This window comes from Thermomonas sp. LB-4 (genome assembly GCF_036409385.1).
Lineage (GTDB): Bacteria > Pseudomonadota > Gammaproteobacteria > Xanthomonadales > Xanthomonadaceae > Thermomonas.
In genome coordinates this window covers 1-55,226 of the sequence record NZ_JAXOFT010000004.1, presented here as the reverse complement: position 1 = coordinate 55,226, position 55,226 = coordinate 1, and the positions used below count along the sequence as shown (strand labels likewise).

At 68.6% G+C, this 55,226-nt stretch carries 53 protein-coding genes and 1 riboswitch (1 of these 54 running past the window's edge); of the genes, 25 read left to right on the top strand and 28 right to left on the bottom strand.

Annotated elements, in window-relative coordinates:
* Positions 1-345 carry the 3' portion of an NUDIX hydrolase gene (locus tag SPK54_RS04920; RefSeq protein WP_330946819.1) on the top strand. The gene continues 195 nt to the left of window position 1, outside the view, so the window shows 345 of its 540 coding nt (coding positions 196-540); its start codon lies beyond the left edge, outside the window; the stop codon is at positions 343-345.
* 85 nt (positions 346-430) lie between these two features.
* On the opposite strand, the gene serA is transcribed toward SPK54_RS04920, so the two are convergent.
* Positions 431-1,672: a phosphoglycerate dehydrogenase gene (gene serA, locus SPK54_RS04915; protein ID WP_330946818.1), complete on the bottom strand. Its 1,242-nt coding sequence runs from the start codon at positions 1,670-1,672 to the stop codon at positions 431-433.
* A gap of 170 nt (positions 1,673-1,842) precedes the next feature.
* Here serA and SPK54_RS04910 point away from each other — a divergent pair, with 170 nt between their 5' ends.
* The 5 genes from SPK54_RS04910 to SPK54_RS04890 all read left to right on the top strand — a co-directional run bounded on the left by SPK54_RS04910 (position 1,843) and on the right by SPK54_RS04890 (position 6,028).
* Complete coding sequence (locus SPK54_RS04910) at positions 1,843-3,228, top strand: FAD-binding oxidoreductase (protein WP_330946817.1); 1,386 nt, start codon at positions 1,843-1,845, stop codon at positions 3,226-3,228.
* Between the two features lie 119 nt (positions 3,229-3,347).
* Positions 3,348-3,635, top strand: coding sequence for a DUF2388 domain-containing protein (locus SPK54_RS04905; protein WP_330946816.1), 288 nt, complete (start codon positions 3,348-3,350; stop codon positions 3,633-3,635).
* A complete protein-coding gene (locus SPK54_RS04900) occupies positions 3,632-5,455 on the top strand; it encodes a DUF4105 domain-containing protein (protein ID WP_330946815.1) in 1,824 nt (607 codons plus the stop codon). Before SPK54_RS04905 ends, SPK54_RS04900 begins: the two co-directional genes overlap by 4 nt.
* 22 nt (positions 5,456-5,477) lie before the next feature.
* Positions 5,478-5,699, top strand: a complete 222-nt coding sequence (locus tag SPK54_RS04895) for a hypothetical protein (protein WP_330946814.1) — start codon at positions 5,478-5,480, stop codon at positions 5,697-5,699.
* The gene (locus SPK54_RS04890; protein ID WP_330946813.1) at positions 5,696-6,028 is read left to right on the top strand and encodes a high-potential iron-sulfur protein; all 333 of its coding nucleotides are present in this window, start codon (positions 5,696-5,698) and stop codon (positions 6,026-6,028) included. The genes SPK54_RS04895 and SPK54_RS04890 overlap by 4 nt, the downstream gene beginning before the upstream one ends.
* Positions 6,029-6,185: 157 nt before the next feature.
* On the opposite strand, the gene SPK54_RS04885 is transcribed toward SPK54_RS04890, so the two are convergent.
* Positions 6,186-8,309 carry a cytochrome D1 domain-containing protein gene (locus SPK54_RS04885; RefSeq protein ID WP_330946812.1) on the bottom strand — a complete coding sequence of 708 codons (2,124 nt, stop codon included), beginning with the start codon at positions 8,307-8,309 and terminating at the stop codon, positions 6,186-6,188.
* A gap of 155 nt (positions 8,310-8,464) precedes the next feature.
* On the opposite strand from SPK54_RS04885, the gene SPK54_RS04880 reads away from it, so the two are divergent.
* Positions 8,465-10,684, top strand: a complete 2,220-nt coding sequence (locus SPK54_RS04880) for a TonB-dependent hemoglobin/transferrin/lactoferrin family receptor (protein WP_330946811.1) — start codon at positions 8,465-8,467, stop codon at positions 10,682-10,684.
* A gap of 72 nt (positions 10,685-10,756) precedes the next feature.
* Here the strand turns inward: SPK54_RS04880 and SPK54_RS04875 are convergent, their stop codons facing one another.
* From SPK54_RS04875 to SPK54_RS04815, 13 genes are all read right to left on the bottom strand, one after another.
* A complete protein-coding gene (locus tag SPK54_RS04875) occupies positions 10,757-11,338 on the bottom strand; it encodes a GNAT family protein (RefSeq protein ID WP_330946810.1) in 582 nt (193 codons plus the stop codon).
* Positions 11,339-11,370: 32 nt separating this feature from the next.
* Positions 11,371-13,992, bottom strand: a complete 2,622-nt coding sequence (locus SPK54_RS04870; RefSeq protein WP_330946809.1) for a DEAD/DEAH box helicase family protein — start codon at positions 13,990-13,992, stop codon at positions 11,371-11,373.
* Positions 13,989-15,047, bottom strand: coding sequence for a virulence RhuM family protein (locus SPK54_RS04865; RefSeq protein ID WP_028838215.1), 1,059 nt, complete (start codon positions 15,045-15,047; stop codon positions 13,989-13,991). The genes SPK54_RS04870 and SPK54_RS04865 overlap by 4 nt, the downstream gene beginning before the upstream one ends.
* Positions 15,044-16,822 (bottom strand): site-specific DNA-methyltransferase, encoded by a 1,779-nt coding sequence (locus SPK54_RS04860; RefSeq protein ID WP_330946808.1) that lies wholly within the window; start codon positions 16,820-16,822, stop codon positions 15,044-15,046. Before SPK54_RS04860 ends, SPK54_RS04865 begins: the two co-directional genes overlap by 4 nt.
* Before the next feature lie 73 nt (positions 16,823-16,895).
* Positions 16,896-17,210, bottom strand: coding sequence for a type II toxin-antitoxin system RelE/ParE family toxin (locus tag SPK54_RS04855; RefSeq protein ID WP_330946807.1), 315 nt, complete (start codon positions 17,208-17,210; stop codon positions 16,896-16,898).
* On the bottom strand, positions 17,207-17,449 hold the full coding sequence (locus SPK54_RS04850; RefSeq protein WP_330946806.1) for a type II toxin-antitoxin system ParD family antitoxin: 243 nt from the start codon (positions 17,447-17,449) through the stop codon (positions 17,207-17,209). The genes SPK54_RS04855 and SPK54_RS04850 overlap by 4 nt, the downstream gene beginning before the upstream one ends.
* 179 nt (positions 17,450-17,628) lie before the next feature.
* Positions 17,629-18,195, bottom strand: a complete 567-nt coding sequence (yeiP, locus tag SPK54_RS04845; RefSeq protein WP_330946805.1) for an elongation factor P-like protein YeiP — start codon at positions 18,193-18,195, stop codon at positions 17,629-17,631.
* Positions 18,192-18,494: a hypothetical protein gene (locus SPK54_RS04840; protein ID WP_190280756.1), complete on the bottom strand. Its 303-nt coding sequence runs from the start codon at positions 18,492-18,494 to the stop codon at positions 18,192-18,194. The genes yeiP and SPK54_RS04840 overlap by 4 nt, the downstream gene beginning before the upstream one ends.
* Positions 18,491-19,261, bottom strand: coding sequence for an SDR family NAD(P)-dependent oxidoreductase (locus tag SPK54_RS04835; RefSeq protein WP_330946804.1), 771 nt, complete (start codon positions 19,259-19,261; stop codon positions 18,491-18,493). Before SPK54_RS04835 ends, SPK54_RS04840 begins: the two co-directional genes overlap by 4 nt.
* Positions 19,262-19,520: 259 nt before the next feature.
* Entirely contained in the window at positions 19,521-20,006 is a 486-nt protein-coding gene (locus SPK54_RS04830) for a GNAT family N-acetyltransferase (protein ID WP_330946803.1), read from the bottom strand.
* A gap of 30 nt (positions 20,007-20,036) precedes the next feature.
* Positions 20,037-20,930, bottom strand: a complete 894-nt coding sequence (locus tag SPK54_RS04825; RefSeq protein WP_330946916.1) for a hydroxymethylglutaryl-CoA lyase — start codon at positions 20,928-20,930, stop codon at positions 20,037-20,039.
* Between the two features lie 7 nt (positions 20,931-20,937).
* Positions 20,938-22,929 carry an acetyl-CoA carboxylase biotin carboxylase subunit gene (locus SPK54_RS04820; RefSeq protein WP_330946802.1) on the bottom strand — a complete coding sequence of 664 codons (1,992 nt, stop codon included), beginning with the start codon at positions 22,927-22,929 and terminating at the stop codon, positions 20,938-20,940.
* The gene (locus SPK54_RS04815; RefSeq protein WP_330946801.1) at positions 22,929-23,729 is read right to left on the bottom strand and encodes an enoyl-CoA hydratase-related protein; all 801 of its coding nucleotides are present in this window, start codon (positions 23,727-23,729) and stop codon (positions 22,929-22,931) included. Before SPK54_RS04815 ends, SPK54_RS04820 begins: the two co-directional genes overlap by 1 nt.
* A gap of 103 nt (positions 23,730-23,832) precedes the next feature.
* On the opposite strand from SPK54_RS04815, the gene SPK54_RS04810 reads away from it, so the two are divergent.
* From SPK54_RS04810 to SPK54_RS04800, 3 genes are read left to right on the top strand one after another with little or no spacing between them, the layout of a single operon-like run.
* Positions 23,833-24,081 carry a FeoA domain-containing protein gene (locus tag SPK54_RS04810; protein WP_330946800.1) on the top strand — a complete coding sequence of 83 codons (249 nt, stop codon included), beginning with the start codon at positions 23,833-23,835 and terminating at the stop codon, positions 24,079-24,081.
* Positions 24,078-25,934 carry a ferrous iron transporter B gene (locus tag SPK54_RS04805; protein ID WP_330946799.1) on the top strand — a complete coding sequence of 619 codons (1,857 nt, stop codon included), beginning with the start codon at positions 24,078-24,080 and terminating at the stop codon, positions 25,932-25,934. The genes SPK54_RS04810 and SPK54_RS04805 overlap by 4 nt, the downstream gene beginning before the upstream one ends.
* Positions 25,931-26,164 (top strand): DUF6587 family protein, encoded by a 234-nt coding sequence (locus SPK54_RS04800; protein ID WP_330946798.1) that lies wholly within the window; start codon positions 25,931-25,933, stop codon positions 26,162-26,164. Before SPK54_RS04805 ends, SPK54_RS04800 begins: the two co-directional genes overlap by 4 nt.
* A 92-nt stretch (positions 26,165-26,256) precedes the next feature.
* Here the strand turns inward: SPK54_RS04800 and SPK54_RS04795 are convergent, their stop codons facing one another.
* The 4 genes from SPK54_RS04795 to SPK54_RS04780 all read right to left on the bottom strand — a co-directional run bounded on the left by SPK54_RS04795 (position 26,257) and on the right by SPK54_RS04780 (position 29,378).
* A complete protein-coding gene (locus tag SPK54_RS04795) occupies positions 26,257-26,664 on the bottom strand; it encodes a hypothetical protein (RefSeq protein WP_330946797.1) in 408 nt (135 codons plus the stop codon).
* Between the two features lie 117 nt (positions 26,665-26,781).
* On the bottom strand, positions 26,782-27,138 hold the full coding sequence (locus SPK54_RS04790) for a hypothetical protein (RefSeq protein WP_330946796.1): 357 nt from the start codon (positions 27,136-27,138) through the stop codon (positions 26,782-26,784).
* Positions 27,135-27,650: a polymer-forming cytoskeletal protein gene (locus SPK54_RS04785; RefSeq protein WP_330946795.1), complete on the bottom strand. Its 516-nt coding sequence runs from the start codon at positions 27,648-27,650 to the stop codon at positions 27,135-27,137. The genes SPK54_RS04790 and SPK54_RS04785 overlap by 4 nt, the downstream gene beginning before the upstream one ends.
* A 117-nt stretch (positions 27,651-27,767) precedes the next feature.
* Complete coding sequence (locus SPK54_RS04780) at positions 27,768-29,378, bottom strand: carboxyl transferase domain-containing protein (RefSeq protein WP_330946794.1); 1,611 nt, start codon at positions 29,376-29,378, stop codon at positions 27,768-27,770.
* 85 nt (positions 29,379-29,463) lie between these two features.
* Here SPK54_RS04780 and rlmD point away from each other — a divergent pair, with 85 nt between their 5' ends.
* The 6 genes from rlmD to SPK54_RS04750 all read left to right on the top strand — a co-directional run bounded on the left by rlmD (position 29,464) and on the right by SPK54_RS04750 (position 34,312).
* Positions 29,464-30,840, top strand: coding sequence for a 23S rRNA (uracil(1939)-C(5))-methyltransferase RlmD (gene rlmD, locus SPK54_RS04775; RefSeq protein ID WP_330946793.1), 1,377 nt, complete (start codon positions 29,464-29,466; stop codon positions 30,838-30,840).
* Between the two features lie 66 nt (positions 30,841-30,906).
* Positions 30,907-31,434, top strand: a complete 528-nt coding sequence (locus tag SPK54_RS04770) for a CYTH domain-containing protein (protein ID WP_330946792.1) — start codon at positions 30,907-30,909, stop codon at positions 31,432-31,434.
* Positions 31,435-32,502, top strand: coding sequence for a beta-N-acetylhexosaminidase (gene nagZ, locus SPK54_RS04765; protein WP_330946791.1), 1,068 nt, complete (start codon positions 31,435-31,437; stop codon positions 32,500-32,502).
* Positions 32,499-33,056, top strand: a complete 558-nt coding sequence (locus SPK54_RS04760; RefSeq protein ID WP_330946790.1) for a hypoxanthine-guanine phosphoribosyltransferase — start codon at positions 32,499-32,501, stop codon at positions 33,054-33,056. Before nagZ ends, SPK54_RS04760 begins: the two co-directional genes overlap by 4 nt.
* A 168-nt stretch (positions 33,057-33,224) precedes the next feature.
* Positions 33,225-33,974, top strand: coding sequence for an S-methyl-5'-thioinosine phosphorylase (locus SPK54_RS04755; protein WP_330946789.1), 750 nt, complete (start codon positions 33,225-33,227; stop codon positions 33,972-33,974).
* Between the two features lie 134 nt (positions 33,975-34,108).
* Positions 34,109-34,312, top strand: a complete 204-nt coding sequence (locus tag SPK54_RS04750; protein ID WP_330946788.1) for a cold-shock protein — start codon at positions 34,109-34,111, stop codon at positions 34,310-34,312.
* A 120-nt stretch (positions 34,313-34,432) separates the two neighbouring features.
* Here the strand turns inward: SPK54_RS04750 and SPK54_RS04745 are convergent, their stop codons facing one another.
* The 3 genes from SPK54_RS04745 to SPK54_RS04735 all read right to left on the bottom strand — a co-directional run bounded on the left by SPK54_RS04745 (position 34,433) and on the right by SPK54_RS04735 (position 36,683).
* Positions 34,433-34,795, bottom strand: coding sequence for a hypothetical protein (locus SPK54_RS04745; RefSeq protein ID WP_330946787.1), 363 nt, complete (start codon positions 34,793-34,795; stop codon positions 34,433-34,435).
* 203 nt (positions 34,796-34,998) lie between these two features.
* Positions 34,999-35,361, bottom strand: coding sequence for a hypothetical protein (locus SPK54_RS04740; RefSeq protein ID WP_330946786.1), 363 nt, complete (start codon positions 35,359-35,361; stop codon positions 34,999-35,001).
* A gap of 146 nt (positions 35,362-35,507) precedes the next feature.
* Complete coding sequence (locus SPK54_RS04735; RefSeq protein ID WP_330946785.1) at positions 35,508-36,683, bottom strand: acetyl-CoA C-acyltransferase; 1,176 nt, start codon at positions 36,681-36,683, stop codon at positions 35,508-35,510.
* A gap of 195 nt (positions 36,684-36,878) precedes the next feature.
* On the opposite strand from SPK54_RS04735, the gene SPK54_RS04730 reads away from it, so the two are divergent.
* Complete coding sequence (locus tag SPK54_RS04730; protein ID WP_330946784.1) at positions 36,879-39,845, top strand: S8 family serine peptidase; 2,967 nt, start codon at positions 36,879-36,881, stop codon at positions 39,843-39,845.
* A 144-nt stretch (positions 39,846-39,989) separates the two neighbouring features.
* Here the strand turns inward: SPK54_RS04730 and hflD are convergent, their stop codons facing one another.
* From hflD to SPK54_RS04710, 4 genes are read right to left on the bottom strand one after another with little or no spacing between them, the layout of a single operon-like run.
* On the bottom strand, positions 39,990-40,601 hold the full coding sequence (gene hflD / locus SPK54_RS04725; RefSeq protein ID WP_330946783.1) for a high frequency lysogenization protein HflD: 612 nt from the start codon (positions 40,599-40,601) through the stop codon (positions 39,990-39,992).
* On the bottom strand, positions 40,598-41,728 hold the full coding sequence (mnmA, locus tag SPK54_RS04720; protein WP_330946782.1) for a tRNA 2-thiouridine(34) synthase MnmA: 1,131 nt from the start codon (positions 41,726-41,728) through the stop codon (positions 40,598-40,600). The genes hflD and mnmA overlap by 4 nt, the downstream gene beginning before the upstream one ends.
* Complete coding sequence (locus SPK54_RS04715; RefSeq protein ID WP_330946781.1) at positions 41,725-42,204, bottom strand: NUDIX hydrolase; 480 nt, start codon at positions 42,202-42,204, stop codon at positions 41,725-41,727. The genes mnmA and SPK54_RS04715 overlap by 4 nt, the downstream gene beginning before the upstream one ends.
* Before the next feature lies 1 nt (position 42,205).
* Positions 42,206-42,670, bottom strand: a complete 465-nt coding sequence (locus SPK54_RS04710) for a YbjN domain-containing protein (RefSeq protein WP_330946780.1) — start codon at positions 42,668-42,670, stop codon at positions 42,206-42,208.
* Positions 42,671-42,720: 50 nt separating this feature from the next.
* Between SPK54_RS04710 and clpS the strand changes: the two genes are divergently transcribed.
* The 6 genes from clpS (at position 42,721) to SPK54_RS04680 (ending at position 50,595) form a co-directional block, all read left to right on the top strand.
* A complete protein-coding gene (gene clpS / locus SPK54_RS04705) occupies positions 42,721-43,050 on the top strand; it encodes an ATP-dependent Clp protease adapter ClpS (protein ID WP_330946779.1) in 330 nt (109 codons plus the stop codon).
* Positions 43,051-43,122: 72 nt separating this feature from the next.
* A complete protein-coding gene (clpA, locus tag SPK54_RS04700; protein ID WP_330946778.1) occupies positions 43,123-45,402 on the top strand; it encodes an ATP-dependent Clp protease ATP-binding subunit ClpA in 2,280 nt (759 codons plus the stop codon).
* A 29-nt stretch (positions 45,403-45,431) separates the two neighbouring features.
* Positions 45,432-46,139, top strand: a complete 708-nt coding sequence (locus tag SPK54_RS04695; protein ID WP_330946777.1) for a 4'-phosphopantetheinyl transferase superfamily protein — start codon at positions 45,432-45,434, stop codon at positions 46,137-46,139.
* A gap of 16 nt (positions 46,140-46,155) precedes the next feature.
* A riboswitch (cobalamin riboswitch) is annotated at positions 46,156-46,395 on the top strand.
* A 270-nt stretch (positions 46,396-46,665) separates the two neighbouring features.
* On the top strand, positions 46,666-48,975 hold the full coding sequence (locus tag SPK54_RS04690; protein WP_330946915.1) for a ribonucleoside-diphosphate reductase subunit alpha: 2,310 nt from the start codon (positions 46,666-46,668) through the stop codon (positions 48,973-48,975).
* Positions 48,976-49,184: 209 nt separating this feature from the next.
* Positions 49,185-50,204: a ribonucleotide-diphosphate reductase subunit beta gene (locus tag SPK54_RS04685; RefSeq protein ID WP_330946776.1), complete on the top strand. Its 1,020-nt coding sequence runs from the start codon at positions 49,185-49,187 to the stop codon at positions 50,202-50,204.
* The gene (locus SPK54_RS04680; RefSeq protein ID WP_330946775.1) at positions 50,194-50,595 is read left to right on the top strand and encodes an acyl-CoA thioesterase; all 402 of its coding nucleotides are present in this window, start codon (positions 50,194-50,196) and stop codon (positions 50,593-50,595) included. Before SPK54_RS04685 ends, SPK54_RS04680 begins: the two co-directional genes overlap by 11 nt.
* A gap of 21 nt (positions 50,596-50,616) precedes the next feature.
* Here the strand turns inward: SPK54_RS04680 and SPK54_RS04675 are convergent, their stop codons facing one another.
* Positions 50,617-50,802: an oxidoreductase-like domain-containing protein gene (locus SPK54_RS04675; protein ID WP_330946774.1), complete on the bottom strand. Its 186-nt coding sequence runs from the start codon at positions 50,800-50,802 to the stop codon at positions 50,617-50,619.
* 68 nt (positions 50,803-50,870) lie between these two features.
* Between SPK54_RS04675 and SPK54_RS04670 the strand changes: the two genes are divergently transcribed.
* Together SPK54_RS04670 and SPK54_RS04665 are read left to right on the top strand one after the other, a co-directional pair.
* Positions 50,871-51,473 (top strand): mechanosensitive ion channel family protein, encoded by a 603-nt coding sequence (locus SPK54_RS04670; protein WP_330946773.1) that lies wholly within the window; start codon positions 50,871-50,873, stop codon positions 51,471-51,473.
* Between the two features lie 10 nt (positions 51,474-51,483).
* The gene (locus SPK54_RS04665) at positions 51,484-52,725 is read left to right on the top strand and encodes a serine hydrolase domain-containing protein (protein WP_330946772.1); all 1,242 of its coding nucleotides are present in this window, start codon (positions 51,484-51,486) and stop codon (positions 52,723-52,725) included.
* 13 nt (positions 52,726-52,738) lie between these two features.
* On the opposite strand, the gene SPK54_RS04660 is transcribed toward SPK54_RS04665, so the two are convergent.
* A complete protein-coding gene (locus SPK54_RS04660) occupies positions 52,739-55,084 on the bottom strand; it encodes a Tex family protein (RefSeq protein WP_330946771.1) in 2,346 nt (781 codons plus the stop codon).
* Positions 55,085-55,226: the final 142 nt, after the last annotated feature.

Below are 55,226 nucleotides of genomic sequence, written 5' to 3'. Positions count from 1 at the left end.
CGCAAGCTGGGCCTGTGGCTGCAGCTGGGCGGGCACGCCGATGGCGAGCGCGAACTGCCGCAGGCGGCGCTGCGCGAGGCGGAGGAAGAATCAGGACTGGCGGGCCTGCGCGTGGGCGATGCGATCTTCGACCTCGACCGCCACTGGATTCCCGAACACGAGTCGGTGCCGGCGCACTGGCATTACGACGTGCGCTACGTGGTGCATGCCGGCGACGACGAGGCCTACACCATCAGCGAGGAGTCGCTGGACCTGGCCTGGCGGCGGATCGATGAGTTGGCCGCCGATCCCGCCACCGATCCCTCGGTGCGGCGGATGGCGCAGAAATGGTTGGCAGCTGCGTAGGGGAGCCGCGGGGGCGCGATGGGTTGTACCGGATCCTGCAAGGAGCGTCGCGCCCCTGTGGTGCGCTCCTGCGGAAGAAATCGTCTCAATAGAGCACGCGCGTCCGCAGCGTGCCCGGGATCGCCGCCAGCTCGTCCTTCAAGGCATTGGCCTGTGCTTCGTCGGCACTGACGTCGATCACCACGTAGCCCACCGAAGGGTCGGTGCGCAGGAACTGGCCGTCGATGTTGACCGCGTGGCGGCCGAAGATCTCGTTGACCTGCGACAGCACGCCCGGCACGTTGCGATGGATGTGCAGCAGGCGCAGGCTGCCCTCGTGCTCGGGCAGGGTGACCTCGGGGAAGTTGACCGCCGACAGGGTGCTGCCGTTGTCGCTGTAGCGCACCAGCTTGGCCGCTACCTCCACGCCGATGTTGTCCTGCGCTTCCAGCGTGCTGCCGCCGATGTGCGGCGTCAGGATGACATTGTCCAGGCCGCGCAGCGGCGATTCGAAGACATCGCCGTTGGCCTTGGGCTCGACCGGGAACACGTCCACCGCCGCGCCGCCGAGGTGGCCGGAAGCCAGCGCATCGGCCAGCGCCTCGATGACCACCACGCTGCCACGCGCGGCGTTGATGAGGTGTGCGCCGGGCTTCATCCTCGCCAGCTGCGGCGCGCCGATCATCCACTGCGTGGACGGGGTTTCCGGCACGTGCAGAGTGACCACGTCGGCGCGCGCCAGCAGGTCGTCCAGGCCGGCGGCGGCGCGGGCGTTGCCCAGCGACAGCTTGGTTTCGATGTCGTGGAAGATCACCTGCATGCCCAGGGCTTCGGCCAGCACGCCGACCTGCGTGCCGATATGGCCGTAGCCGACGATGCCCAGCGTCTTGCCGCGCACCTCGTGGCTGCCGGTGGCGGCCTTCGACCAGCCGCCGCGGTGGCATTCCGCGCTCTTTTGCGGGATGCCGCGCATCAGCATCACCGTCTGCGCCAGCACCAGCTCGGCCACGCTGCGGGTATTGGAGTAGGGCGCGTTGAACACCGGGATGCCGGCCAGTTCGGCGGCGTCCAGGTCCACCTGGTTGGTGCCGATGCAGAAGCAGCCGATCGCGATCAGGCGCTTGGCCTCGGCCAGCACCTCCGCGGTCAGCTGGGTGCGCGAACGGATGCCGACGATATGCGCTTCGGCGATCCGCGCCTTCAGCTCGTCCTCGGGCAGCGCCTTGGCGTGGTATTCGATCTGGCTGTAGCCGGCGGCGCGCAGCGCGTCCACCGCGGTCTGGCTGACGCCTTCGAGCAGCAGCACGCGGATGTCCTGTTTCGGGAAGGAGGTCTTCTTCGGGGACATGCGGACGACATCCGGCGGGGTACGGATGCCGAATATAGCCATAAATCCGACGCTTTTGTTGCGCTGCGTCATGCTATTTTCCGGGCGCAACATGCCCCAGTGGATGTTGCAGATGAAACCGTGCCGGCGCTGCCGTCGCGGCCCTGTTTTTCTTCCGGATCACCGCCGCCATGTCCGACCCCCGCCTCGAATCCCTGCGTGTCCTGCTGCCCGAGCTGCGGCTGCTGGTCGAACCCGCCGATCTGGAACACTACGGCCGCGACTGGACCCGGCGCTGGACGCCGGCGCCGCTGGCGGTGGCGCTGCCGGCCAGCGTTGGGGAAGTCCAGGCCATCGTGCGCTGGGCCAACGCGCAGGGCGTGGGGATCGTGCCCTCGGGCGGCCGCACCGGACTGTCCGGCGGCGCGGTGGCCGCCAATGGCGAGCTGGTGCTCAGCCTCGAGCGCATGCACAAGGTGCTGGCGTTCGATGCGGTGGACCGCACGTTGACCGTGCAGGCCGGCATCCCGCTGCAGAAGGTGCAGGAGACGGCGCGCGAACACGGCCTGCAGTACCCCGTGGATTTCGCTTCGCGCGGTTCCTGCAGCATCGGCGGCAATATCGCCACCAATGCCGGCGGCATCCGGGTGGTGCGCTACGGCAATACCCGCGAATGGGTGGCCGGGGTCAGGCTGGTGACCGGCAGCGGCGAGCTGATGGAACTGGGGCGCGGCCTGGTCAAGGATTCCAGCGGCTACGACCTGCGCCACCTGGCGATCGCCTCGGAAGGCACGCTGGGCATCATCGTCGAGGCCACCCTCAAGCTCACCGACCCGCCGCCGCCCGGCAACGTGATGCTGCTGGCGCTGCCGTCGTTCGAGGCGCTGATGCAGGTATTCGCAGCCTTCCGTGCGCGGCTGCAGCTGCAGGCCTTCGAGTTCCTGACCGATGTCGCGTTGAGGCACGTGCTGGCCCACGGCGAGCCGCCGCCGTTCGAGCAGGCCCACCCGTACTACGTGGTCACGGAATTCGCCAGCGACGAAGCCAGCGAAGCCGAAGCGCTGGCCGCATTCGAGCAATGCCTGGAGCAGGGCCTGGTCAGCGACGGGGTGATTTCCGCCAGCGACGCGCAGGCCGCGCAGCTGTGGCGGCTGCGCGAGGCGATCACCGAAAGCCTGGCGCGCTACCTGCCGTACAAGAACGACGTGTCGGTGCGGATCTCGGCGATGCCCGCCTTCCTTGCCGAGACCCAGGCATTGCTGGGGCGCGAATATCCGCAGTTCGAGGTGGTGTGGTTCGGCCACATCGGCGACGGCAACCTGCACATCAACATCCTCAAGCCGGACGCCATGGCGCAGGATGCGTTCGTGGCCGATTGCGAGCGCGTGACCAAGCTGCTGGCGCAGTCGCTGCAGGCGCACGGCGGCAGCATTTCCGCCGAACACGGCATCGGGCTGGTGAAGAAGCCCTACCTGGCCTGCACCCGCAGCGCGGCCGAAATCGCGGCCATGCGCGGCATCAAGGCGGTGCTGGATCCGAACGGCATCATGAATCCCGGCAAGCTGTTCGACCGCTGACGCGTCCGCGCGCCAACATGAACCGAGGCGGGCCGGCGGCCGCGGCGCGAGGCTGGATTCTCCGCGGGTTTGGATTAGTCTGCCGGCACGCCAGCACGGGCGCGCCAGTCGAGAACGCCATGTCGAAATCCTTCCTGCCCATCGTCCTGCTGCTCGCGGCCGCCCCGGTCTGTGCCGGCAGTTTTGCTTCCAGCGCTTCTTCCGCTGGCTCGGCGACCTCCGGCAGCACCTCCGGCGACGACAAGGTGGTGCTGCAGGCACGTGCGGATGCTGCAGCCTTCGTCGCCAGTGACGGCGGCATCCGCGGTGCGCGCCTGGAGGCGGCCCTGCGGCTGCTGCGTGAGCGCCGTGCCGATGCGCGCGCTGCCAGCGACATGCAGCTGGCGCAGGCCATCCTGGCCCGGTGAGCCCGCGCCGCCTCTGGTGGCGGCTGCTGTCGGCGGCAGCGCTGGCCAGCATCACGCTGCCGGCTGCCGCCTCCCGCTTGCAGGTGGAGCCGCGCGGGCTGGATGCGGCGCAGCTGCAGGCAAGCCACGAGTTAGTGGAGGAGGTCGAAGCGCGCCTGCCGCCAGCCTGGCGCGCCGCTATACCCGCCGACCTGCAACTGCGCTGGCGCGATGACCTGCCGGCGCAGGTGCATGGCCGCAGCGTGGGCCTGCAGGTCAGCCTGCGTCGCGAACTGCTCGATGGTTGGATGGCGCGTTCGCCACGGGAGGGCGCCGCAGGTGCGGCCACGCGTGCGGCGCAGGCCGCGCTGATCCACGAGCTGGCGCATGTGTTGGACCGCGGGCCGTCCGGCGGGTTGTCGCGCGATCCGCGCCTGCTCGACCTTGCCGGCTGGCAGCTGCGCCCGCTGCGCTTCGGACTGCGCGGCCATCGCAACCCGTTCACCGACCGCAGCCCGGATCGCTACGAACTGCACGACCCCGGCGAGTTCGTTGCGGTCAACCTGGAATGGTTCCTGCTGGACCCCGAATACGCGTGTCGCCGTCCGGCATTGGCCCGTTATTTCGCCGCCCGCTTCGATTGGCAGCCGCCGTCCGCGGCGTGCGCGCCCGGGCTGGTGTTCCTGCAGGTGGGGCAGGACACCGCCACGACCGGCTTCGAACGCCTAGACCCGGCGCGCGTCCATGCGGTGGATTACCTGCTCGCCGAGGGCAACGCAGCGCCGATGAGCCGCTGGGGCCACGCCATGCTGCGGCTGGTGATCTGCGCGCCCGGCCGCGCGCCGGGGCCGGATTGCAGGCTGGACCTGCAGTACCACCGCGTGCTCAGCTTCCGCGCCTTCGTCGACGATGTGCAGATTTCCAGCTGGCGCGGGCTGACCGGGCGCTATCCGTCGCGGCTGTTCCTGCTGCCGCTGGACCAGGTGATCGACGAGTACACCCAGGTCGAACTGCGCGGCCTGCGTTCGATTCCGCTGACGCTGCAGCCGAGCGAGATCGCCGCCCTGCTGGAACGCGCCGCGCGGCTGCACTGGAGCTACGACGGCCGCTATTACTTCATCGACAACAATTGCGCGGTGGAAACTTGGCGGCTGCTGCGCGATGGCGTGCCGCGGCTGGCTGCACTGCCGCTGCGCAGCATCACCCCAACCGGCCTGCTGCGGCGCCTTGAGCGCGTCGGTGTGGCCGATGCCTCGGTGCTGGATGACCGTGACGCGGCGCTGCGCAACGGCTATTACTTCGAATCGGCGCAGGCGCGTTACCGGCAGATGTTCGCGCTGGCGCGGCAGCGGCTGGCGCTGCCGCAGACACGGCTGGAAGACTGGTTGACGCTGCCGGCGCCGCGGCGCAGGCCGTGGCTGGAACAAGGCGACCTGGCGACGACCGCCGCGCTGCTGCTGCTGGAGGAGGCGGCACAGCGGCGTGCCGAACTGCGCGCGCGCGATGCGGCCAAGCGCCGCTTGCTGGCGCCAGGCGAAGGCCGCGCCGCGCACGAGCAGGTGCAGCTGCTGCTGGCCCGCGCCGGCCTGTTGGTGCGCCCCGGCGCGCTGGAAGGCGGGGGCTACGGCTTGCCGCAGGATGAACGCGGGGCGCTGGAGGCGCAGGCGATGCGGCTGTCGGTCCAGGTCGGCGACGGATGGGTGCGGCTGCGCCAGCTGGCGCAGGCCGCGCTGCCGGCAGGGCAGCAACATGAACTTCGCGCGATCGATGACAACCTGGCCGCGCTGGGCGAGCGACTGCGCCGGCTCAACCGCGAACAGGGCGGGTTGGATCTGCACTGACGCCGTCCCGCAGCACGCATCGGTGTCCCGCATCGCAACTGCAATCCCGCGATTCAAATCCGCGATGGCATCGGGAATGTCGCCGATATCGGGAACGATTCTCTTTCGCGAATATGCCGGTTGGAAACTGCCGCCGATTGTCGGAAACTCCGCATCGAATTACCGGTGTTTGATGCCGGTCAATATCTCCGGCCAGAGTGCGGCCGAATATTCGTACATTCCCCAAGGAGGCTTTCCACCATGAACCCACATGATTCCGGCCGCCGTCGTTTCATCGGCTATGCGGCGCTGCTGGCGTTGGCACCGCTGGCCGCCAAGGATGTCCTGGCCCAGGCGAAGGCGCCGGCGGGCGGACTTCCCAAACTGCCGCTGGACAATGCCCAGGCCAAGGCGCTGAACTATGTGGAAAGCACCAAGGGTCTTGCCCACAAGGCCTTCAAGCCGGCCAGCGACTGCAGCAACTGCATGTTCTACAAGGGCGCGGCCGGCCAGGCTTACGGCCCGTGCACGCTGTTCCCGCAGCACAGCGTGGCGGCCAAGGGCTGGTGCAGCGCCTGGGCCAAGAAGGTCTGATCGCGCCGGCGTTTCGCGCCAGCGACGGCCGCCAGCGACGGCGCCTCCAACGGGGCGCCGTTTTTTTCGTTCCCGGACTGGTGCCGGTTGCCGGCCATGAAAAACCCCGCCGGTGGCTGCCGGCGGGGCGGGGTGGCGCGGGAAGACGCGGTTTGCCTCAGTAGACGTCGCGCACCGTGTTGTGGACGTTGAACTTGCCGGTGGGCGTGACCAGGCGTTTGTCGTCCAGCACCGCCTTCAGCTTGCGCGTCCTGTCGTCTACCACCACGATCGCGGAACGCTGGTTCTTGCCGTTCCATACCGAGAACCAGACCTCGTCGCCCTTGGCGTTGTACTCCGGCTGCACCACGCGCTTCGGGCCTTCGCCCAGATTTGCCCATTCTGCGATCGGCAGCACCTGGTAGCCCTTGGTCAGGTCGGTGGTGTCGAATACCGCGATCGACTGGCTGATCTTCGGATCGGGGTTGAGGGTGGTGTCGACCCACAGGTTCTTCGACTTCGGGTGGGTCTTCACGAACAGCGAGCCGCCGCCCTGGCCCATCAGGACTTCGCAGACTTTCCAGGCGTAGTCCTTGTGGTTCACCGGGTCGGTGGCGATGAGGGTGATCTTCTCGTTGCCCAGCGCGGACGTCGCCCACACCGGCCCGCACTTGGGATGCATGAAGTTGGCGCCGCGGCCCGGGTGCGGGATCTTGTCGACGTCGATCAACGCGGCCAGCTTCTGGTCGCGCGAGTCCACCACCGCGATCTTGTCGCTCTGGTTGGCTGCGGTCAGGAAGTAGCGCTTGGTCGAATCCCAGCCGCCGTCGTGCAGGAAGCGCGCGGCGTTGATCGTGGTGGTCTTGAGGTTCTCGATGTCCTCGTAGTTGACCAGCATGATCTTGCCGGTTTCCTTGACGTTGACGATGAACTCCGGGTGTTCGTGCGATGCCACGATGGCGGCCACGCGCGGTTCCGGGTGGTACTCCTGGGTATCGACCGTCATGCCGCGGGTGGAAACGATCTTCAGCGGCTTGAGCGTCTCGCCCTCCATGATCACGAACTGCGGCGGCCAGTAGGTGCCGGCGATCGCGTACTTGTCTTCGAAGCCCTTGAACTTGGAGGTCTCGACCGAGCGCGCTTCCAGGCCGACCTTGATCTCGGCCACCTTGTCGGGCTTGGGCAGCCACAGGTCGATCAGGTCGAGGCGGGCGTCGCGGCCGATCGTGTAGAGGTAGCGGCCGGAGTGCGAAGTGCGCGAGATGTGCACCGCGTAGCCGGTCTTGACGACGTTGATGATCTTCTTGGTGTCGCCATCGATGAGAGCCACCTCGCCAGAATCGCGCAGGGTTACCGCGAAGATGTTTTCGATGTTGTAGTTGTTCATCTTCTTCGTCGGCCGCTTGTCGGCGGGGACGAATTCCACGTAGCTGTCGCGCATTTCCTTCATGCCCCATTCCGGCGGCGCCGGCGGTTCATGCTGGAGGAAGCGCGCCATCGCATCGATTTCCTTCGGGCTGAGGTCGCCCGACGTGCCCCAGTTGGGCATGCCGGCCGGTGAGCCGAAATTGATCAGCGCCTTGAGGTATTCGGTGCCCTTGGCGCGCGTGATGTCCGGGGTCAGCGGCTTGCCGGTAGCGCCCTTGCGCAGCACGCCGTGGCAGCCGGCGCAGCGTTCGAAGAAGATCTGGGTAGAGTGCTTGCGCTCGTCGTCGGTCAGCGGTGGGCCGCCCTTGGGATCGTTGGCGATCGCGAGCTCGGCCGGCACCGCCAGCGGCGCGCCCTCGTATTTGGTCTCCGCCGCGGTGGAGCTCGCATGCGACTGCGCGGTCTGTTGCGCCTGCGCGGGCGCGGCGGCTGCCGCGCCACCGGTCGCCTGGCGATGCGCCTTGACGTGGTCGTCGTCGATCTCGAACGCGGCGGTATTGCCCCAGCTGCCGGCGACATATGTCAGTGCGTTGGCGATGTCCTCGTCGGACAGGTGGGCCATCGGCGGCATGACATTGTCGTAGTCCACGCCGTTGACGGTGATCTTGCCGCTGATGCCCTGCAGCACGGAATCGATCAGCTGGTCGCGGGTCAGCGCCTTGAGGTAGTCCGAGCCGGCCAGCGGCGGGAATGCACCGGCCAGGCCCTTGCCGTTGGGCTGGTGGCAGGCCGCGCAGTTGGCGAGGTAGGCGGCCTCGCCGGCCTCCATTTTCGTCTTGGGCGGGCGCTCGTTGGCGATCTGGGCGATGGCATAGGCGGACATGCCGCCGAACATCGCCAGCCCCAATGCGGTCATTGCGACTTTCTTGTTCATAGGACTCCCCAGTAACGGTTGAAGACGCGATGAAGAGAAACTGCTTTCAACGCACGGTGATTCTCAGCCGGTTGCAGCCGGGCCGATCTGATTCAAATCAAATTAAATCCGTTCTCCCGGCCTAGAATCCCGGGGTCCAATTGCAGCTCATTCTCATGCGCGATTCCACAAGAAAAGTCCTCTGCGGGGCAATCGCGGTCGCGCTGTCGCCGCTGGCGCATGCGCAGTCCGCCGCGGTAATCCCCGCCGAGGACGGGATCCGCTGGCTGGGCCGGGTGGTGGTGGTGGCCAGCAAGGCAGCGGAACCCGCGGCGCAGGTGGTCGGCACGGTCAGCAGCTTGGACCGCGAAACCATCGAGCGCCGCCAGGTGCAGACCATCGCCGATCTGGTCCGTTACGAGCCTGGCGTGGACGCATTGGGTGATGTTTCCCGGTTCGGCTGGCAGGGATTCTCCGTGCGTGGACTGGACGGCAACCGGGTAGGCATGGAAATCGACGGGGTGCCGCTGGCCGAGGGCTTCAGCGTGGGCCAGTTTGCCGCCGCCGGGCGCGACCTGGTGGATATCGCCGCGGTGCAGCGGGTGGAAATCCTGCGCGGCCCGGCGTCCACGCTGTACGGCAGCGATGCGCTGGCGGGGGTGGTGGCCTGGCGCACGCTGGATCCGCAGGACCTGCTGGATCGCGTGGAGGGCCAGGCTTACCTCGGGGGGAGGCTGGGCTGGACCGGGCGCGATCGCGGCCGCCAGCTGTCGGTGTCGATGGCCGGCGGCAGCGGTGCACTGCAGGGCATGCTGCTGCTGTCCCATCGCGAGGGCCATGAGGTGGAAAACGCCTCCACCCGGATGCCTGCCAATCCCGTCGACCAGTGGCGCCGCAGCACGCTGGCCAAGCTGGCATGGGATGGCGGCGTGCTGGGACGCTGGACCTTCGCGCTGGACGCCGCCCGCGGCCGCAGCAAAGTCGATATGCGCTCGTCACGGTTCGGCCCGGGGCGCCTGGCGACCACCACCGAACTGCTGGGTGACGACCGTTTCGAGCGCGATCGCGCCAGCCTCAAGGGCGAGTGGACGCCTGATGCGGCCTGGCTGGACGCGTCGGAGCTGCTGGTTTACGGGCAGCGCAACCGCAGCCTGCAGGACACCGCCCAGACCCGCCTGGCCGACCGCGCCACGCCGTTCCCGTCGCTGCGCGAGCGCCGCTTCGACCTGCGGCAGCGCAACACCGGGCTGAAGTGGCTGGGCCAGGCGCGTTCCGAGGCTGGCGCCTGGTCGCACTGGCATGTGTTCGGGCTGGAGTACGCGCGCACCCGCTACAGCGGTTACCGCGACGGCCGCGAGATCAATCTGGCCACCGGCGCCAGCAGCAACGTGGTGCTGGGCGAGCGGTTCCCGGTGCGCGATTTCCCCGAAAGCCGCAGCACCGAGCTGGGTGCGTTCTGGCAGGACGAGATCGGCATCGGCGAGACCTTCGCGGTGATCCCGGGACTGCGCTGGGAGCGCTACCGGCTGGACGCCGAGGCCGATGCGATGTTCCGCGAGGACTACCCGGACGTGGCCGTGGCCGATATCGCCCGCAGCGCGTGGACGCCGAAGCTGGGCCTGCGCTGGCGCAGCAGCGGACATTCGACCTGGTTCGCCCAGTACGCGCGCGGTTTCCGCGCGCCGCCGTTCGGCGACGTCAACATCGGCCTGTCGCTGACGCTGCTGAACTATGAAGTCCGCCCGAATCCGCAGCTACGGCCGGAGCGCAGCCAAGGCCTGGAACTGGGCTGGCGCTGGGAAGGGCCGCGGCTGCAGGCGCAGCTGTCGGCCTATCGAAACCGCTACCGCGATCTCATCGAATCGCGAGCCAACCTGGGCATCGATCCGGTGACGCGGGCGCTGGTGTTCCAGTCGGTCAACCGCACGCGCGCATCCATCCACGGCGTCGAGGCCAGCCTGTCCTACAGCCCGGGCGCGACCAGCGACTGGGCGCTGCGCGCCGCTGCGGCCTGGGCGCACGGGCGCGACCAGGAACGCAACCGGCCGCTCAACAGCGTGGCGCCCGCAAGGCTCGTTCTTGGAGCGAGTTGGGAACCGCTGGAAGGCCGCTGGGGCGCGGAATTCGTGGCCACCGGCGTGGCCCGGCAGGGGCGCCTGGATACCAGCGCCGGCCCGCTGTTCCGCACGCCCGGCCACGCCCTGCTGGATGCCTACGCGTGGTGGCGCTTCCGTCCCGGCATGCGTTTGGGTCTGGGGCTGCAGAACATTGCCGACCGCAGGTACTGGGACTGGACTTCGGTCCGCGGCATCGATCCGTTCGCCACCACGCCGCCGCTCGACTTCCACACGCGCCCGGGCCGCAACGTCAGCGTGACCCTCGGCATCGACTGGTAAGCGGACCTTCCGCGTAGCGGAGAGAAAGAGCGGGCGCACCCGGCCGTACGCGCCAGTGACGACGCGCGGCGCTCAGCCGACGGCGAGGCGCGCGTCCAGCCGCGCACGGATCGCCGGCCATTCCGGTGCGGTGATCGAATACACGTGGGTGTCGCGCAGGCTGCCGTCCTTGTGGCGGCGGTGCGCGCGCAGGATGCCGTCGCGCTGCGCGCCCAGCCGTTCGATCGCCGCCTGCGAGCGCAGGTTCTGGTGGCTGGTGTGGAAATACACCGACTGCGCGCCGAGCGTATCGAAAGCGTGGCCCAGCATCAGCCGCTTGCCGGCGGTGTTCACGTGGGTGCGCCAGACCGAGCCGGCGTGGAAGGTGTAGCCGATCGCCAGCGTGGGCACCGACAGGTCGATGTCGTAGAAGCGGGTGCTGCCTACCGCGCGGCCGCCGGCGACGATCGCGAACGGCAGCTGCCGGCCGGCGTCGCGCATCGCCAGCGCCTCTTCCACCCAGCCCGGGATGCCGTCGCGGGCGGGCACGTTGACGTAGTTGATCGCGCCGATGTCGCCATCGTCCACCGCGTCCTGCAGCGCCGCGATATGGTCGCGCGTCAGTGGTTCCAGGCGCACGCCGTGGGTGGAAAGGGAGAAGGGCGGAAGGCTCATGCCATTGGTTTCCGGGCTTGCCAGCTCACGCCTTATGCCCCCAGCGCCGCGCGGATCATGCCCCAGTCCTTGCGCTTGGGCATGACGAAGCGGAAGCGTTCGCCCGCGCGGCGTGCCCACAGCTGGCCGATGCGGCGCTTTTCAACCTGCTCCGGGTTGTCGTACAGGTGTGCACCCTTGTATTCAACGACCAGCATGCGGCCATCGGTCATCCGTACCAGGAAGTCCGGGTAGAACCGCTGGTGGGACGTCGGCAGCGAGAACGCACCGGGTTTGCGCTCGATGTTGCGTACCCAGTCGCGCACGCCGTCCAGCCGGTTGGCGATGAAGTCGGCGCATTCGAATTCTTCGCCCTGCGATCGCAGGTTGCCGATTTGCGGGAAGAAGTGTTTGGGCAGGGTGACGAAGCCGTTGTATTGCCAGTCCCAGGCGTAGCGGCCGGATTTGAACACGCACTGCAGGCGGACATCGGCGCTCATCCGGCCCTCATCGCCCAGCAGGTCGAGGAAGCGCTGGTGCTGGCCGTGGCGTCGGGCGTGGGCGATGCGTTGGGCCAGAACGTCGCTCAGCTCCACCCGCTGATACACCAGTTCGCTGCAGCTGAAGCCACGCACTTCCAGCAGGTGTCGCAGCACGCCGGACAGCCAGGCGGCCAGGTCTTCCGGGTCCAGATCCGGCGCGGCCAGGCGCTGTTCCAGTGTCCACTGCAGGTCTTCAAGGCTGGCGGTATCGCGCACGCCGAACAAGCCCAGCTGCACGTCGAGTTGTTCCAGCGGGTCCAGCTTGAGTTTTTCCGCATCGCCCAGCCGCAGACGTGCGCGCTGCAGGGTTTCCAGCTCGCGCGGGAACGCTGCGTTGTCCAGCGCAAAATCGACGTCGGCCAGCGTCAGCGTGCCTTCCAGCGCGGGGGCATTGCCAAGATCGCAGAGCAAGTCGCCTTGCGACCACGCCAGCAGCGGCAACTCGAACGTCTGGCCCAGTTCGGAAGGTGTCTTCGGTGGCGCAGCAACAGGGGATTGCAGGTGGGTGAAGGCCTGCTCCAGCGCGGCAACGGCGGCGGGTTCACGGAATGCCTCCTTCAGCGCCTTTTGTTCCTTGGCACTCCATTCGCCGCGCAGCGTGAGGCTGCCGGTTTCCGGGGACAGCTCCAGCTTGGTTTCGATGCGTTTGCGGGTGGCTTCGGGCAGCTGCGAGAAATCCGGCAGCACCAGACAGCCGTCCTGCGCCGGCAGCGGCACACTGACGCTGGCCTGCGCGCGCAGCAGATCGTCGTTGCCGTTGCTCAACGCCGTGCCGCGCACCAGATCCTTGGCGTCCTGGCGTTCGAAGCCCGCCTGCACCAGCCCGTCGCGCAGGGTGGCGGCCACCTCGGCAAGGTTGTTCGACACCGCGAACGCATACGCGCAATTCAGAGCCTCCTGCTGCTTGCGCGTGACCTGCGGCATCCGCAGCACGCGGCCCAGGATCTGCTCCAGCGCCATCTGCGTGCTGCTGCCGCGGAAACTCATCAGCACATAGGCCGCCGGCCAATCCCAGCCTTCGCGCAGCTTGTCGGCGGTGATGACGAAGCGCAGCGTGGCCGGGTCGGCGTCGCTGAGTTCATCGATCCCGGTGGCGGAACGCGCGATCTGCGCGGCGGGCACGTCGAACTGTTCGATCAATGCCGCGCGCACGCGGTCGATGGTCATCGCGTCCGGGTTGTCCTTCTGCTGGCGCTCGGCCTGCAGCAGCATGATCGGGCGCAGCGTCTCGCCGGTGGCGCTGCGCTCGGCATCGGCGGCGGACTGCAGCGCATCGAGTTTGGCGATGGCCTCGCGCAGCGCGATCCGCCAGTCCGGGTGCACCGCCATGTCCACCGGCAGCTTGATCATGTCCTCGCTTTGCAGGGTGGACGCGGAAATCGACACCAGCACGTTGGACGGCTGGTGCATGCGGTCGGGGGTGGCGGTCAGTTCCAGCACCGCGCAAGGGGCCAGCCGGGTCAGGGTGTCGAATGCCAGTGCGCTGCCCTGGTTGTGCGCCTCGTCCACCACGATGAACGGCCGGCGCAGCGCCAGCGCCTCGGCCAGTGACCAGCCGCTGCCGTCAATGCCGCGGAAATGTTCCATCAGCGCCCCATTGGCGCGATACACCGCCAGACGGTCGGTTTCGGCCTGCTTGAAGGCCTGCATGGTGGTGACGATGATGGTGTCGTGGCTGTCCAGCACCGCCGGCGACACCGACAGCGCCTCGTCGATGTCCAGCACCGCCACGTCGCCGAACAGCGTGCGCAGCTCGTCGTGCAGCAGCGCGCCCGGCGTGCGCAAGGCCCGCAGGGTCTGGCTGCGGATGGCGTCGGTGGGCACCAGCCACAGGGTCAGGCTGTGTTCCACGGGCGCAAGGCTGCGCTTGACCCGGGCGATGGCATGGCCGCCGATCAGGGTCTTGCCGCCGCCGGTGGGCACCCGCAGGCAGACCACCGGGGTGTCGCTGGCCTCAAAGGCCGGCGGCGCGTGATAGGGGATGCGGAAGCCGAAGTTTTCCAGCGTGCATTCCTCGAACGCCAGCCGGCTGGCCACGCGCTCGCCCGGATGCGCCTGCGCCTGCGCGCGCCAGGCGCGCAGGAAGGTTTCGTAGCGGTCCAGCACGTCGGACTGGTAGACCTTCAGGCTCATGCGTCGTTGTCCTTGGGGGTGCGGTTCTTGCCGCGCTTTCGGGCCACGGGTTGCAAAGCCTGGGTCGCGTTGTCGAAATCGCGATCCACCGCCTGCGGCAGGGCCGATTGCTGCTTGCGCCAGGCATCGTATTGCTGCTGCGCATGGCGCAGGGCATCGTCGTGGCGCACGCGTCCGGCATGCGTCAACAGGTCGCGCCCGCTCAGGCGCAGGAAATCGTCGAGCTTGGCGATCCAGTCCGCCATCGTCATCGGCTGGCGGTTCAGGGCCTGCAATTCCGCGAATTCCAGATAGGCGGTGACGATGCGGTTCAGCGCATCGAGTTCGGCTTCGTGCAGGTAATTCTTGGCGATTGGCGCATCCTGCCGGCGCGGTTGGCCGGCACTGGTGCTGGTCATGCCCATGTTGGGCTGGCGCGCATCGGCACGCGCCAGCACCACTTCGGCGGCGGTGTGGCCATGCGCGGCCCAGTGCATCTTGTTCTGCACGGTCTGGAAGAAGCGCTGGCTGGCGTCCGCCGATGCGTCGTAGTCAATACTGGTGGCGTAGATGTCCAGCACCTTGCGCCAGAACATCCGCTCCGAGCTGCGGATGTCGCGGATGCGCGCCAGCAGTTCTTCGAAGTAGCCATCGTCCGGGCCGCGCTTGAGGCGTTCGTCATCCATGGCGAAGCCCTTGACCAGATATTCGGACAGCCGTTGGCTGGCCCACTGGCGGAACTGGGTGCCGCGCGCGGAGCGCACCCGGTAGCCCACGGCCAGGATGGCGGCCAGGTTGTAGTGGTCCACCAGCCGGCGCACCTCGCGCGGGCCTTCGGCTTGAACCATCCGGAATTTCCGGATAGTTCGTTCAGGTTCAAGCTCGCCCTCGTCAAAAATGTTCTGCAGATGCTCGCTGATTGTCTTGACCGACACCTGATACAGCTCGGCGATCTGCCGCTGCGGCAGCCACACGTTGTCGCCTTCCAGCCGCACCTCGATCCGGGTGTGCGCGTTGGCGTCGCGGTACAGCAGCAGTTCCGACTGCGGAGCGGGGCTGTCATCCTGCGGGTTCACGGCGCCACCCGCAGGTGATAGGGCAGTTGCTTGAAGGTGATGGCCAGCGCGCGCAGGCGGTCGGCGCCGATGGCGCACCGGGCGCCATAGACCACGCGTGGGCCGTCGTGGGCAGGCAGCAGGTCCAGCAGCGGGGTGGTGAGGACGTTGCCGCCGTCGATGCTGCGATCTTTCAGGATGCCGTTGTAGAGCAGGTAAACGGCGCGGCGGTCGTGCACGCCCAGCAGCGGGCTGGCGGTGTCGGCGGCCTTGTGGCTGGCGCGGCTGGCCGGCAGGCCCATGCCGGTTTCGATGAACCAGACGAAGCGCGCCAGTTCGGCGAAACGCACTTCATTGCTGATATGGCCGCGCGCGTCGAAGAGGGGTTTGCCCAGTTTGCAGAACTGGAAGCCGCCGCCCAGGCCGGGCACGGCGTCGCCCTTGGCGTTGGTGTAGCCGCGGGCCACGCGCTTGACGCGTTCGGCGGTGACGTTGCGGGCGATGCCGTCGTCCATTTCGACGAGGATGAAGCGGCGGTTGCCGCCGTCTTCGGCGTTCTGTTTCAGCACGGCGTGGGCGGTGGTGCCGGAGCCGGCGAAGCTGTCGAGGATGATGTCCCCGCTGTCCGCGCCTATAGCGATCAAGTAAGCGATGAGCTCTTTGGGCTTTGGATATTTGAAGCTAATACCCATGCCCTCAAGCTCACTACGCATTTTCTCGGTCGTGCTGAAATTTCGGAGCACCGAAACGATGCTTCGAGGGCCTTCCTCATGCTCACGTCGGTAATAGATCACTCCCGAAGATGAAAGGTAGAAGGACAGTAGGCCGTCATCGCTAAGTGGAGTGCACCCGCCATCGACAAACTGCTGTAGCTTCTTCCTGTTTGCCCAACCGGAAAAAACACGACAAGGCTTGGTCAACTTTCCTCCCGAGGCTTCCATGGGATCAAGTCGAAGTGGGAATTGGATGTTGCCGAAACGTCGCTTCAGTGGGTTGCTCGAAAGCCTTTCCTCAATCATTGCTTCGATGAGTCCATGAGGAATCTCGCTCGCGCCTATGCTCAGGCTCTCTGAATCCACTGGGAATCCCGCCGGGAGAAGAATTTCACTCGGTGGATTTCCAGGCCCATTTTTCGTGATGGAATTCTCTGCAAACCCAGCCCATAGATTGCTCTCTTGGCGGGTGTTGGGGTCAATCACATTGCCTACTTCTACGGTACGAATGTCCCGGGCGTAAGCGACCACATACTCGTGATTAACTTTGACCAAAAACTGATTGTCCGTGTGTCCTTCGGTATTCCAAACGAACTGAGCTAGCAAGTTCTTTCGGCCAAATATCTCATCTAGCAACGAACGAAGGTGATGCTGTTCGTTGTCATCAATCGAAACGAAGATGACGCCGTCTTCCCGCAAAAACTGCTTCAACAGCATCAACCGCGGATACATCATGCACAGCCAGCGATCGTGCCGGTCCAGCGTCTCGCCTTCCTTGCCCACCACCTCGCCCAGCCAGCGGCGGATCTCCGGCGAGTTGACGTTGTCGTTGTAAACCCAGCCCTCGTTGCCGGTGTTATAGGGCGGGTCGATGTAGATGCATTTCACCTGTCCGGCGTAGCGCGGCAGCAGCGCCTTCAGCGCCAGCAGGTTGTCGCCCTGCACGATCAGGTTGCCGCTGTCGGCGGCGTTGTCGGCATCCCCCGCGCACGACAGCGACTGCACCGGCTCCAGCAGGCGGAACGGCACGTCCTTGTGGTGTTTGACGACGGCGTCTTTGCCGATCCAGTTCAGGCTGGGCATTGCGGGGCGGTCCTTGCGGCGCGGTGAAGTGGGGCAGTTTGCGGGCGGGCCGTCGCAGCGGCTGCGATGCGGCTCATGCGTCCCCCATCCATGCCGGAATATCGCGCTGGGCGTGCAGCACGCGCCAGATGTCAACGTGCGTGTCGCGTTCGAGGTAGAAGATCAGGTACGGGAAATCCTTGAGCGACCAGAAGCGCAGGTCGCGCAGTTTCAGCACCTCGGAATAGCGTGATGCGCCGATGCCGGGCTGGTCGGCGATCTGTGCAATGGCAGTGTCCAGGGACTGAATGAATCGAAGTTCCAATGCCAAGCCGCCTTGTTCGGCGTACCAGTTCGCAGCTTCGTCGGCATCAAGTCTTGCGAGCGGATGCCATTGCAGCGGCTTCACTTGCCGGCGGCCCTTGCACGGGCGCGTTCGCGCATCTTGTCGAAGAAATCCGGTTCCATGGGCGTGGCCGGCCCGGAATTGGCGCCGTCCAGCAGCATTTGGCGCAGCTTTTCCACGTCGCGCTGCTTGCGGATCAGTTCACGCAAGTATTCGCTGGCCGAGCCGTAGGCGTGTTCGGCCACTTGCGCATCGACGAACTGCTTGAGTTCGTCGGGCAGGGAGATGTTCATGGTGGCCACGGCGCGCTCCTATGGCAAGGCTTGCCATGGCAGTGTGGCGCAGCGGGCGATGTTGGGCAAGCGCCGTGGCGGTGGCATTGCTGATGGCAGTGTCGCGGGGGTAACAAGAACGTCCTGCGCAGCACAGCTTTGCCCGTCATCCCCACCCAAGCGGGGAAGACGGGCAATTGCGCCGGGGCTTACTCCGCCCGGCCGCCGAATTCGCCGGTGGTGGTGTTCACCCACACCTTCTCGCCGTTGCCGATGTACTCCGGCACCATGATCTCGATGCCGGTGGACAGCTTGGCCGGCTTCGGGCGCTTGGTGGCGGTGCCGCCCTTGAGTTCCGGCGGGGTTTCGACGACTTCGATCGCCACCGACTGCGGCAGCTGGATCGCCACCGGCAGGTCGTCGATGATCTGGATGTAGCAGCCGGTGAGGTCGTCGACGATGTAGCCGGCGGCATCGCCGACCACGTCGGCGTCCAGCGTGTACGGGGTGTAGTCCTCGTCGTCCAGGAACACGAACGCATCGCCGTCACGGTACGAATAGGTCACCTGCCGGCGCGACAGCTCGACTTCCTTCAGCTCGTCGTCGCCGCCCACCGTGATGTCGAGCTTGCTGCCGCCGGGCACGCTGTACATGGTGAAGCGGAACTTGACGTTGCCGCCGCGGCCCTGCGGGCTGCTGCGCTCGATGTCGCGGATCTGGTAGACGGTGCCGTTGTGTTCAACGACGTTGCCCTTCTTGATGTCGTAAGCCTTCATGGGAGGTTCTTCTTCTGTTGTTGGAGCGCGTGGAAGATGCGTTCGTTGAAGGTCCAGGTGAGCAGACCCCAGATCAGGCCGCCGATGGCGCACAGCGGCACCGCGATGGCCAGCACCAGTGGGAGGCGAGGGTGCGACGGGCCAAGTTGCAGGGTCATGGCGATGGCCATGAATGCCAGCATCAGCCCGCCCCAGAAACCGACACCCTTGAGCAGCACGAAATGCCACATGCCGCGCGCGCGGATCGCGGGCCACTTGACCGCCGTCCAGCGTGCGGCGCGCGAACCGAAGTCGTTCACTTCGGCGCCAGCCGGGTGGCACCGTCGAGGCGGATGGTTTCGCCGTTGAGATAGCTGTTGGTGAGGATGTAGGCCACCAGGTCGGCGTACTCCTGCGGCTGGCCCAGGCGCGACGGGAACGGGATGGTGGCGGCCAGCGACTTCTGCACGTCCTCCGGCATGCCGTCGACCATCGGCGTCCAGAACACGCCCGGCGCCACGGTCATCACGCGGATGCCGAAGCGGGCCAGTTCGCGCGCCATCGGCAGGGTCATGCCGACCACGCCGCCCTTCGAGGCGGAGTAGGCGGCCTGGCCGATCTGGCCCTCATAGGCGGCCACCGAGGCGGTGTTGACGATCACGCCGCGCTCGCCGTCGGCGTTCGCTTCGTTGTGCTGCATCAGGTCGGCGCAGGCCTTGGCGACGTTGAAGCTGCCGACCAGGTTCACCATCACCGTGGTGGAGAAATGCGACAGCGTCATCGGCCCGGTCTTGCCCAGCACGCGGCCGGCGCCAAGGATGCCGGCGCAGTTGATCGCCGCGTTCAGGCCGCCGAGGAATTCCTTCGCGGCCGCCACGTTGGCGGCCACCTGTTCCTCGTTGCTGACGTCGGTCCGGAAGAAGCGGGCGTTGGCTTCGCCCAGCTCGGCCACGGCGGCCGCGCCCTTGTCTTCGTTGACGTCGAACAGGGCGACCTTGCCGCCGTGGCTGACCAGATGCTTCGCGACGGCGAAGCCGAGGCCGGAAACGCCGCCGGTGATGACGGCGCGGGCGGATGCGAGCTGCATGGGAATTCCTGCGGGCGGGGAAACGGCGATTTTAGCGGATGCCAGTGGCCGCCCGGGTGTGTCGTCGCCGGGGCGGCGCGGCCGGTGGCGCAAATGCCCGCCGTTGTTCGACGCGGACCTGCGCCCGCATTGCCGGGCGTAGCGCGCGTTCCCGCGTGCGCGGCACAGGCCCGCTGCCGCGTGGCCGCCGGGCGACTGCAAGTCGCTGGCACCCTCCACCGGCGATGTTCCGGGCGATCGGAGGGGATGCGGGGAGCCGTCAGAGATCCAGCAGGTAGAACCTGTTGCAGCCGCCGTGCCCGGTGGCGCCCAGCGGTGCGTCGATGCGGCGGAAGCCGCTGCGCTCGTACAGCCGCATCGCCGCGTCCATGCCGGTGAGGGTTTCCAGGTAGCACTGGCGGAAACCGAAGCCGCGTGCGGCGTCCAGGCAGCGTGCCATCATCGCCGTGCCGGCGCCGCTGCCGCGGGCTTCCGGCAGGAAGTACATCTTGCGCAGTTCGCAGACGCCGGCATCGCCCCCGACCAGCGGGGCCACGCCGGCGCCGCCGAGCACGCGGCCGTCGCGCTCCACCACGAAATAGGCGTGGCGCGGCGCGGCGTAGGCGCGGCTCATCCAGTCCACTTCCGGGTCGCTGATGGCGAAGCCGCTGCCGGTGGCGCCGAACTCGGGCATCACCGTGCGGATGACGTCTGCCATCGCGGCATCGTCGCCGGCGCGGATGGGGCGGATTTCGAACGTGCTCATGCGCAGGGGCCCAGGTTCAGTGGGTGATGTTCAGGCCGCGCCCAGCGCGCGCCCGACCTTGCTGCCGGTCTCGCGGCCCAGCAGGCCGGCCAGCCAGCGCCCGGTTTCCGCCAGCAGCGGCAGGTCGATGCCGGTGCGGATGCCGAGGCCGTGCAGCATGTAGACCACGTCCTCGCTGGCGACGTTGCCGCTGGCGCCCTTGGCGTAGGGGCAGCCGCCGGCGCCGGACACCGCGCTATCCACCACCGCCACGCCTTCCTCCAGGCAGGCCAGCACGTTGGCCAGCGCCTGCCCGTAGGTGTCGTGGAAATGGATGGCCAGCGCATCCATTGGCACTTCGGTGGCGACAGCCTTCAGCATCGCCCGTGCCCTGGCCGGCGTGCCGACGCCGATGGTGTCGCCCAGCGACACCTCGTAGCAGCCCATGTCGTGCAGCGCCCGCGCCACGCGCACCACCTCGGCCAGCGGCACTTCGCCCTGGTAGGGGCAGCCGAGCACGGTGGAGACGTAGCCGCGCACCTTCACGCCATCGGCGCGCGCGCGTTCCAGCACCGGCGCGAAGCGCTGCAGCGATGCGTCGATGCCGGCATTGGTGTTCTTCAGGTTGAACGCCTCGGAGGCGGCGGTGAACACCGCGACCTCCTGCGCCCCGGCGGCGCGGGCGCGTTCGTAGCCCTGTTCGTTGGGCACCAGCACCGGATAGCTGACGCCGGGCGCGCGCGCGATGCCGGCCAGCACCTCGGCGGCGTCGGCCATCTGCGGCACCCATTTCGGGCTGACGAAGGCGGTGGCCTCGATGCTGGCCAGGCCGGTCCTGGACAGCCGGTCGATCAGTTCGATCTTGGCCGCAGTGCCGATGTCGGTCTTCTCGTTCTGCAGGCCGTCGCGCGGCCCGACCTCGACGATGCGGACGTGGGTGGGCAGGCTCATCTCACGGCTCCAGCGTGGCCAGCACCGCGTCGGCCTCGACGAACTCGCCGGCCTGCGCGCGGATTTCCGCCAGCACGCCGGCGCGCGGGGCCTTCAGCGCCAGCTCCATCTTCATCGCCTCCAGCACCAGGACCACGTCGCCCGCCTGCACGGCATCGCCGGCGGCGGCCTGCACCACCACCACCCGCCCCGGCATCGGCGCGCGGATGCGGCTTTCCGCGCTGGCGTCGGCGCCGGCCAGGCTGCGATACATCGGCTCCACGCGCAGGCGCAGGCGCGCCTCGCCGTCGTGCACCAGCAGGTCGTCGCCATCCTGCAGCGCGCGGAAGCGGCGCATGCCGCCGTCCAGCCGCAGGGTCAGCGCGTCGCCCGCGAGCCGCGCGCCGGACACCAGGTGCGCCGCGCCGTCGAGCTCGATGCGGTATTCGCCGCCATGCCCGTGGGCGGTCAGCTCGATGCGCTCGCCGTTGCCGAACGCCAGCCGGCGGGTGCCGGCATGGCCCAGCCGCCAGCCGTCGGCGCTGGCCCACGGCGAGGTGGGATCAGTGGCGCGCGCGGCGGCTTCGCGGGCACCGGCTTCCTGGAGCAGCAGCTGCAGCGTGGCCGCGGCCAGCAGCAGCGCGGTGTCCTGACGCTGCGGGGCGAGGAATTCGTCCAGGTGCCGGTCCAGGTAGCCGGTGTCGATGGTGCCTTCGACGATCGCCGGGTGCCGCACCAGCCGCTCGAGGAAGCCGACGTTCGACTTCGGTCCGCGGACCACGCACTGCGCCAGCGCCTCGCGCAGCCGCGCCAGCGCGCGCGGGCGGTCGCTGTCGTGGACGATGAGTTTTGCGATCATCGGGTCGTAGAAGATGGTGACGTTGTCGCCTTCCACCACGCCGGAGTCGATGCGCACGTGCGCCGACGGTGCCGGCAGGCGCAGCGTCTGCAGGGTGCCGGAGCCGGGCAGGAAGCCGGCATCCGGATCTTCCGCGTACAGCCGCACCTCGATGGCGTGGCCGCGCTGGACGATGTCCTGCTGCCGCAGCGGCAGCGGTTCGCCCGCGGCGATGCGCAGCTGCCATTCCACCAGGTCGAGCCCGGTCACCTCCTCGGTGACGGGGTGCTCCACCTGCAGGCGGGTGTTGATCTCCATGAAGAAGAACTCGCCCGATGGCGCCACGATGAATTCCACCGTGCCGGCGTTGGCGTAGTCGATCGCATGCGCGGCCTGCACCGCCGCCGCGCCCATCGCCGCGCGCAGTTCGGGGGTGAGGAAGGGCGAAGGCGATTCCTCCAGCACCTTCTGGTAGCGGCGCTGGGCCGAGCATTCGCGCTCGCCCAGGTGGATGGCGTTGCCGTGCGCATCGCCGAAGATCTGGATCTCGATGTGGCGCGGATGCTCGATGTAGCGCTCCAGCAGCACGCGATCCCTGCCGAAGGCGTTCTTCGCCTCGCGCTGGCAGCTTTCCAGGCTGGCGGCGAACTCGCCGGGCGCGCGCACGATGCGCATGCCCTTGCCGCCGCCGCCGTGCGCGGCCTTGATCATCAGCGGGTAACCGATGCGGTCGGCCTCGCGCTGCAGCAGGTCCGGCGACTGGTCTTCGCCGGTATAACCCGGCACCACCGGCACGCCGGCGGCAGCCATCAGGTCCTTGGCGCCGGCCTTGCTGCCCATCTTGCGCATGGAGGCGCCGGACGGGCCGATGAAGGCGAGCCCGGCGGCCTGCACCGCGTCGGCGAAGTCGGCGTTCTCGGACAGGAAGCCGTAGCCCGGGTGGATGGCCTGCGCGCCGGTCCTCGATGCCACCTCGAGGATGGCGTCGCCGCGCAGGTAGCTGTCCTGCGGACGCGGCCCGCCGATGCAGTGCGCCTCGTCCGCCAGCCGCACGTGCTGGGCGTCGGCGTCAGCCTCGGAGAACACGGCCACGGTGCGGATGCCGAGCCTGCGCGCGGTGCGGATCACGCGGCAGGCGATCTCGCCGCGGTTGGCGATGAGGATGGTGGAGAACATCAGGCGGCGCTTCCTTCTTGTAGCTGCCAGAGCGGCTTGCGCTTGTCGAGGAAGGCGGACAGGCCTTCCTGGCCCTCCGGGGACACGCGCAGGCGGGCGATCAGGGCGGCGTTGTCGGCGTCGTGCCTGGCGCCGTCGGTGTGGGCGCAGACGGCGCGCACCAGTTGCTTGGCGGAGGCGGACGCGACCGGGCCGGCCTTGAGCAGCAGGTCGACCTGGCGCTGCACGGTCGCGTCCAGCGCGTCGGTGTCGGCGACTTGGTGCAGCAAGCCGATACGCAGCGCCTCGGCGGCATCGAAGATTTCCGCGGTGGCAAAGTAACGCCGCGCATTGCGGCTGCCGATGGCGGCGATGACGTAGGGCGAAATCACCGCCGGCAGCAGGCCCAGCTTGCTTTCGGTCAGGCCGAATTTTGCCTCCGGCACGCCGATGGCGATGTCGCAGCAGGCCACCAGGCCCACGCCGCCGCCGAAGGCCGCGCCCTGCACGCGGGCGATGGTCGGCTTCGGCAGTTCGTCCAGCGTGCGCATCAGGCGGGCGAGGGCGAGGCTGTCCTCGCGGTTTTCGGCCTCGCTGGCGGCGGCCATGCCGCGCATCCAGTTGAGGTCGGCGCCGGCGGAGAACGAGGCGCCCTCGGCTTCCAGCACCACCACCCGCACGGCGGGATCGTCGGCCAGTCCGGCCAGCGCGGCGGTGAGCCCTGCGATCAGGCTGGCGTCGAAGGCGTTATGCACCTGCGGGCGGGTCATCCGCAGGCGGGCGACGGCGCCGTCGCGGTCAAGTTGCAGGGCCTGGCTCATGGGCGGATCGATCGCTCCGGAATTTGATCCAGCACATGATAGCGGGAGCGCCCGAATGCTAGAATTGAGAACAATTCCCATTTGTTCCCATGGTGCGGTTTCCATGCGATTGACCGAACTTCCCAAGCGCAGGCCGGCCGTCGTCGAAGCCGTCGAGGAACAGGCTCCGAACGACCCCGTGGCCAGGCGCCTGCGCGAGCTGGGCTTCGTTGCCGGTGAGGGGGTCGAAGTGGTCGCGGCCGGGCCGCTTGGCGCCGAGCCGCTGCTGGTGCAGGTGGGCTTCACCCGCTTCGCCCTGCGCCGTGCGGAAGCCGCGCGGGTGCGGCTGCGCGCCAGCGGGAGTGCGGCATGAGCGACGCCGCCGCGCTGCCGCGCATCGCCCTGGTCGGCAACCCCAACTGCGGCAAGACCGCGCTGTTCAACCTGCTGACCGGCAGCCGCCAGAAGGTGGCGAACTACGCCGGCGTCACCGTCGAGCGCAAGGAAGGGCGGCTGCTGGCGCCGTCGGGCCGCAGCTATGCCGTGCTGGACCTGCCCGGCGCCTACAGCCTCAATGCCGCCAGCCTGGACGAAGCGGTCACCCGCGACCTGATCCGCGGTTTCTATCCGGGCGAGGCCGCGCCCGACCTGCTGGTCTGCGTGGTCGATGCCACCAACCTGCGCCTGCACCTGCGCTTCGCGCTGGAGCTGCGCGCGCTGGGGCGGCCGGTGATCGTGGCGCTGAACATGATGGACGCCGCGCGCCGGCGCGGCATCGACATCGACGTGGACGTCCTGCAGCGCGAACTCGGGCTGCCGGTGGTGGAAACGGTGGCGGTGCGCCGCGATGGTGCGCGCGCGCTGCTGGACCGGCTGGAGGGCCCACTGCCCGCGCAGCCGGAATCACGCGAGGCGATGGCCGACGACGCCCTGCACGAAGAGGTGCGCCGGCTGTTGGCGCTGGCGGTGGCGATGCCGCGTCGCACCGCCGCCATCGACGACGCGCTGGACCGCTGGCTGCTGCACCCGTTGTTCGGCTTGCTGGCGCTGGGCGTGGTGATGTTCCTGATCTTCCAGGCGGTGTATGCCTGGGCCACGCCGATGATGGATGCCATCGAGGCCGCCACCGGCTGGTTCGGCGGCCTGGTTGGCGGCACCCTGCCGGACGGGCCACTGCGCAGCCTGCTGGTGGATGGCGTCATCGCCGGCCTGGGCGGGGTGATCGTGTTCCTGCCGCAGATCATGGTGCTGTTCGCCTTCATCCTGGCGCTGGAGGAATCCGGCTACCTGCCGCGCGCCGCCTTCCTGCTGGACCGGATGATGGCGGCGGCCGGCCTGTCCGGGCGCAGCTTCATCCCGCTGCTGTCCAGCTTCGCCTGCGCGGTGCCGGGGATCATGTCCACGCGCTCCATCCAGGACCCGCGCGACCGTATCGCCACCATCCTTGTCGCGCCGCTGATGACCTGTTCGGCGCGGCTGCCGGTGTACGCGCTGCTGATCGGCGCGTTCGTGCCGGAGAAGGACGTGGGCTGGTTCAACCAGCAGGGGCTGGTGCTGTTCGGCCTGTACGCGGCCGGCATCCTCAGCGCGCTGGCGGTGGCGTGGACGATGAAGCTGTGGCGACGCGACAAGAGCGAACATCCGCTGCTGCTGGAACTGCCGTCCTACCGCGTCCCGCACCTGCGCGACCTGGCCATCGGGCTGTGGGAGCGCGCGATGATCTTCCTCAAGCGGGTGGGCGGGATCATCCTGGCGCTGACCATCCTGCTGTGGTTCCTGCTGTCCTTCCCCGGCGCGCCGGCCGATGCCACCTTGCCGGCGATCGACTACAGCTTCGCCGGGCGGATCGGCCATGCGATGACCGCGGTGTTCGCACCGATCGGCTTCAACTGGCAGATCTGCATCGCACTGATCCCCGGTATGGCCGCGCGCGAGGTGGTGGTGTCGTCGCTGGCGACGGTGTACGCGCTGTCGGCGGCCAGCGAGGATGCGACGATCCAGGCGCTCACCCCCATCATCCAGGACCAGTGGTCGCTGGCCACCGCGCTGTCGCTGCTGGTGTGGTTCATCTACGCGCCGCAATGCGTCTCCACCCTGGCCACGATCCGGCGCGAGACCCATTCGTGGAAGCAGACGGCCTTCGCCGCGGGCTACCTGTTCGCGCTGGCCTACCTGGCGTCGTTTGCGACCTACCGGATCGCGCTGGCGCTGGGGGCGGGCGGATGAGCGCGGGGCTGCTTGCGCAATACATCGTCATCGCGCTGGCGGTGTTGGTCAGCGCGGTGGTGGTGATGCACAAGCAATTCCCGAACGCTACCCGGCGATTGCGCATCGCCCTTGCCCTGCCGCTGCTGCGCGACGGCCGCCCAGCGTGGCTGCGCGCGCTGGCGAAGAAGATCGCGCCGCCGGGGCAGGGCGCCGGCAAGGACTGCGGCGGCTGCAACGGCTGCGGCTAGCGGCATCGGATCCCGCGTTTGAGACGCCCGCCCAGGAAAGAACAAGGCCCGCATGCGCGGGCCTTGGGGTAACGCAGCAACCGCGCTGGCGATTACTTCTTGGCTTCGTCAGCCGCCTTTTCGGCCTTGTCGGCCATCTCCCCGGCAGCATCCGCCGCCGACTGCGCAGCGTCCGCCGTGGCGTTCGCGACGTCGGCGGCCGCTTCGGCGCTGGCCTGCTTGGCCGCATCGGCCGCCTGCTCGACGTTGGCGCCGACTTCGCCCACGGCCTCGCCAGTCGCGGCAGCGGCCGCGTCGGTGGCCTGCGAAGCCGCGTTGGCGGCGGCATCCGCGGCTTGTTCTGCGGCAGCGCTGGCTTCTGCGGCCTCGTTCTGCGCGGTGGCGGTTTCGTTCTTGCAGGCGGTCAGCGCCAGCGTAGCCGCCACCAGGGCAACATAAATTTTGGCGTTCATCAAAAAAGACTCCTGGGTGTGGAAAGAGGCGATCCGGCAGCGCGCCATGTGCGCGTTTCCGAACCGTGGAACCGCACGCAAGTGGCGGCGACCCGCATCCTAGATGGGAAGATGTGAAGACGGGATGCAGGCCGGAGGAAGCCCGGCCCGTGCCGTCCGCCGCCGCTAGTGTTTCAGCCGCCGCTTGCCCGCGGATGCCGGGACTGCTTCCACCGCCACGCTGAAGCTGCGCGATTCGCCCGGGAACACCGCGCCCACGCCAGCCACGTGGCGGCCGACTTCCTCTCCGCGTTCATTGCGGATCACCACCACCATGGTGTACTCGAACGCGCCGTCATCCGGCGCGGCGAGCGTACCTTCCACTTTCAGCGGCACGAAGCGCTGCGCCGCGTCGCTGGCCGGCGCGTCGAAGCGCAGGTGGCCGCGGCAGGCCGGGCAGACCGCCGAGCTTTCCAGGATGGTGGCCTTGCAGTGCGGGCAGGTGCGGGTGGCGCCCGCCACGCCGGGGCGCGCCGCGCTCATGCGGCGCTGCCGGTCTCCGCCTTCGCCGCCGGCTTGTCGTCCTTGCCCCAGCCGCACTCGACATGGCCCCGGATGCGGCTGCCGGCGGCCACGGTCAGGCTGCCGGCCTTCAGGTCGCCGTTGATCGCGCCGCTGGGCAGCACGTCCACCTGCTGCGCGCTGGTGATGTTGCCTTCCAGCTCGCCGGCCAGCGTCACCTTGTTGGCCGACACGCCGCCGGACACCTTGGCCCCCTGGTCGATGGTCAGGTTGCCCTGCACCTTGATGTCGCCCTTGAACTTGCCGGCGATGCGGACGTGGCCGGCGCCTTCGATCTTGCCCTCGATGGCCAGGTCGGCGGCGATGACCGACTCGCGCGCCGGGGTTTCCACCGCGCGGATCGATGCCGGCGCCGCTGGTGCAGATGCCGCCGGCGCTGGGGCGTGCTCGGCGGCTGCCGGCGGCTCCGGCGAGCCCAGCTCAAAGCGGGCGGGTTCTGCGGTCTTGGGCGAATCTTTCCAGCCGATGGCCATGCACGAATCTCCTCGGGAAGAAGCACCGAGGCTACCACCGATTTGCGATGACTTCCTTGCTGAATACGATAGGTTGCTGCTGCAACCCATTGAATGCGATGGAAGTCACATCGCCCGTCACATGCGGAACACGCCGAAGCGGGTGCGCTCCTCGATAGGCGCGTTGAGCGCGGCCGACAGCCCCAGCCCCAGCACCCGGCGGGTGTCGGCCGGGTCGATGATGCCGTCGTCCCACAGCCGCGCGGTGGCGTAGTAGGGGTTGCCCTGGTCTTCGTACTGCTGGCGGATCGGCGCCTTGAACGCGTCTTCTTCGTCGGGCGTCCACGCGCCGCCGCGGGCCTCGATGCCGTCGCGCTTGACCGTGGCCAGCACCGACGCCGCCTGCTCGCCGCCCATCACACTGATGCGCGCGTTCGGCCACATCCACAGAAAGCGGGCGCCGTAGGCGCGGCCGCACATGGCGTAGTTGCCGGCGCCGAAGCTGCCGCCGATCACCACGGTGAACTTGGGCACGTGGCTGCAGGCCACCGCGGTCACCATCTTGGCCCCGTCTTTCGCAATCCCGGCCTGCTCGTACTTCTTGCCGACCATGAAGCCGGTGATGTTCTGCAGGAACACCAGCGGGATGCCGCGCTGGTTGCACAGCTCGATGAAGTGCGCGCCCTTGAGCGCGCTCTCGGCGAACAGGATGCCGTTGTTGGCGACGATGCCGACCGGGTAGCCGTGCAAGTGGGCGAAGCCGGTGACCAGGGTCTTGCCGTAGCGCGCCTTGAACTCCTGGAACTCGCTGCCGTCGGCGATGCGGGCGATGACTTCGCGGATGTCGAACGGCCGGCGCGCGTCCTTCGGCACGATGCCGTACAGCTCCTCGGCCGGATACAGCGGTTCGCGCGCGGGTTGGACCGCCACCGGCACGACCTTCTTCCGGTTGAGGGAGCCGACGATGCCGCGCGCGATCTCCAGCGCGTGGCGGTCGTCCTCGGCGAAATGGTCGGCCACCCCTGAAATGCTGGTGTGCACGTCGGCGCCGCCGAGCGTTTCGGCATCGACCACCTCGCCGGTGGCGGCTTTCACCAGCGGCGGGCCGCCGAGGAAGATCGTGCCCTGTTCCTTCACGATCACCGATTCGTCGCACATCGCCGGCACGTAGGCGCCGCCGGCGGTGCACGACCCCATTACGACGGCGATCTGCGGGATGTTCTCGGCCGAAAGCCGCGCCTGGTTGTAGAAGATCCGGCCGAAGTGCTCCTTGTCCGGGAACACCTCGTCCTGCAGCGGCAGGAAGGCGCCGCCGGAATCGACCAGGTAGACGCAGGGCAAGTTATTTTCGCGTGCGATCTCCTGCGCGCGCAGGTGCTTCTTCACCGTCATCGGGAAGTAGGTGCCGCCCTTGACGGTGGCGTCGTTGGCCACGATCACCACTTCCTGGCCAATCACCCGGCCGATGCCGCAGACCATGCCGGCGGCGGGTGCGGCGCCGTCGTACATGCCCTCGGCGGCCAGCGGCGCGATCTCGAGGAAGGGCGAGCCCGGATCGAGCAGGGCGTCGACGCGCTCGCGCGGCAGCAGTTTTCCGCGCTCGGTGTGCTTCGTTCTGGCCTTCTCGCCGCCGCCGTCGGCCGCGCGCGCCAGCCGGCGGTCCAGCTCGGCCACCAGTTCGCGGTGGAAGGCGGCGTTGTCGAGGAAGTCCTGCGAGCGGGGGTCGAGTTGCGAGGTCAGCGCGGGCATGCGGCGGTCCGGTGCGGCGGCAAAACGCCAAGGATACCGCCTGCGCCGGCCGCACTCCCGGGGCCGGTCGCCGCAGTCTGCGACAATGACCGGCTACCCAACGTTCTTCCGCGCCGTGGCCCGCCTCGACCAGACCCCAAAGACCCTCGATATCCTCGACCTCAGCCACGATGGCCGCGGGGTTGCCCGCTGGCCGGAAGGCCACGCGCAGGCCGGCAAGGCCGTGTTCGTGGCCGGCGCCTTGCCGGGCGAAACCGTCTCCGTGCAGCAGACCGCGCGCTCCAAGCATTTCGACGAGGCGAAGACGCTGGAGGTGCTGAGTGCATCGCCCGACCGGGTGACGCCGCGCTGCCCGCATTTCGGCGTCTGCGCCGGCTGCGTGCTCCAGCACCTGTCCGAGGACCGGCAGATCGAGGCCAAGCAGCGGGTGCTGCTGGACAACCTGCAGCGCATCGGCCACGTGGCGCCCGCGTCGGTGCTGCCGCCGCTGCGCGGCGAGGCCTGGGGCTACCGGCGCAAGGGCCGCCTGTCGGTGCGGCGGGTGGAGAAGAAAGGCAAGACGCTGGTGGGCTTCCGCGAAACCGACCCGCGCTTCGTCGCCGACCTGCGCGAATGCCATACGGTGGTTCCGCAACTGGGCTTCAAGCTGGAGGCGCTGGGCGCGCTGGTGGACGGCATGGACGCGCGCCGCGACATCCCGCAGATCGAGTTCATCGCCGGCGATGCCGCCACCGCGCTGGTGTTCCGCCACCTGCAGCCGCTGTCCGAAGCGGACCGGGCGAAGCTGGCCGCGTTCGGGCAGGCGCATGGGTTCGCCATCTTCCTGCAGCCGGGCGGCCACGATTCCGTGCATCCGCTCGGCGGCGATGCGCCGCAGCTTTCGTTCCGGCTGCCACAGTGGGACGTGGAGCTGCTGTTCCGCCCGCTCGACTTCATCCAGGTCAACGCCAAGTTGAACGAGGCGATGATCGCCCGCGCACTGGAGCTGCTGGACGTGCAGCCGGGCGAGCGCGTACTCGACCTGTTCTGCGGGCTGGGCAACTTCACCCTGCCGCTGGCGCGCGCGTCCGGCGACGGTGCGGTGATCGGGGTGGAGGGCGACGCCGGGCTGGTGGCGCGCGCGCGCCTGAATGCGCAGCACAACGGCATGGGCAACGTGCAGTTCTTCGCCGCCGACCTGGCCCAGGACCTGGCCGGGCAGCCATGGCTGAAGCAGGGTTTCGACAAGCTGCTGCTGGACCCGGCCCGGGCCGGCGCGATCGAGGTGCTCAAGCAGCTGCCGCTGAAGGGCCTGAAGAAGATCGTCTACGTCAGCTGCCACCCCGGCTCGCTGGCGCGCGATGCCGGCTGGCTGGTCAACGAGGCCGGCTGGACGCTGCGCGAGGCGGGGGTGATGGACATGTTCCCGCATACCGCGCACGTCGAATCCATCGCGGTGTTCGACCCGCCGCGCCGCGGCTAGGCGCGGATGCGGCACCCCTGCGGCGCGTCGCCACGCGCTGCGTCATCCGGATGCGAGGTTGTTCCGATGGGCATCGAAATCGAACGCAAGTTTCTGCCGGTCAACGACGGCTGGCGCGCAGCGGCGCACAAGGTGGTGCCGATGGCGCAGGGCTACCTCAACGACCTGACGCTGGTGGACAGCGGCGCGATGCGGGCGTCGGTGCGGGTGCGCATCGAGGGCGACGCCGCCTTCCTCAACATCAAGTCGCGCGAGCTGGGCGCGCGCCGGCAGGAGTTCGAATACCCCGTGCCGGTGGCGGAGGCCCGCGCGCTGCTCAAGCTTTGCGTGGGCGGCCTGGTCGAGAAGCACCGCCATTACGTCGAGCATGCCGGCCACCTGTGGGAGGTCGATGAATTCCTCGGCGACAACGCCGGCCTGGTGGTGGCCGAGATCGAGCTGGCGAGCGAAGACGAAACCTTCGCGCAGCCCGACTGGGCCGGCGCGGAAGCCACGCACGCCCCGCGCTACTACAATCTGGCACTGGCCTCGCGTCCGTTCTCGCAGTGGCGCGAGGACGAGCGGCAGGCGCATGACCTCATGGAAGGACGCTGAATGCTGCTGATCGGTATCACCGGGCACGAACTCACCGCGCGCGAGCGCGATTGGCTGCAGCACGACGCCTGCGCCGGCGTCACCCTGTTCGCGCGCAACTTCGCCTCGCGCGCGCAGGTGGCGGAGCTGACGCAGTCGATCCGCGAAGCCGCGCCGCGCCCGCAGCTGATCTGCGTGGACCAGGAAGGCGGGCGCGTGCAGCGCTTCCGCGATGGCTACAGCAAGCTGCCGGCCCTGCACGGCTTCGAGGCGCTCTACCAGCGCAATGCCGAGGCCGCGCTGGCGCTGGCGCGCGAGCACGCCTGGCTGATGGCCAGCGAGATGCGCGCCAGCGGCGTGGACCTCAGCTTCGCCCCGGTGCTGGACCTGGCGCGCGGTAACCGCGCGATCGGCGACCGTGCGTTCGCTGCCGATCCCGAGGTGGTAGCCGCGTTCGCCCGCGTCTACGTGCAGGGCATGCACGAAGCCGGGATGGCCGCCACGCTCAAGCATTTCCCCGGCCATGGCTCGGTGCTGGAAGACACGCATCACGACGCGGCCATCGATCCGCGTTCGCTGGACGAGATCCGCGCGCACGACCTGGTGCCGTTCGCCGCCGGGATCGAAGCCGGCGCCGACGCGGTGATGACCGCGCACGTCACCTATCCGCAGGTCGCGCCGGAACCGGCGGGCTGCTCGCGCCGCTGGATCGAAGGCATCCTGCGCGGCAACGTGGCCGATGGCGGCATGGGCTTCCGCGGGGTGGTGTTTTCCGACGATATCGGCATGGCCGCGGCAGGCGCGGTGGGCGGGATCAAGGCGCGCATCGACGCGCACCTGGACGCGGGGTGCGACGTGGTGCTGGTCAGCCACACCCAGCAGGTGGACGAGGCGCTGGCGGCGATCGAAGGCCGCCGGCTCAACACGATGGCGCTGGCCGGCCTGCTGGGCCGCGGCGCGCTGGGCTGGGACGGGCTGCTGGCCGACGCCCGCCGGGCCGGCGTGCAGGCGCGGCTGGAAGAGGTGCGCGCGCCATCGCTGGCAACCGGCATCCTGTCGGGCGCAACCAACATGGGAGACGTGGCATGAGTGCACCGAAGCTGGGCGATGCGCTGGCATCGTCGCGGGTACTGTTCGATCGGCCGGCGCTGGAGCAGGCCATCGTGCGGATGGCCGGCGAGATCCGCGACGCCTACGGCGCGGACGACGTGCCCTTGTACCTCACGGTCATGAACGGCGGGCTGCCGTTCGCCGCGCAGCTGGCGTTCGCGCTGGGCGAGCGCGGGCTGGACCTGCAGTTCGACTACCTGCACGCCACCCGCTACCGCGGCCAGACCAGCGGCTCGGGACTGGCCTGGCTGCACCGCCCGGCCACGCCGATGCACGGGCGCAAGGTGCTGCTGGCGGACGACATCCTCGACGAGGGCCATACCCTGCTGGCGGTGAAGCAGTGGTGCGAGGACCAGGGCGCGGCCGAGGTGCGGATCGCGGTGCTGGTGGAAAAGATCCACGACCGCTGCGTCGAGGGCATCGCCGCCGACCATGTCGGCGTGCAGGTGCCGGATGCGTATGTGTTCGGCTACGGCATGGACTACTACGAGCAGGGCCGCAACCTGCCGGCGATCTATGCGCTGGGCGACTAGCGATATTGCATCGTGCTCGCGTACGCACCGGCAGCGTTTCAGCGGACTCTCGGCGGCATGGATGCCGCCGAGAAGCCTACAAGGACGTATTCACGGCGTGTCCGCTGAAACGCTGCCGGCACGCACGCGAGCCTGCAATACAGGTCGAATGAGTTGGAGGAAGCAAGGATGACCATCGAACTCGCCGTCATCGGCGGCACCGGCGTCTATGCGCTGGGGGAACTGGCCGACGTGGAGAGCCACCAGCCGGTGACGCCCTACGGCGCGCCATCCGGCCCGGTGCGCGTGGGCATGTATGCCGGCCGACGCGTGGCCTTCCTGGCCCGGCACGGCGAAGGCCATTCGCTGCCGCCGCACAGGATCAATTACCGCGCCAACCTGGCCGCGTTGAAGGCGCTGGGCGCCACCCGCGTGCTGGCGCTGAACACCGTCGGCGGCATCACCGGCCGCTTCGGCCCGCGCGTGCTGGCCTGCCCGGACCAGCTGATCGACTACACCTGGGGCCGCATTTCGACGCTGTGCGAAGAGCCTGGCAGCGAGGTGCTGCATGTCGATTTCGGCGATCCCTACACCCCGACGTTGCGCCGGGACGTCATTGAAGCCGCGGCGCGGGCGGGCGTCGCGCTGGTGGATGGGGGCTGCTACGGCGCCACCCAGGGGCCGCGGCTGGAAACCCGCGCCGAGATCGCGCGCATGCGCCGCGACGGCTGTGACCTGGTCGGCATGACCGGCATGCCCGAGGCCGGGTTGGCGCGCGAACTCGGGCTGGACTACGCCTGCCTGGCCATCGTCGCCAACTGGGCGGCGGGCGCGGGGCCGGACGTGGAAGAGGTGATCACCTTGCAGGACGTGCTGGATAACGTTGCCGCGGCGATGGCGGGAGTGCCGGGGTTGCTGCGGCGCCTGCTGGCAGGCTGACCGTCCGGCGGCGGGAAACGCGTTCAGCAGGGTTGCGCGGGCATGCGGCTGTTGCATACTCGCGCCGTGCCGCAGCACGGCACGATACCGATCCAGTCCATCACCACACGCATTCGCAAGAGGTCTTCGCAATCATGCAGTACGGCACAGTGAAGTGGTTCAACGATGCCAAGGGCTTCGGTTTCATCGCCCCCGAGGACGGCAGCACCGACGTGTTCGTGCATTTTTCCGCCATCGACTCCACGGGCTTCCGCAGCCTGCAGGAAGGCCAGCGGGTCAGCTACGAAGTGCAGCAGGGTGCGAAAGGCGCGCAGGCGGCCGGCGTCAAGCCCGCCTGACCGCGCGGCCAGCGCCGCAGCATTCGAGGCCCCGCTCCGGCGGGGCTTTTTTGTGGCGCGGGAAAAGAACAAGGCCCGCCGGTGAGGGCGGGCCTTGCGGGTATTGCGCGTCGCCGTGGATTACTTCTTGGCGGCTTCTTCGACCTTGGCGGCGCCTTCCTTCACGGCGCCAGCGGCGTCGGCGGCGGCGTCCTTGGCGGCATCCTTGACGTCGGCAGCGGCGTCCTTCACGGCGTCGGCGGCGGCATCGGCGGCGTCGGTGGTCGCGGCGGCAGCGGCGTCGCCGGCAGCAGCGGCGGCATCGCCAGCGGCGTCAGCGGCTTCGCCCGCAGCGGCGGCGGCGTCGGCGGCGTGGTCGGCGGCGGCGTCAGCGGCCTGCTCGGTGGCAGCGGCGGCATCGGCAGCGGCGTCGGTGGCTTCGTTCTTGCAGGCCGACAGAGCGAGGACGCCAGCGGCGAGGAGCACGTAAAGCTTGGTGTTCATGGTTCTCTCCTGAGGAGTTGTCTGAAATGGATCGGTTTGCGGATCAGGCAACGCCAGTGCGCTTAGCGATCCGGCAATGGGCCGGCGGGTCGTTCACTGACTTCTTACAACGCCCCCGTTGCCGGGAGCATGAAAAAGCCGTCGGGATATCGACGGCTTTTCCAATCTTACAGCAATCTGAAAGGACGCCAGGCGCCCGCAGATTACTGCTGCTTTTCAGCAGACTTGGCAGCGGCTTCAGCCGAGTCGGCAGCCTGATCGGCGGCCTTGGCAGCTTCCTGGGCGGCGTCGGCAGCAGCACCAGCACCGGCGGTACCAGCCGCATCGGCGGTGGCATCGGCGGCAACGGCTGCGGAGTCAGCGGCCATGGCAGCGGTGTCGGCAGCGGCCTGGGCGGCGTCGGCAGCAGCGCTGTCGCCGGTCACGGCAGCAGCGTCGGCAGCGGCCTGGGCCTCGACGGCCGCGCCCGCGGCGTCGGCGGTCGCTTCGTCAGCCTGCTTCTGGTTGCTGCAGGCGGTCAGGGCCAGGCCCAGCGCCATCGCCAGCAGGATCTTGTTGATCGACATGATACGGATTCCTCGTCGTTGTATGAGTTTTGGCAACGCGCAAACTGCGCGCCGGTAACATGATGACAAGCCAATGTCGCGTGTCAAGCGGTTGGCCGGGTTTTTTTCTGAAGGACGTTAAATTCCCGTCATTGCGCCGTTAGGAATCAGATGATTTCGACGGCCAGGGCGGTGGCCTCGCCGCCGCCGATGCACAGCGACGCCACCCCGCGCTTGCCGCCACGGGCCTGCAGGGCGTGGATCAGGGTGACCAGCAGGCGCGCACCGGAGGCGCCGATCGGGTGGCCCAGGGCCAGTGCGCCGCCATTGACGTTGAGCTTGTCGTGCGGGATGCCGAGGTCGCTCATCGGCGCCATCGCCACGCAGGCGAAGGCCTCGTTGACCTCGAACAGGTCGACGTCGGCCACCGACCAGCCGGCCTTGTCCAGTACGTTCTTCAGCGCGGACACCGGTGCGGTGGTGAACCACTCGGGCGCCTGCGCATGGGTGGCATGGGCGACGATGCGGGCCAGCGGCTTGGCGCCGGCGGCAGCGGCGGCCTCGGCCGACATCACCACCAGCGCGGCGGCGCCGTCGGAAATCTTGGAGGACGAGGCGGCGGTCAGCACGCCATCCTTGCCGAAGGCCGGACGCAGCTCGGGGATCTTGTTGAGATCGATCTTGCCGGGCTCCTCGTCCCTGTCGATCACCACCTCGCCCTTGCGGGTCTTGACGGTGACCGGGACGATCTCGGCGGCGAACGCGCCGGCGGCCTGCGCGGCCTGGGCACGGCGGGCGCTCTCGGCGGAGAACGCGTCGATGGCGGCGCGGTCATAGCCGTACTTGGCGCAGGCGGCGTCGCCGAACACGCCCATCGCCTTGCCGTCGTAGGGATTGGTGAGGCCGTCGAAGGCCATGTGGTCGAGGAACTCGGCGCTGCCGTAGCGCACGCCGGTGCGCGAGCCGTTGAGCAGGTGCGGGGCGTTGGTCATCGACTCCATGCCGCCGGCAACCACGACCTTGGCCGAGCCGGCCTTGATGATGTCGTGGGCCAGCATCACCGCTTTCATGCCGGAACCGCAGACCTTGTTGACGGTGGTGGCGCCGGCGGCGTCGGGGATGCCGGCCGTGCGCATGGCCTGCCGCGCCGGCGCCTGGCCGAGACCGGCCGGCAGCACGCAGCCCATGATGACCTCGTCCACCTGGTCGGCGGCCAGCCCGGACTGCGCAAGCGCGCCGGCGATGGCGGCGCTGCCCAGCGCGGGCGTGGGCAGGCCGGTGAACTGGCCGAGGAAGGAACCGATGGCGGTGCGCTTGGCACCGACGATGACGACGTCGCTCATGGGAAGCTCCGGGTGCGTGGGGCCGGACAGGCCGGCAAACTCCGATTATCGCTCTAAAAACGCGCGCATGTTGCGGTGCCGCATTCAGCTGTGTGGTGCATGCCCGGTGTTGCGCGAACGGCGGTGCGGGCTTACAAAGTCGTCATCCAGAAGGCCGTGCCGGGCGGCTCGGTTGCACATCGAATCGGGGAAGAAATGGACGGGAATCTTGTATCGCAGCGCCAGCTCCGGCTGGCCGTCACCCTGTTGCCTGCTGCCATCGCGCTGGCGTTGTCCGCCTGCGGCGGGGGCGGGGGGGGCAGCAACGTGCGGCCCACGCCGCCGCCGGTCACACCGTCCGGCCCCGGCTTCACGCCGAACGTTGCCAATGATGCGTCGCTGGCGGTCAATCCGCCCGCGGTACCGGTGCTGGCGGGCCCTGTTTCGCTCGCCAACAACAGCCTCAACCGCCACCTGCTGTTGACCAATGCGGCCGGGGCGCTGGGCGCCGGCTTGAAGGGGCAGGGCATCACCATCGGCCTGCTGGATTCCGGGGTGAACCGCAACCATCCCACCCTGGCCGGGCGGGTCAGCAAGAATTTCATCAACATCTGCACGACGGCTGCCTGCGGCAACGATCTCAGCGTCGACGACAAGGTCGGCCACGGCACCACGGTGGCCTCGCTCGCGGCCGGCCGGCCGGTGGTCGGCAACTACCTCAACAGCGACGGCAGCAACAGCGGCCAGACCGATACCTGGGGCGGCGGCGTCGCCCAGAACGCCAGTATCGTGTCCTCGCGCATCATCAGCGATGCGCCGCCCAAGGACGACGGCTCCGGTGCGGGCAACGAGATCCACGCCGGTGAAGGCCTGGGCGAGGATTTCGTCTACCTGCACAAGCAGCTGGCCGATGCCGGCGCGAAAATCATCAACAACTCCTGGGGCGGGCTGTACTGGAGCGATCCGGCGCTGTCGCTGGAGCTGGCCACGGCGTACAAGGATTTCACCGTCAACCGCGGCGGCATCGTCGTGTTTGCCAACGGCAACAGCGGTCGCGACGCGCGCTACCGGCCGAAGCCTTCCGACAACGCCATGCTGCCGACGCTGGCCAACGACGCCGTCCTCGAGAAGGGCTGGCTCACGGTCGGCGCGCTGGACCCGCTCAACCCCACCCAGCTGACCGATTACTCGCAGGAATGCGGGCCGGCGATGAACTATTGCCTGGTGGCGCCGGGCAACGTGGTGTTCATCGACCCGGATGCGACCTCGCAGGCCACCAGCGGTCTGTACCAGGGCGGCGGCACCTCGTATGCGGCACCGTTGGTTTCCGGCGCGGCCGCGGTGGTGTGGGCGGCGTTCCCCTACTTCAGCAACGACCAGGTGCGGCAGGCCATCCTCGGCGGTGCCAAGGATCTTGGCGCAGCAGGGGTCGATGCCGTGTTCGGCTGGGGCCTGCTGGACGTGACCAAGGCGGCGATGGGACCCGGCAATTTCGCCTGGGGCGACTTCAGCGTGGCGTTCTCCGGCAATTCGGTGTGGCGCAACGAGATCATCGGCAGCGGCGGGCTGGTCAAGGGCGGCAGCGGCACCCTGACCCTGACCGAAGCGGGGCGCTTCACCGGCGCAACCCAGGTCAACGCGGGCGGGCTGGACGTGCGCAAGGGGCTGCGGTCGAACCTGGCCATCGCCAGCGGCGCCACGGTGTGGGCCAGCGGCGCGTTCGGCGGCGACGTGGCGAACAACGGCGCCTTCCTGAGCGGTGCCGCCACGCCGGCCAGCATCGCCGGCAACTTCAGCCAGTCCGGCAGCGGCAACCTGGGCGTGTGGCTGGGCAGCGCGTTGAAGGTGACCGGTTCTGCCAGCGTCAACGGCACCATGTCCATCCTCGGCGTGAAGGGCGGCTACACCACCACGTCGAAGGAAACGCTGATCAACGCCACAGGCGGCGTCACCGGCACCTTCGTCTCCCTGCGCGCGGCCTCCAACGTGTTTCTGGACGCCGCGCTGGCCTACGACCCCAACAACGTTTTCCTCAACATCAACCGCATCGACGTGACCAAGGCGGTGGCGGGCATGGGCCTCACCGGGGCAAGCCTGGCCTCGGCGGCAAGGGTGGAGTCGGCGATGCAGGCGATCGACCGGCAGCTGGGCGGGGGCGGTCCGGCCGCCATCGGCGGGGCGTTCATCGATGCCGCTGGCGCTTTGCAACAGTCGGCCAGCGTGGCCAATGCCGACGCATCGTTGCGCAGCCTGTCCGGTGAGCTGCACGCGGCCTCGGCGGCGATGACCTTCGATGCCATCGACGCCGGGCGTCGCGCGCTGGGACAGCGCGTCGACGCGGTGGGACAGGCCCCGGCGCAAGCCGGGGGCTGGGCGCGCGACCTCGCCGCCAGCGGCGAGCTGGCCCGCGCCGGCTTCGGCCAGCTGGGCATGGACGCGACCGGCAGCATGATCGGCAACGACTGGCGCCTGGGCCGCAACGCGGTGCTGGGCGTGGCGATGAACCGGCTGGAGCAATCCGGCTGGCTGGATGGCGGCGGTGATCGCAGCCGCGGCCACCAGCGCGAAGTGCAGCTGTACGCCGCCGGCTGGCGCGATGGCTGGCAGGCACAGGCGCAGCTGGCCGCGGGCACGTTCCATCGGCAGATGCAGCGCGGGCTGCTGCTGGGTGGGCTGCGCGACGCGGCCGCCACCCGGCTGTCGGGCGACTACCTGGCGGCGTTCGGCGAAATCGGCCGGCGCTTCGATGCAGGCGGCCTGGCGCTGACGCCTTACCTGGGGGCACAGTTCGTGCGGATGGGGAATGACGGCTTCATCGAAAGCAGCGCCAGCGGCTTCGGGCTGCGTGCCAACGCCTGGGACAGCCAGCGTTGGCAGGGCTTCGCCGGCCTGCGCGGGGAACGTGCATGGCGCGTCGGCGGCGTGGACCTGCGCGCCGATGCCCGCGCCGAATGGCAACGCACGCTGACGTCCAGTGGTCAGCTGTTCGAGGCCAGCTTCACCGGCGTGGAGCAGTGGGCGCCGCTGCAGGGGATGGCGCCGGGCGGCCACAGCCGGTTGTTCGGGATGGGCCTGAGCGCGGCGTTTGGCGGCAAGGCTACCTTCCGTTTCGATCTCAGCCGGCGCAACGGCGCCTACGGCGACGACGGCATGGCCTCGCTGTGGGGGGCGTACCGCTTCTGATCCGGTACCGCCCCGTGCCGCTGCGATGGCACGGGGCGAGGGCGCGGCAGCAGGGCGCCATGCGGGCGGCTCGGCCGACGCGCGACGGAATACCGGGCCCATGGCCGGCGCAGAGGGCGCCAGGCATGGGACGGGATGCGGTGGTCAGGCCATCCGGGCGTCGATCGCGGCGGCCATTTCGCGCCGGCGGAACACGAAATCCCACAGGCTGCCGCCCATCTGCCGCCAGAGCACGGCCGAGCGCAATGCGGCCAGCAGCAGCGCGCGGATCTCGGCCACCACGCCGGCCTGGCCGAGGTAATGCGGGTTGCCCTGCACCATCACCCGCGGCCGCAGGGTGCTGATGGTGTCGGCGTACAGGCGGGCCAGTTCGGCGATGACGTCCGGGTGCGTGCTGCCCTGCGCCTGGGCTTCCCCCGCCAGCTGGCGCAGCCCCGCCTGCACCTTCGAGGTGATGCCGCCGCTGCGGACGAAGCGGCGCTCCAGCTGCAGCACGGCCAGCGCCAGCCGGCCCAGCGCCTCGTCCTTGTTGCCCCTGGACAGGTAGTCGCGCAGCAGGCGCAGGCCGCCACGCAGGTCGCCGGCGTCGCCATAGACGGCTTCCGCGCTGGCGGCGTCGATGCGGAACACGCTGTCCAGCGCGGCCTGCACCTGGCGGGTTTCGGATTGGCCGGTGTCGGCGATCCTGCGCACCTGCGCCAGGGCCTGGACCAGGCCGGCAAGGGCAAGCACGCGGTCGTCGATGGGGTTGCTCATGCGGAAATCGTCTCGCTGGAATCCGGTTGGGGGAAGGGTGCGTCGGTGGCGGCGATCACCGCGCCGCCCAGACAGTGGTCGCCATCGTAGAGCACCACCGATTGACCGGGGGTGACCGCGCGCTGCGGATGGTCGAAGCGCACGGCAAGCGTGCCGTCCTCCAGGACCTCGACTTCGCAGGCCTCGTCCGGCTGCCGGTAGCGGGTCTGCGCGGTGCAGGCAAAGCGCGCCGCCGGTGGCTGGCCGGCGATCCAGTGCGCGGCTTCGCTGCGCAGCGCGCGCGACTGCAGCCAAGGGCTGTCGTGGCCCTGGTCGACATAGAGGATGTTGCGCTCCACGTCCTTGGCGACCACGAACCAAGGCGCCTGGTGACGGCCGCGCACGCCGCCGATGTGCAGGCCTTCGCGCTGGCCCAGGGTGAAATAGAACACACCGGGATGGCTGCCGATGCGGCTGCCGTCGGGCGTGCGCATCTCGCCTTCGCGCGCCGGCAGGTACTGGGCCAGGAAGCTGCGGAAATCGCGCTCGCCGATGAAGCAGATGCCGGTGGAATCCTTCTTTTCCGCCGTGCGCAGGCCGTATTCGGCGGCGATCCGGCGGATTTCGCTCTTGTGCAGGCCGCCCAGCGGGAAGTGGGTGGCCGCCAGTTGCGACTGGCCCAGCTGGTGCAGGAAATAGCTCTGGTCCTTGCTGCGGTCGACCGCGCGCAGCAGGCGGAAACGCCGGCCGTCGTGGTCCACGCGGGCGTAATGCCCGGTGGCGATGGCCTCCGCGCCCAGTTCGCGCGCGGCGTCGAGGAAATGCTTGAACTTGATCTCGCGGTTGCACAGCACGTCCGGATTGGGCGTGCGGCCGGCGGCGTATTCGTCGAGGAAGTGGCGGAACACGCCGTCCCAGTATTCCTTCGAGAAGTCGCGGAAGCGGATCGGGATACCCAGTGTGCCGCAGACCGCCACCGCGTCGCGGCGGTCGTCCTCGGCGCGGCATTCGCCGGTGCCATCGTCGGCCCAGTTCTGCATGAACAGGCCGGTGACCTCATAGCCCGCGTCGCGCAGCAGCAGCGCAGCGACCGAGGAGTCGACGCCGCCGGACACGCCGACGACGATGCGCTGTCCGCCCCCGTTCACGGCAGCTGCTGCGCGAGCGACAGCGGATGGCGGTTGCCCGCCAGGTAGTCGGCCACCGCCCGCCAGACCAGCGGGCTGCGGTGGCGTGCGACCTCGGCCTGCAGTTGCCGGGGCGTCAGCCACAGCGCCTGCACGATGCCCTCGTCCAGCGTTGCGTCGGGGATTTCCTCCAGTGGTTCGGCGGCGAAGGCGAAGCGGAGGTAGTGGCGGCCGCCGCTCCCGTCAGGCGCGACCGGTGCCTTCCATTGGTAGGTGCCGACCAGATGGGTGATCCGGACGTGCCAGCCGGTTTCCTCGCGGGTTTCGCGCAGCGCCGCCTCCAGCAGGCTTTCGTCGGGCTCGAGGTGGCCGGCGGGCTGGTTGAGCACCAGACGCTCGCCCGCCCGTTCTTCCACGCAGAGCAGGCGGCCGTCCCGCGCCACCAGAGTGGCCACGGTGACGTCCGGCTGCCAGAAACGGCCTTCGCGGTAGCTCATGTCAGAGTGCGTCCTCGTTGCCGGACAGTTCGATTTCCTTGTTGTCCGCGGTTTCCGCCGCGATGTCTATGGCCGCCTCCAGCTGCGCGGCATCGATGTTGTCCGGCAGCTTGATCACGTAATAGAGGACATCGCCGGCGACTTCCCACGCCCCAACCTTGAGGGTGCGGTTTTCGTTCAGCAGCTCCAGCGCCTTGCCTGCGATGGCATCCGCGCCAACCTTGCCGGCCGGGGAGAATACCTCGCGCACCAGCAGGCCCTGGATGGATTCGGTGGCGCCGGAGACGAACACCAGCTGGGTCCGGTTTTCCGACTTGTAGGAAACCACGACCCTGTAGTCGCCGTCCCTGTCGATCTCGTACTTGATGCCGCGTGCGTCCAGGCGCGCCTGGACCGAGGCATCGCCGGCCGTGGAAGGAGGTGCGGCCAGAGCGACCAGGATGGCGGCGAGCAGGGGCAGGCGCATGGAAGCTCCGGTGCATGGGTGGGATGGACGGTGCGACGTATAATTTGCCCATGCCGAACCAACCCGACAAGCCGCAGCGCGACCACGACCACGGCACCGTGTTGGCCCCGGCGCGCCCGGAAGTGGCTCGCCCGCCGCAATACACCGTTCTGCTGCTCAACGACGACTACACGCCGATGGACTTCGTGGTCGACGTGCTGATGCGGTTTTTCTCGATGGGGCTGGAGCGCGCCACCCAGGTCATGCTGCACGTGCATACCCGTGGCCGCGGCGTATGCGGGGTGTTCACCCGCGAGATCGCAGAATCCAAGGTGGCGCAGGTCAACGAATACGCCAGGCTGAACCAGCACCCGCTGCTATGCACGATGGAACGGGCCTGAACCGGGGCCGGCACTTGTCCCGGGGCCGAATGCGCCCTACATAGGAGCTGACGTACCCGAAGGCAGGTTTACATGTTCAGCAAGGATCTCGAGCAAACCATCGGCCAGTGCTACAAGCGCACCCGCGAGGCGCGCTACGAGTTCATGACGGTGGAGCACCTGCTGCTGGCGCTGCTGGACAATCCCTCGGCGGAGGCGGTGCTGCGCGCGGTCGGCGCGGACCTGCCGCGGCTGCGGGAGGAGCTGGACAACGCCATCGAGGTGTCGGTCAGCCGCTTCGCCGACGACGACGGCCGCGACACCCAGCCCACCCTCGGCTTCCAGCGCGTGCTGCAGCGCGCGGTTTACCACGTGCAGTCCTCCGGCAAGAAGGAGGTCACCGGCGCCAACGTGTTGGTGGCGATCTTCGGCGAAAAGGACTCGCACGCCGTGTACTTCCTCAATCAGCAGGACGTGCATCGGCTGGACGTGGTCAATTACCTGTCCCACGGCATCGCCCGCAATGAAGACGAGCAAGGCCAGCCTGCGCAGGACGGCGAGGGCAAGGCCGAGGGCGGCGAGGGCGAGGGCAAGGGCGATCCGCTGACCGAATTCGCCAGCAACCTCAACGAGGCCGCCGCGGCCGGCAGGATCGACCCGCTGGTCGGCCGGGCCGACGAGATCGAGCGCACCATCCAGGTGCTGTGCCGCCGGCGCAAGAACAACCCGCTGTACGTGGGCGAATCCGGCGTCGGCAAGACCGCGCTGGCGGAAGGTCTGGCCAAGCGGATCGTCGATGGCGAGGTGCCGGACGTGCTGGCGGACGCGGTGATCTATTCGCTCGACCTGGGCGCGCTGGTGGCCGGGACCAAGTACCGCGGCGATTTCGAGAAGCGCCTGAAAGGCGTGCTGGCGGCGCTGAAGAAGCAGCCGGGCGCGATCCTGTTCATCGACGAGATCCACACCATCATCGGTGCCGGCGCTTCCAGCGGCGGCACCATGGACGCCTCCAACCTGATCAAGCCGGTGCTGGCCAACGGCGAGCTGCGCTGCATCGGCTCGACCACCTTCCAAGAATACCGCGGCGTGTTCGAGAAGGATCGCGCGCTGGCGCGGCGCTTCCAGAAGATCGACATCGTCGAGCCGACCGTGGGCGAGGCGGTGGAGATCCTCAAGGGCCTGAAGCCCAAGTACGAAGCGCACCACGACGTGGCCTACGCCGACGAGGCGATCCGCGCCGCGGTGGACCTGTCGGTCAAGCACATCGGCGACCGCCTGCTGCCGGACAAGGCCATCGACGTGATCGACGAGGCCGGCGCGCGCCAGCGGCTGCTGCCGGCCGACACCCGCAAGCAGCTGATCGACGTGGAGGAAATCGAGACCATCGTCGCCAAGATGGCGCGCATCCCGGCCAAGCAGGTCAGCGCGTCCGACAAGGACGTGCTGCAGCATCTGGAGCGCAACCTGAAGATGGTGATCTTCGGCCAGGATCCCGCCATCGAGACCCTGTCCAGCGCGATCAAGCTGGCGCGCTCGGGCCTGGGCAATCCCGACAAGCCGATCGGCAACTTCCTGTTCGCCGGCCCGACCGGCGTGGGCAAGACCGAGGTCACCCGCCAGCTGGCGATGCAGCTGGGGATCGAACTGATCCGGTTCGACATGAGCGAATACATGGAGCCGCATTCGGTCAGCCGCCTGATCGGCGCGCCGCCCGGCTACGTGGGCTTCGACCAGGGCGGCCTGCTGACCGAGAAGATCGTCAAGACGCCGCACTGCGTGCTGCTGCTGGACGAGATCGAGAAGGCGCACCCGGACATCTTCAACATCCTGCTGCAGGTCATGGACCGCGGCGCGCTGACCGACACCAACGGGCGCGAGGCCAACTTCCGCAACGTGATCGTGGTGATGACCACCAATGCCGGCGCCACCCAGGCGGCGCGGCGCAGCATCGGCTTCACCCAGCAGGATCACAGCCCGGACGCGATGGAGGCGATCCGTCGCGGCTTCACGCCCGAGTTCCGCAACCGGCTGGATGCGGTGGTGCAGTTCCAGGCGTTGGGCTTCGAGCACATCCTGCGGGTGGTGGACAAGTTCCTGATCGAGCTGGAAACGCTGCTGCACGAGAAGCAGGTGACCCTGACCGCCACCCCGGCCGCGCGCGAATGGCTGGGACAGCAGGGCTTCGATCCGCTGATGGGCGCCCGCCCGATGGCGCGGCTGATCCAGGACAAGATCAAGCGCCCGCTGGCCGATGAACTGCTGTTCGGCAAGCTGGTCGACGGTGGCCGGGTGGCGCTGGACGCGGTGGATGGCGAGCTGGTGCTGGACGTGCAGGCCGAACCCGAAAAACTGCTGCCGGCAATGGTGGACTGATTGGCGGCGCAGGCGCGGCGGTGGTCCGCATGAGCGGTGCCGCGCGCCTGCACCTGCTGCCGGTCGTCGCGACCGCCGCCGACACGGTTGCGCGCGGGCTGGAGTGGTTGACCGCAACGGAGCGCCTGCGCTTGCAGGCCATCACGTCGCCTGCTCGCCGCGACACGTTCCTGGCGGGCCATTGGCAGGCCCGATGGTTGGCCGCGCAGTGGCTGCAGGTGGATGTACGCAGGCTGGCGTTGGATGCGCAGGCCGATGGCCGCCCGCTGCTGCACGTGGACGGCGATGCCGCGCCGCTGCAGGTGTCGCTGAGCCATAGCGGCGATTGGCTTGCGGTTGCGCTGGCCGATGCGCCGGTGGGCGTCGATGTCGAGTTGCCGCAGCGTGTGCGCGACTGGAACGCGCTGGCGCGGTTCGTGTTTTCGCCGGAGGAGCGCCAGCGCGTGCACGACGCGGACGAGGCGACCCGAGCCGACGTATTCCATGCGCTGTGGACGCTGAAGGAGGCGCGCGGCAAGCGCAGCGGCGAGGGCCTGCAGCCGCGTGCCGCCCGCACGGTGACCGCGCAGCCCGTCGAGGCGGCCGCTGCGGAGGCACTGAGTTGGGCGTTCGGCAGCGGTGCGCTGGCGCTGGCGGTGTCGCCCGGAACCCGGCTGGAATGGATCGGCGGGACGCTCGACACGCCCGCTTACTGGCGCTATGCGGCAAGCGCCGGGGACGCGGCTGCCCGGGATTGACCCTCGGCGACATCCCCCGTATCTTGGGGTTGTCGGTTCCGTCAGGCACAACTTGTCGGATGAAAAGGGAAGCCGGTGCGGCGCAGTGTTCTCCGGAACGGCGCGCCCATCCCGGCACTGCCCCGCAGCGGTAGGTGGAGACGAAGTCGCGATTCGCACTGGGGCGGTGGCCCTGGGAAGCGGCGGCCGAGGCGGTGGGGCTGCATGCCCGCCACATCCACGAGTCCGAAGACCTGCCGACAGCCGCGCGAAGCACGCCGCGCGGTGCCGGCCGACGGATCTCCGGGGGGAGATGGCTGGTGCAGCAGGGTCGCCGCGCACGCAGGCCGTGCCGGATCGCAGGCCGTGCGACACCGCGCTTCCACCCTGACGTTTCCGATGCCATCCGCGCCTGCGAGGGACAGGCCGGGCCCGTGCATCCGCATGGAGACGCCAGATGTCGCAGACCTTGATTGCCGAAGCGCCCGCCGAAGCGGCACCCGCCGCGCCCGCGTTCGACCTCACCCCGCCACCCACCGCCACCGCCATGGCGGTCACCAAGCGCAACGGCAGCACCGAGCCGGTCGATCTGAACAAGATCGTGCGCGCCGTCCAGCGCTGCTGCGACGGGCTGCACGCGGTCGACCCGATGCGCGTGGCCACCCGCACCATCTCTGGCCTGTACAACGGCGCCAGCACGCAGGAACTGGACGAGCTGTCGATCCGCACCGCCGCGCTGCTGATCGGAGAGGAACCCGAATACGGCCGGCTGGCCGCGCGCCTGCTGGCCAACACCATCGCCAAGGAAGTCACCGGGCAGGAAATCCACGCGTTCTCGCAGTCGGTCAGCCGCGGACATGAAGTCGGCCTGATCAACGACCGCCTGCTCGGCTTCGTGCAGGCCAACGCGCGCAAGCTCAACGACGCCATCGACCCGGCGCTCGACCTGAACTTCGACTACTTCGGCCTGCGCACCCTGTACGACCGCTACCTGTTGCGTCACCCGCATTCGCGCAAGGTGATCGAAACGCCGCAGCAGTTCTTCCTGCGTATCGCCAGCGCCTTGAGCGAGGACGTGCCGGAGGCGCTGGCGCTGTACCAGCGGCTGGGCAGCCTGGACTACCTGCCGTCCAGCCCGACCCTGTTCAACGCCGGCACCCGCCACGAGCAGCTGTCCTCGTGCTTCCTGCTGGATTCGCCGCAGGACTCGCTGGAGTCGATCTACGCGCGCTACGGCGAGATCGCCCAGCTGTCGAAGTTCAGCGGCGGGATCGGCGTGAGCTGGTCGCGGGTGCGCTCGCGCGGCTCGCTGATCCGCTCGACCAACGGCCATTCCAACGGCATCGTGCCCTGGCTGAAGACGCTGGATTCGTCGGTGGCGGCGGTCAACCAGGGCGGCAAGCGCAAGGGCGCGGCCTGCGTGTACCTGGACACCTGGCACGCCGACATCGAGGATTTCCTCGAGCTGCGCGACAACGCCGGCGACGACGCGCGCCGCACCCACAACCTCAATCTGGCCAACTGGGTGCCCGACCTGTTCATGCGGCGCGTCGAGGCCGACCAGGTCTGGTCGCTGTTCGATCCACACGCGGTGCCGGAGCTGGTGGACCTGCACGGCGAGGCGTTCGAGCACGCCTACCAGCAGGCCGAAGTGCAGGGCAAGGCGCAGCGCACCGTGCCGGCGCGCAAGCTGTATGCGCGGATGATGCGCACCCTGGCCGAGACCGGCAACGGCTGGATGACCTTCAAGGACAAGTGCAACCGCGCGGGCAACCAAACCCTGCGCCCGCACAACGTCATCCACCTGTCCAACCTGTGCACCGAGATCCTGGAGGTCACCAGCGCGGAAGAAACGGCGGTGTGCAACCTCGGCTCGATCAACCTTGCGCATCACCTGGACCCGCACGGCGACTTCGATTTCGACAAGCTGGCCGAAACCGTGCGGCTGGCGGTGCGCCAGCTCGACCGGGTGATCGACCTGAACTTCTATCCGATCGAGCCAGCGCGCCGGGGCAACCTGCGCTGGCGGCCGGTCGGGCTGGGCTGCATGGGCCTGCAGGATGTGTTCTTCCGCAAGCGTCTGGCGTTCGACTCCGAAGCCGCCCGCGCGCTGTCGAAGAAGATCGCCGAGGAGATCTATTTCCACGCGCTGGACGCGTCCTGCGAGCTGGCTGTCGAGCGCGGCGCGCATGCCTCGTTCGCCGACACCCGCGCGTCCGTCGGCGAGCTGCAGTTCGATGCGTGGGATGTCACTCCCGACAACCCCGCGCGCTGGGATGCCTTGCGCGCGCTCATCCAGCAGCACGGCCTGCGCAATTCCCTGCTGATCGCCATCGCCCCGACCGCGACCATCGCGTCCATCGCCGGCTGCTACGAATGCGTGGAGCCGCAGGTGTCCAACCTGTTCAAGCGCGAGACGCTGTCCGGCGACTTCCTGCAGGTCAACCGCTACCTCGTCGCCGAGCTCAAGCAGCTGGGCCTGTGGACGCCGGAGATGCGCGATGCGATCAAGCTGGCCGACGGCTCGATCCAGAACCTTGCGCAGATCCCGGAAACCCTTCGCCACGTCTACCGCACCGTGTGGGAGCTGCCGATGCGCAGCCTGATCGACATGGCCGCCGAGCGCGGCGCGTTCATCGACCAGTCCGCCTCGCTCAACCTGTTCATGGAAAGCCCGAACATCGGCGCGCTCTCGTCCATGTACATGTACGCATGGAAGCAGGGCATCAAGACCTGCTACTACCTGCGCTCGCGCCCGGCCACCAAGATCGCCAAGACCACCGTGTCCAGCTACACGCCGGCGCAGGCGGTGGCTTGCTCGCTGGAGAACCCGGAAGCCTGCGAAGCCTGCCAGTAATCCCTGTTCTCCCTCTCCCGCCATGCGGGGAGAGGGGGCCGACGGCGGGTGAGGGGCGCTTTTCGCGTTTCCTCACCGAACCCTCATCCGGCGCTACGCGCCACATACATTCGCGCCATCCATGGCGCTCACCCTTCGGGCGGCTGACCCCGTGCAAATCGGCAATCCTGCCGCTTTGTCTCCCGAAGGGAGAAGAAAAAGGAATCCCCATGTCCGCACAACCACGCCAAATGCTGCTCGATCCCGGTTTCGAACTGACGTTGCGCCCGATGCGCTACCCGGATTTCTACGAGATGTACCGCAACGCCATCCGCAACACCTGGACGGTGGACGAGATCAACTTCCAGATCGACATCACCGACCTGCATTCGAAGATGTCGCCGGCCGACCGCCACCTGATCCATCGGCTGGTGGCGTTCTTCGCCACCGGCGATTCCATCGTATCCAACAACCTGGTGCTGAACCTGTACCAGCACCTCAACGCGCCGGAAGCGCGCATGTACCTGTCGCGCCAGCTGTACGAGGAGGCGCTGCACGTGCAGTTCTACCTGACCCTGCTGGACAACTACCTGCCCGACCCGGAAGAGCGCTTCAAGGCGTTCGCGGCGGTGGAGAACATCCCGTCGATCAAGAAGAAGGCGGATTTCTGCTTCAAGTGGATCGACTCGATCCAGGGCCTGAAGCGCATCGAGACCCGCGAGCAGCGCCGCCAGTTCCTGCTCAACCAGATCTGCTTCGCCGCCTGCATCGAAGGCCTGTTCTTCTTCGCCGCCTTCGCCTATGTCTACTACTTCCGTTCGCGCGGTCTGCTGCCGGGGCTGTCGTCCGGCACCAACTGGGTGTTCCGCGACGAAAGCTGCCACATGGACTTCGCCTTCGAATGCGTGCGCACCATCCGCGCCGAGGAGCCGGACCTGTTCGACGCGGGGATGGAGGTGCAGGTGCGCGACATGCTGGCCGAGGCGATCGAATGCGAGGTGCAGTTTGCCGAGGACGTGCTCTCCGGCGGCGTGGCCGGCATCTCGACCCGCGACATGCGCCAGTATTTGCAGCACTGCGCCGACAATCACTTCGTCAAGCTGGGCATGGCGAAGCAGTACAACGTGCGCAATCCGCTGCCGTTCATGGAGCTGCAGGACGTACAGGAGCTGACCAACTTCTTCGAGCGTCGCGTGTCGGCCTACCAGGTCGGCGTGCAGGGCGAGGTGGCGTTCGACCATGCCTTCTGAGCCGGCGCGGCCCATCGAGGCGCGCTTGCAGGAGATCGTCTTCCCCGACCACGCCAACCATCTGGGCACGCTCTTCGGCGGACAGGCGCTGGCGTGGATGGACAAGGCCGCGTTCATCGCCGCCTCGCGCTACGCGCGGCGGACGGTGGTGACGGCGCGTTCGGAGCAGGTGGATTTCCGCCTGCCGATCCGTCAGGGCCAGCTGGTGGAAGTGGTGGCGAGGATCGTCGAGGTCGGGCGCAGTTCGATGCAGGTGGAGGTGGAGCTGATCGCCGAGGACCTGCTGGGCGGCGAGTGCGAGCTGTGCACGCGCGGGCGCTTCACGATGATCGCGCTGGACGGGCGTGGGCGGCCGACCGGGATCCCGGCACTGTCCGAGCACCCGCCGTAGCAGCGCGCCGCCGCGGCGCGCCTATCGGTGGGCGTCGGGATGGCGGGCCAGCCACGCCGCCAGCGTCTGCCGGTAATGCGCCAGTGCTTCGGCGTAGGTGTCGTTGATGCAGGGATCGCAACCGCTGTCGCAGCAGTCGCTGGGCAGCGGCGCCTCCGGTGGCTGCGGGCGCGGGTCGTCGATGGGGTCTGGAAGAGTGCACTGCATGCGCCCATTATCGCCGCGGCTGACGCCTGCTGCCGCTGTTGTCGCAGTGCCGCGGGTAACATGGGGGCATGGAAAGATACCTGCCTGTGTGGCTGCAGCCCCGGTTCGAGTACCTCGCGCTGGCCCTGCAAGTGCTGGCGATCCTGCTGGTGGCGTGGTCGCTGCGCGGGTTGGTGCGGCGGCTGATCGCGCGCCTGGCCGCGCGCTATGAACTGCCGCCGATGGTGGTGATGGGCGCGCGCCGGGTAGCGACGTTCCTCATCGGCACCACCGCGCTGCTGGCGGTGTTGCAGCTGTTCGGGGTTTCGGCCGGCGTGCTGTGGGGCGCGTTCACCGGCTTCGCGACGGTGGCGGCGGTGGCGTTCTTCGCAGCCTGGAGCGTGCTCACCAACATCTTCTGTTCGTTCCTGATCCTGGTGACCCGCCCGTTCCGCCTCTTCGATCACATCGAGGTGCTGGACAACGGCGAGAAGCCGGGCCTGGGCGGGCAGGTGATCGACATCAACCTGGTCTACGTGACCCTGCTGGAGCGCCACGGCGACGGCTTTGAAAGCCAGCTGCGGGTGCCCAACAGCCAGTTTTTCCAGCGTGCGGTGCGGCGCTGGAGCGGCGAGCCGCCGCCGCCCGCCGCGGATGGCGGAGACCGCCGGTCCGCTGACCCGAGCCGCTAGGACACGCGCCATGCCCGCGATGTCCCGCCGCCGCCTGCTCGGTTCCGGCCTCGCGCTGTCCCTGCTGGGGCCGTGGGGCCTGCGCGCGTCGCCCACCATCGACGCGAATGCCGACTGGATCCCTGCCGACGATTTCCTGCGCGACCTGCCGCGGCAGATGCAGGCGCTGGGCGTGCCGGGCATCGCCATCGCGGTGGTCGAGGACGGCAGACTGGCATGGTCGCGTGGCTTCGGCCTGGCGCATGCCGGCCGGAACGTGCCGGTCGGCGAGGAGACGGTGTGGGAGGCGGCCTCGCTGAGCAAGCCGATGTTCGCCTACATGGCGCTGCAACTGGTGGATCGCGGCGAACTGGCGCTGGATGCGCCGCTGGTGACGTATGCCAGGCCGGACTACCTGGGCAAGTCGCCCTGGCTGGCACGCATCACCGTGCGCGACGTGCTGCGCCATTCCACCGGCCTGCCGGACTGGCGCAAGGATCCGGCCAACGAGCGGCTCGAACCTGCGGTCGCGCCGGGCACGCGCATCGACTACTCCGGCGAGGCTTTCGTCTGGCTGCAGCTGGCAGTGGAGCGGCTCACGGGCGAAAGCCTGGACCAGACCATGCATCGGCTGCTGTTCGACCCCGCCGGCATGCGCGACAGCAGCTACGCCTGGGACGCCGGCCTCGCCGAGCGGTCGGTGCATGGCCACAGGCAATCGGACGATGGCGGAATCGCGGTGCCGCCGCAGATGTTGCGCGATGCCTGGGAGGCGGCGATGCCGGTGGCCGTTCGCATCGGCAAGCCGCTGTCCGCGTGGCGCTATGCCGACGCCGAGCGCGCGATGCCCGAGGCGCAGGCCGTCGCGCGGCCGGGGCTGGTGAGCTGGGCCAGCGACATCCTGGCCAATGCGGCCGCCAGCCTGCGCTGCACCGTGCAGGACTATGCGAGGTTCATGGCGCTGATGGTGCACGCGGATGCGCGGCCCTGGGAGCTGAAGCCCACCACCCGAGAGGCGATGCTGCGGCGGCAGATCGACGTGCCCGGCCGCTGGACCGACAAGGGCCTGGGCTGGAACCTCGAAGCCACGGCACGGGGGCCGGTGTTCTACCACTCCGGCAGCAATGGCGGCATCTTCAAGACCTTCGCGCTGGGCGATGCGCGCCGGCGCCGCGCGCTGGTGGCGATGACCAATGCCACCAACGGCAACGTGCTGTATCGCCGCGTGGTGCGCGCGGCGACCGGACTGGACCTGCTGGCGTTCGACCTCTGACCTTGCGCGGCGATCAGCCGCGCTTGAGTCCCTTGAGGGCATCGGCCATGGCGCTGTTGAAGGGCGCCTTCTGCTGCGCCGGTGCGGCAGGGCGCGGGCCACGCGCGGTACCGCCATCGCGACGGGCAGGGCGCTCGTCGCGCCGCGCATCGGTGCGCGCCTCGCCCACCGGATCGTCCATGCGCCGGGTCAGTGCGATGCGCTTGCGCGCCACGTCCACTTCCAGCACCTTGACCTTGACGATGTCGCCGGCCTTCACCACTTCGCGCGGATCCTTGATATAGCGGTCGGACAGCGCGGAGATGTGGATCAATCCGTCCTGGTGCACGCCGATGTCCACGAACGCGCCGAACGCGGCGACGTTGCTGACCACGCCCTCCAGCACCATGCCCGGGCGCAGGTCCTTGATGTCCTCCACGCCGTCGGCGAACTGCGCGGCCTTGAACTCCGGGCGCGGGTCGCGGCCGGGTTTCTCAAGTTCCTTCAGGATGTCGCGCACGGTGGGTTCCCCGAAACGCGCGTCGGTGAACTGCGCGGGCTTGAGCGAACGCAGGAACGCGCTGTCGCCGATGATCTGCTTCACCGACTTGCCGCCGGCCGCGAGGATGCGTTCGACCACCGGATAGGCTTCCGGGTGCACCGACGAAGCATCCAGCGGCTGCTCGCCGTCCATGATGCGCAGGAAGCCGGCGCACTGTTCGAAGGTCTTCTCGCCGAGGCGCGGCACCTTCAGCAGCGCTTTGCGCGATTTGAACGCGCCGTTGGCATCGCGATGCGCCACGATGTTCTCGGCCACCGTGGCGGACAGGCCGGAGACCCGCGCCAGCAGCGCGCCGGAGGCGGTGTTCACGTCCACGCCGACGGCGTTCACGCAGTCCTCCACCTTCGCATCCAGCGCGCGGGCGAGGCGGTACTGGTCGACGTCGTGCTGGTACTGGCCCACGCCAATCGCCTTCGGCTCGATCTTCACCAGTTCGGCCAGCGGGTCCTGCAGGCGGCGGGCGATGGAGACGGCGCCGCGCAGCGACACATCGAGGTTCGGGAATTCCTTCGCCGCCAGTTCGGAGGCGGAGTACACCGATGCGCCGGCCTCGCTCACGACGATTTTCTGCGCCTTCAACTCGGGAACCAGCTTGAGCAGGTCGCCGGCCAGCTTGTCGGTCTCGCGGCTGGCGGTGCCGTTGCCGATGGCGATGAGCTGCACGCCGTGGGCGACGCACAGCTGCTTCAGCGTCGCCAGCGATTGGTCCCATTGGCGACGCGGTTCATGCGGATAGATGGTGTCGGTGGCGACCAGCTTGCCGGTGGCATCCACCACCGCCACCTTCACGCCGGTGCGCAGGCCGGGATCGAGGCCCAACACGGCTTTCGGGCCCGCCGGCGCGGCCAGCAGCAGGTCCTTGAGGTTGTCGCCGAACACGGCGATGGCCTCGCCTTCGGCCTTCTCGCGTGACTGGTTGAACAGGTCCAGCAGCAGGTGCATGTGGATCTTGGCGCGCCACGCCAGCCGCACCGCGTTGCGCAGCCAGGTATCCGCGGCGCGGCCGCGCGCGTCGATGCCTGCATGCAGGGCGATGCGCCCTTCCGCGTACTGGTGGCCTGCCTCGGCATCCGCACCGGGATCGAGATCCAGCTGCAGGAACTCCTCGCGCCGGCCGCGCAGCAGCGCCAGCATCCGGTGCGAGGGGATCTTCGCCAGCGGTTCGGCATGGTCGAAATAGTCGCGGAACTTCTCGCCCGCGGTTTCCTTGCCCTCCACCACCTTTGCGCGGATCAGGCCCTCGCGCGCCAGCCAGTCGCGCAGCTCGCCCAGCAGTGCGGCGTCCTCGCCCCAGCGCTCGATCAGGATCGCGCGCGCGCCTTCCAGCGCGGCCTTGGCATCGGCCACGCCCTTGTCGGCATCGACGAAGCCGACGGCGAATTCCTCCGGCACCCGGGTCGGGTCGCCCAGCAGGCCGTCGGCCAGTGGTTCCAGCCCGGCTTCGCGGGCGATCTGCGCGCGGGTGCGGCGCTTCTGCTTGTACGGCAGGTACAGGTCTTCGAGGCGCGATTTGCTGTCGGCCGCCTCGATGTCGGCGCGCAGTTCATCGGTCAGCTTGCCCTGTTCGGAGATGCTCGACAGGATCGCCGCGCGGCGGTCCTCCATTTCGCGCAGATAGGTCAGCCGGGTTTCCAGGTTGCGCAGCTGGGTGTCGTCCAGCCCGCCGGTCACTTCCTTGCGGTAGCGGGCGATGAAGGGCACGGTCGCCCCTTCGTCCAGCAGCCCCACCGCCGCCTGCACCTGGGTGGGCTGCGCGCCGATTTCCCCGGCGATGGTGGATGCGATCTTGCGGGCGAGGGCGGGGGAAAGGTGGGTCATGCGGGTCTGCTGGGCTGCGGAACGAAGCCGCCATTGTCGCCGCGGCATCCGGGTTGCGACAGCTTGACAGGGGGATTGCGTGCCTTTGTAGGAGCAACTGTCTTTCCTCAAGCCGGTAGGGTTCTCCATTCCGAACCGTCGC

What these genes read in the sequence shown, in the direction of transcription:
- serA (WP_330946818.1), bottom strand. Translation starts at nt 1,672, where the DNA reads ATGTCCCCGAAGAAGACCTCCTTCCCGAAACAGGACATCCGCGTGCTG.
- SPK54_RS04910 (WP_330946817.1), top strand. Translation starts at nt 1,843, where the DNA reads ATGTCCGACCCCCGCCTCGAATCCCTGCGTGTCCTGCTGCCCGAGCTG.
- SPK54_RS04905 (WP_330946816.1), top strand. Translation starts at nt 3,348, where the DNA reads ATGTCGAAATCCTTCCTGCCCATCGTCCTGCTGCTCGCGGCCGCCCCG.
- SPK54_RS04890 (WP_330946813.1), top strand. Translation starts at nt 5,696, where the DNA reads ATGAACCCACATGATTCCGGCCGCCGTCGTTTCATCGGCTATGCGGCG.
- SPK54_RS04885 (WP_330946812.1), bottom strand. Translation starts at nt 8,309, where the DNA reads ATGAACAAGAAAGTCGCAATGACCGCATTGGGGCTGGCGATGTTCGGC.
- SPK54_RS04880 (WP_330946811.1), top strand. Translation starts at nt 8,465, where the DNA reads ATGCGCGATTCCACAAGAAAAGTCCTCTGCGGGGCAATCGCGGTCGCG.
- SPK54_RS04875 (WP_330946810.1), bottom strand. Translation starts at nt 11,338, where the DNA reads ATGAGCCTTCCGCCCTTCTCCCTTTCCACCCACGGCGTGCGCCTGGAA.
- SPK54_RS04870 (WP_330946809.1), bottom strand. Translation starts at nt 13,992, where the DNA reads ATGAGCCTGAAGGTCTACCAGTCCGACGTGCTGGACCGCTACGAAACC.
- SPK54_RS04860 (WP_330946808.1), bottom strand. Translation starts at nt 16,822, where the DNA reads ATGCCCAGCCTGAACTGGATCGGCAAAGACGCCGTCGTCAAACACCAC.
- yeiP (WP_330946805.1), bottom strand. Translation starts at nt 18,195, where the DNA reads ATGAAGGCTTACGACATCAAGAAGGGCAACGTCGTTGAACACAACGGC.
- SPK54_RS04835 (WP_330946804.1), bottom strand. Translation starts at nt 19,261, where the DNA reads ATGCAGCTCGCATCCGCCCGCGCCGTCATCACCGGCGGCGTTTCCGGC.
- SPK54_RS04830 (WP_330946803.1), bottom strand. Translation starts at nt 20,006, where the DNA reads ATGAGCACGTTCGAAATCCGCCCCATCCGCGCCGGCGACGATGCCGCG.
- SPK54_RS04820 (WP_330946802.1), bottom strand. Translation starts at nt 22,929, where the DNA reads ATGTTCTCCACCATCCTCATCGCCAACCGCGGCGAGATCGCCTGCCGC.
- SPK54_RS04815 (WP_330946801.1), bottom strand. Translation starts at nt 23,729, where the DNA reads ATGAGCCAGGCCCTGCAACTTGACCGCGACGGCGCCGTCGCCCGCCTG.
- SPK54_RS04810 (WP_330946800.1), top strand. Translation starts at nt 23,833, where the DNA reads ATGCGATTGACCGAACTTCCCAAGCGCAGGCCGGCCGTCGTCGAAGCC.
- SPK54_RS04805 (WP_330946799.1), top strand. Translation starts at nt 24,078, where the DNA reads ATGAGCGACGCCGCCGCGCTGCCGCGCATCGCCCTGGTCGGCAACCCC.
- SPK54_RS04800 (WP_330946798.1), top strand. Translation starts at nt 25,931, where the DNA reads ATGAGCGCGGGGCTGCTTGCGCAATACATCGTCATCGCGCTGGCGGTG.
- SPK54_RS04795 (WP_330946797.1), bottom strand. Translation starts at nt 26,664, where the DNA reads ATGGCGCGCTGCCGGATCGCCTCTTTCCACACCCAGGAGTCTTTTTTG.
- SPK54_RS04790 (WP_330946796.1), bottom strand. Translation starts at nt 27,138, where the DNA reads ATGAGCGCGGCGCGCCCCGGCGTGGCGGGCGCCACCCGCACCTGCCCG.
- SPK54_RS04785 (WP_330946795.1), bottom strand. Translation starts at nt 27,650, where the DNA reads ATGGCCATCGGCTGGAAAGATTCGCCCAAGACCGCAGAACCCGCCCGC.
- SPK54_RS04780 (WP_330946794.1), bottom strand. Translation starts at nt 29,378, where the DNA reads ATGCCCGCGCTGACCTCGCAACTCGACCCCCGCTCGCAGGACTTCCTC.
- rlmD (WP_330946793.1), top strand. Translation starts at nt 29,464, where the DNA reads ATGACCGGCTACCCAACGTTCTTCCGCGCCGTGGCCCGCCTCGACCAG.
- SPK54_RS04770 (WP_330946792.1), top strand. Translation starts at nt 30,907, where the DNA reads ATGGGCATCGAAATCGAACGCAAGTTTCTGCCGGTCAACGACGGCTGG.
- nagZ (WP_330946791.1), top strand. Translation starts at nt 31,435, where the DNA reads ATGCTGCTGATCGGTATCACCGGGCACGAACTCACCGCGCGCGAGCGC.
- SPK54_RS04760 (WP_330946790.1), top strand. Translation starts at nt 32,499, where the DNA reads ATGAGTGCACCGAAGCTGGGCGATGCGCTGGCATCGTCGCGGGTACTG.
- SPK54_RS04755 (WP_330946789.1), top strand. Translation starts at nt 33,225, where the DNA reads ATGACCATCGAACTCGCCGTCATCGGCGGCACCGGCGTCTATGCGCTG.
- SPK54_RS04750 (WP_330946788.1), top strand. Translation starts at nt 34,109, where the DNA reads ATGCAGTACGGCACAGTGAAGTGGTTCAACGATGCCAAGGGCTTCGGT.
- SPK54_RS04745 (WP_330946787.1), bottom strand. Translation starts at nt 34,795, where the DNA reads ATGAACACCAAGCTTTACGTGCTCCTCGCCGCTGGCGTCCTCGCTCTG.
- SPK54_RS04740 (WP_330946786.1), bottom strand. Translation starts at nt 35,361, where the DNA reads ATGTCGATCAACAAGATCCTGCTGGCGATGGCGCTGGGCCTGGCCCTG.
- SPK54_RS04735 (WP_330946785.1), bottom strand. Translation starts at nt 36,683, where the DNA reads ATGAGCGACGTCGTCATCGTCGGTGCCAAGCGCACCGCCATCGGTTCC.
- SPK54_RS04730 (WP_330946784.1), top strand. Translation starts at nt 36,879, where the DNA reads ATGGACGGGAATCTTGTATCGCAGCGCCAGCTCCGGCTGGCCGTCACC.
- hflD (WP_330946783.1), bottom strand. Translation starts at nt 40,601, where the DNA reads ATGAGCAACCCCATCGACGACCGCGTGCTTGCCCTTGCCGGCCTGGTC.
- SPK54_RS04715 (WP_330946781.1), bottom strand. Translation starts at nt 42,204, where the DNA reads ATGAGCTACCGCGAAGGCCGTTTCTGGCAGCCGGACGTCACCGTGGCC.
- SPK54_RS04710 (WP_330946780.1), bottom strand. Translation starts at nt 42,670, where the DNA reads ATGCGCCTGCCCCTGCTCGCCGCCATCCTGGTCGCTCTGGCCGCACCT.
- clpS (WP_330946779.1), top strand. Translation starts at nt 42,721, where the DNA reads ATGCCGAACCAACCCGACAAGCCGCAGCGCGACCACGACCACGGCACC.
- clpA (WP_330946778.1), top strand. Translation starts at nt 43,123, where the DNA reads ATGTTCAGCAAGGATCTCGAGCAAACCATCGGCCAGTGCTACAAGCGC.
- SPK54_RS04695 (WP_330946777.1), top strand. Translation starts at nt 45,432, where the DNA reads ATGAGCGGTGCCGCGCGCCTGCACCTGCTGCCGGTCGTCGCGACCGCC.
- SPK54_RS04690 (WP_330946915.1), top strand. Translation starts at nt 46,666, where the DNA reads ATGGCGGTCACCAAGCGCAACGGCAGCACCGAGCCGGTCGATCTGAAC.
- SPK54_RS04685 (WP_330946776.1), top strand. Translation starts at nt 49,185, where the DNA reads ATGTCCGCACAACCACGCCAAATGCTGCTCGATCCCGGTTTCGAACTG.
- SPK54_RS04680 (WP_330946775.1), top strand. Translation starts at nt 50,194, where the DNA reads ATGCCTTCTGAGCCGGCGCGGCCCATCGAGGCGCGCTTGCAGGAGATC.
- SPK54_RS04675 (WP_330946774.1), bottom strand. Translation starts at nt 50,802, where the DNA reads ATGCAGTGCACTCTTCCAGACCCCATCGACGACCCGCGCCCGCAGCCA.
- SPK54_RS04670 (WP_330946773.1), top strand. Translation starts at nt 50,871, where the DNA reads ATGGAAAGATACCTGCCTGTGTGGCTGCAGCCCCGGTTCGAGTACCTC.
- SPK54_RS04665 (WP_330946772.1), top strand. Translation starts at nt 51,484, where the DNA reads ATGCCCGCGATGTCCCGCCGCCGCCTGCTCGGTTCCGGCCTCGCGCTG.
- SPK54_RS04660 (WP_330946771.1), bottom strand. Translation starts at nt 55,084, where the DNA reads ATGACCCACCTTTCCCCCGCCCTCGCCCGCAAGATCGCATCCACCATC.